We start from the raw sequence: 57,671 nt of genomic DNA, 5'->3' as shown, positions 1-57,671 counted from the left end.
AGATAGTAAAGCCTGCACAAATTGCTTTAAATTATAATAAGCTTGGATTATCAGCTATTGGAGATAAAAATAGTATAGAAGGAAAAGCTTTGGATTCTGCACATGATATTTATAAGGAAGTAGGAATATTGCTTCAATATTTTGAAGCAAGTTATGAAGAAGTAGGAGTCTTAGTAGGTAATGTATTTTCTGATAATGGGGAGACTTTTAGAAGAGATATATGGCCTAAGATAAAAGAGCATTTGTGTGGTATGTGGAGTAGGTTTTTTAAGGATATTGAATTTACACTGACTAGTAAAAATAAAAGTATTTGCCAAGGAACAGAAGAAATGGTCAAAACTAAATTGAGTGATCTTTGTAATGCAGGGGAGACAACAACGGTCTCTACTTGTAGGTTGTAATAATGGCTTATTCTATTACAACTTATTTGGGTAGCTGAAGTTTTTTCAGAGCACAGATTTTTTTTAGCGATAGGTGGTAGTATTAAAATACTTTCCTTTTATACTGATTTTATTAGCTAACTCTTGCTTATTTTTGCAAAACTTATTTTATTAGTAGTGTGTTGTTTAGTAGTAGAAAATTAGCGGTTCTATTTTATTTTTAGCGTTATTTATTGGGATGATTGAGGTGTATAAGTATTTATTTTTTTGTTGTTATAAAAACTATTATTGTTTTTAGCTTTTATTGCATAGGGTGAGTTCTTTTATTCTATTTGTAAGAATATGAGTAATAATTTAGCTTGTAAGGTGTTTTGTTTTAGCGCTTGACTCTTTATGCTCTTGGTAAACATTTAATCGGTTTGTATCTTATTTCTTGAGCTTTTACAAATTTTACGACTTTTTTTAAAAAATTAATTTCATTATTATGATGTAATTATTATTTTTTGGTTGGTTATAGCTTCAATTCTCTTATTTTGAATACAGTAAGAATATTCATACTATTTTTTTTAATGAACTAATTATCTAGTGTATTTTATGTATGTATTTTTGCATAGATTCTTTAGAATCTTAATATTTACAACTTAATTTTATCATATTTTGTGTTAAGCAACTTTATATAGCTCTTTAATGTTTATTGTGTTTTCTATTAATTAGGCATTGAGTGGGTATAATTTATATAGTGAATGGAGGAAACACTATTAATTTTTTTTTGATTTGTGTCTTGATACAAGATTAAAAAAAGTTCTTTCTTATATTTTCTAATACTCTTACTAGCACTTTTACTTATTATCAAAGAGATGTTTTGTCAAATATGATTAATTTTTCCTCTTTTTGTAGAACTACAACTTTGTTTTAGGAGAGATTATGATAGTATTTTATTTCTTTGCTATTAGGTTTATATTAATAAAATCTTATTGTGCAAATCTATCAATTAAATTGAGCCGTATATTGCTTAACATACTTTTTACTAAATCTTTGCCCATTTAGCACGTCCTCTTTCTTTCTGTTTTGCCATTGCATGATCAAAACCTTTTTGATCAAAATTTATTTTTTTCTCTTTTAGAATATCGAGTGTAATATCTAAAGGAAATCCATAAGTGTCATATAGCTTAAATGCTAATTCTCCTGGAAAAGTATCACCTGGTTTAAAATTTAAAGTAGTTTTTTTTAAAAGATTGATGCCTTTTATCAAAGTGTCTTTAAAATTCTCTTCTTCTGATTTTAACGTCATTTCTATTAAGCTTTTAGCTCTGATTAGCTCAGGATAAATGTCTCCCATGTAAGCTGAGCTTGAGTTATCTATTAATACTGGAAAAATGTGATGAAGTAGTGAGTTATTATATCCGAGTTGGTGGATATAACGTGCAGCTCTTCTAATTAGTCTGCGTAACACGTAATTTCTACCTTCATTTCCAGGCAGTATTCCCTCTGCGATCAGAAATGCAGATGCACGAAGATGATCTGCGATAATTTTGTGAGCTACTTTATTTTCTATATTTCCACAGTATTCTTGTGACTTATTTATTATAGCAAAAAATAAATCAGTGTCATAATTATCGTAAACGTTTTGCATCACGGCAGCTATTCTTTCGAGACCCATTCCAGTATCGATGCATTTTTTTTGTAATTTTTGTAAATTACCTTTTTCATTTTTGTTAAATTCTATGAATACCAGATTCCAAATTTCAACAATTTTGTCGTCGTTTTCTAGGTTAGGGTTTGCATGATCATAAAAGATTTCAGAACATGGACCACATGGGCCAGTATTACCCATGCTCCAAAAGTTATCATCCGTTGCGATTCTTATGATTTTATCATCTAAAAGACCGCTTACCTTACGCCAAATCTTGTATGATTCATCATCAGTATGATAGATGGTTACGGATAATCTATTCTTATCAAGAGATAATTCTTTAGTAATAAATTTCCACGCAAGTTCTATTGCCGTTTCTTTAAAATAATCACCAAAGCTAAAATTTCCAAGCATTTCAAAGAATGTGTGATGTCTAGTTGTATAGCCAACATTTTCTAAGTCATTGTGTTTGCCACCAGCCCTTAAGCATTTTTGATTCGAAACAGCACGTTTTGTTTCAATTTTTTGTGAATCGATGAAGCAATTTTTAAACTGTACCATACCAGAATTTGTAAACATGAGTGTTTGGTCATTTTCTGGGATTAATGAGGAAGAAGAAATATGCTTATGATCGTTATTTACAAAAAATTTTATAAATCTTTCTCTAATTTCATTTAGCTTCATTGTTTATACTGAATTATTTGTCAATGATAAGTTGTAATGATTGTAAAATCAATTTGTTAATTAAAATATTACTATCATTTAATACAACAAAAATGATTTTTACATAAAATTTTTAATAAAAAAAAGTTAATTAATTTATTTTTATTGCAATAATGAAGATTTATTATTTTTTTTTATTTTTAGTATTTATGTAATTTTTTTAAATTAAAGTAAGTAAGTTAAGTAGTAATGTTTAAATATACTTAGTAAAACAGGAAATGTTACTAGTGTTTATATATAATAATTTTTTTGGTTTACTTATTTTAACCTTGAGTGAATTTTTATTTTAGTTAAAAAAAGGTAATATAAAAATATTTGAATGTGATAATGATTTTGCAGCTATGAAAGATTTATAATGATGGTCAATCAGTAAAATATCTAATGATAGGATGGAATAGCAATATAGAGATAATTAATTTTCTCCTACTAACCTTTCTGCTTCATTATATGAAATTAATGCTTCAATAAATTCGTCTAACTCACCTTCCTTTACAATCTGTTCTAGTCTATGTGAAGTTAGATTAATTCTATGATCTGTTATTCTTGATTGTGGAAAGTTATAGGTTCTTATGCGCTCAGAACGATCCCCAGAACCGATTTGATTCTTTCTCATTGTTGATCTTTCTATTTCTTTTTTTTGTCTTTCAATTTCATATAGTCTTGCTCTTAATACTTTAAGCGCTTTGGCCTTGTTTTTGTGCTGTGATTTTTCATCTTGCTGTACTACAACTATTCCTGTAGGTAAGTGAGTGATTCTTACTGCGCTATCAGTTGTATTAACTGATTGCCCCCCGGGACCGCTAGATTTATAAACATCTATTCGTAAATCTTTCTCTTCTATTTTAAAATCAACTTCTTCGACTTCAGGTAATACTGCAACAGTAGCTGCTGAAGTGTGTAATCTTCCTGAAGATTCAGTTTCTGGTACTCGCTGTACTCTATGTACTCCTGATTCAAATTTTAATCTTGCAAAAACTTCTGTTCCATTAACAAGTACAGAAGCTTCTTTATAGCCACCTATTTCTGTACTAGAAACATTTATTGGTTCAAATTTCCAGTTTCTTCTTTCTGCATATTTTTGGTACATGCGGAATAACATTGCTGCGAATAATGCTGCTTCTTCTCCTCCTGTGCCTGCTCTAATTTCTAGTATTGCATTTCTTGAATCGTCTTCATCTTTAGGTAATAATGCTAATTTTAACTTATTTTTTATTTTTGGTAACAATACTTTTTGTTTTTCAAAAAATTCTTCTTTTGCTAACTCTTTTATTTCATATTCATTATTTTCATCTTTAAGTATTTCTTCTAAGTCTGAAATTTCTTTTTTTAGTATATTATATTCATCAATTATTTTAATAATTGGTTTAAGTTCAGAATATTCTTTTGAAAGATTAATAAATTCTTTTTGATTTAAGTTGATAGGGTTTGCTAATTTTTTTTCTGTATCGTTAAATTTTTTTTTTAAATATTGTAAATTATTTTCTATGTTCATACGTCTTAAGTTTAATATTTCAACTATTTGGTAAATAGCATATACTTAAAATAAAAAAAATTTTACATCAAGTAATAACATTATAATATATATACTACCTTATAATGTACATACTACCTTAGATATTTTTATAGTAATGAAAGTAAAGATGACATTAAACAGTCACTTTATGTTTGGGGTTTCCAACATAAAGTCATTGCCCAGTGAATCTGTTCCGGAGATTGCTTTTGCCGGTAGATCAAATGTAGGAAAGTCGAGCTTGATTAACTTGTTGATTAACAGTAAAAAGGTTGCCAGAGTTTCTTCTAGCCCTGGGTGCACTAGACAAATAAATTTTTATGCTATGTATAATGATAAGTTTAGACTTGTTGATTTACCAGGATATGGTTATTCTTATGCTAGTAAGAAAGAAAGGATACAGTATTTAAGCTTGAGCAAATATTATTTGGTTAGAAGAAGAAGTTTAAGGAAAGTATTTGTATTAGTAGACAGTAAAGTAGGACTAAAAGAAATAGACAAAGGTTTTATTTATTGGTTAATATATAGCAATATTAACTTTGATATTGTGCTAACAAAAGTAGATAAAGTAAATCAGAAAAATCTCGATGCAATTTTAGAAAGCACTCAAAAATGGATTAATAAAGAGGATATATCAATTCATCAAATAAGTACTCGTATTAAATACAAAATAGCGAAGGTAAGAGATGAATTTTTCAAATTTGCAAAGTAAAAAGATGAAGAATAATGAATTTTTAAATGGTGAGATATCATTCAAACAAAAAGCTGAAATATTGCTTGAGGTATTATCTAATATACCAAACTTTGTAGGGGAAACTTTTGTTATTAAGTGTGGTGGTATAGCTGTTTCAGATGAAGCGCTATTTAACACTTTTGTACATAATATTGTTTTGCTAAAACAGCTTGGCATAAATCCAGTTATAGTTCATGATGGAGAGCGTGAAATTGATTCTGTATTAAAAACTTTGGGTATAGGTAGTAAATTTGTGAATAATATCAGGCTTACAGATAAAGATACTATGAAAATTATAGAAATGGCGTTATGTGGTTCAGTTAATAAAAAAATTGTTCAGCACATAAATTCTGCTGGTGGTTCAGCCATTGGATTGTGTGGAAAAGATGGTAACTTAATAAAAGCTGAAAAATTAAGTGCTACTCTTAAGGAAAATGGATCTGATAATATTGAAAGAATATTAGACATGGGATTTATCGGTATGCCAATCGAGGTTAATCCTGATATATTATTTTTTATTGAGGAATCGGATTTTATACCTGTTATTGCACCTGTTGGTCATGGAAAAAGTGGAGAAACATATTATATTGATGCTGATAGTGCTGCAAGTGCAATAGCAATTGCAGTTTCTGCATCTAAAATGATAACTTTTAGTGATACAGAAGAGATAGATAAAATTGGTAGTAGAAGGATATCTATTAAAAATTTAAGTACATCGATTAGTTGTGGTAAAATTAGGGGAGAAAGACTTATTGAAAAACTTATAGCGTGCACTAAAATGGTAGAAGAATGTGCTGGAACTGCTCATATAGTTGATGGCAGAATACCTAATGTTATGATTGATTTATTTACTGAGAATAATTCAAGTATATCGGTTATGAGTGATTTGTAGTTTAGTATTGATTGTAGTGTATTATTTTGTAGATGCAATTTATATGTTTAAGTTAAATTAATTTTTGTAAGTAGAGTGCAAAAAATAAAAGTAGAGATAAAAAAATTATTACACGGGGGGGATTTACCTTTTCCAGATTATATAACTGCACATAGTGCTGGTATGGATCTTTATGCGGCATTAGATGATTTTGTAATTTTAAATCCATTTGAAAGGTTACTTATTCCAACTGGAATTGTAATTGCGATACCAAATGGTTTTGAGGGGCAAATTCGTCCACGCTCTGGTCTTGCTGTAAAGTATGGAATTACTGTCTTAAATTCTCCTGGTACTATAGATTCTGATTATAGAGGTGAGGTTGGAGTTTGTTTAATTAATTTGGGTAACCGACCATATGAAATAAGAAGGAGGGATAGAATTGCACAAATTCTTGTTGCTCCTGTATCTTGGGTAATTTGGAGTAATACAGAAGAGTTTTATATGGAAAAAACTGATCGAAATAAAGGTGGTTTTGGTTCAAGTGGTAGGTAATTATGTGAACGTCAATATATGAGTAGTTTTAGTTAAAAATTTCTTGACCGAGGTGATTTTTGTGTATAGTTTTAGTATATTAATGATTTATTAAAGAGGTAATGATGTTAATTTTTAAAAACCATCGTGGTCAACTCCGTAAAACGAATACAGCTCTTGTAGTACTTGCTTCTTTGTATATTGTGGGTTCGGCAGTAGTATTGTCAGCACCACATTTAGTGTCTTCAACTTCAGTCTTAGCTCCACTTGCAGCTTTTGCGGCTACATCACTTGGAATAGGTGTATTGATAACCATTGCTGTTGTATTGGTAAGTTTAGCAACATATGCCATTAGTAAAAATAATAAAATATCTGAGTTGGAAGCTATGAAGTTTATTGTTGATAATGGTAATGTGAAATTGCAAATAACAAGAAAGGAGTTTGAGTATATAAGGAAAAATAACAAAAATAAGGATAAAGATGGAAAGATTATAGAAGATGAGTATCGTATAGATTTTATTAACTCAGATGGTAAAGAGTGCTATGTTATTATTACAAGTGAGAAGAGTAAGGAAATAGGTAATACTTTGCTTTTGAATATAAGTGCATTAAACATGAAAAGTGATGATGGTAAGTATATAATTCAAACTGAGATATTAAAAGTATTAGGATTAGATAAAGTTGGTGCTAAAGAGTTTAACACTTATTTAAACTCAGTTATTATTGGACATATAGATCGAGAACAAACAAGGTGAGAAGCAGTAATAATTAGTAAAAAGAGGAAGTGGTAGATTAACTTTACCTTTTTTACTTTTTTGAAGGTTTTTTCAGGCTTTAAATATTATCTATTATATAATGGGTATTGGCTATTCATGTGTGATGTGTGTTATAGTAATTGAAGAATTTAGTCTTGGTATTTAGGTAAAGGTTATTTTAGTTCGTAAGTTTGGGAGAGGAATAAAATTACAAAAACAAAATTAAAGAATAGTAGGTTGTTTATCTATGAATAAAGTTAGAAAAGTTGTTAGCAAAAAATATAAAGTATATTGGTTATAAAAAATTTGATGGTATTGTATTTGTAAAATTTTTTCAAGAGGATTAGTTAATTATAAGCTAGAAAATTTTAAGTAAGGTAGAAAGAAAAAATTGGTTTTGATATTAAAATAATGTGTTAAAAAGGTTAGTTATTGCGGGTAATAGTTAAAATGACAGTAATAAGGTTATGCTGGTATATAGCTTTTGTTGTTATAATTCTTCTCTAGTACCAGAGAAAATTGATACTTGTAAGTAGTTTGTTTTTTAGATTTACTAATAAAAGATTTTTAAGTTGATTATGAGGATATTATTGTATTCTAATAGATAGATTATAATAAGTATTTAAAGAATTTATCTTTATTTTTACTCATGTTTCATGTTGATAGTAATAAGGAGGAGTAAAAAATTTGAAAAATCATTATGGTTATAGTGTAGTGTAATTTTTTTTGAGATTTGTCTTAATTTTTTGAGTTGAATTATTAAAGGTATGGTAGTTACTATCTAGAGGTTAATGTTCTACTATTATTTAGATTTTTAACTGGTTATTATATAAATTTATACAGATGCAGTTATTTAAGAAATATAATATAGGTCACACAAAAAAATCTTTGATGTGCAAGTTCATAAAAACAAAACGTTTGGATAATTGTTTAATAATATAGATATACTATTTGATACTAGAGCTTTTGACATTTTCTTTTATTGTTCAAAAGAAAAAGAAGTAATAATAATAAAAAAAATAATAATAAGAAAAATTTAACTGAATAATATATAGTTAACTATTAATTTTTCTTAAAAATGGTATGATGAAGTTGTTTTGATAAGCTTTTTTATAAGAGAGTTTTATCCATATGTAGTAGAAGGCACTTCTCAAATAGCAAAAGGGACTATGTTTTTAATTAATAGGATGAGTATATTGTAAAAATAGTGGAATACAGCTATGCTAGTCTTGGGAGAAAAGTGAAAAAGGGAGTCTTTTTTGAAGAGTGTTAAGTTATGAAAATAAAATATTACTAAATGAATATTGTTTGATGAATGAAATTTTTTAAATGAATGTTTCTCTTAAGATAAATTTTAGTTTTCTATTTAAAGTGGAGTTGATAGTGTTAGCAAGTTTTAAATATAAGAAAAGTGGTATTTTAAATGTTATTTTGGAAGATATAAATAAGTCAAAGATTACTAAGAAGTTTGGTGGTATTGATAAATTTGTAAGTGTACTAAAAATAATTAATGAAAATACCTTCAAGTTGTTGATATAATTATGATAATTCCTACAGTTACTTTTTAAAAGTATAAGTTTTGTATTTATATTATTTTGATAAGTCGGTGGCGTTAGTTTATATATAAATAATACTTAAAAGTAAAATGATTATAATATATATACTGCAATTATGTAATAGTTTATTTATTGTTTGCAGCTGCTCGGTAATGGATATCTATTACTTATAGTGTGTGTAATATTGAATTGTATTAAGTAATTAAATTGTTAAGAAGTAAAAAAAAACTATACTTGAACTTGATTATAAAAAAGGTTATTGGATAATTTGAAGTAACTAAGTAAAAAGGTGAAGTGGTTTAATAATTATTGGTCTTAATAATATTTTATAAAATTTAGATTAATGAAAGAGTAGATACAATATGATTTATAGAAAGGAGTAAGTTTTGTTTTTTTTAAAGGTATTTTTTTTGTTTTATACATGATAGGAACATGTTAATAAATTAAATCATTAAATATGATTTATGATGCTGTTATGTTGATAAATAAGTAAGTTATTTATTGTTTATGTAATAAAGGCATTTTCATTTTGTTAAAAACAGTAACTTATTCACGTGAATTGATAAAATTTAAGAAATCTAAATGTTTATTAATCTCAATTTAGAAAGCTTTCTGTAGTATATTAAAGATTGCTGTTGTAGATATGTGTTGTACTACTGGTGAGATCTTTAAAAAAAGGATATCATTAAATTTAACTAATTTATAAGAGGTAATTTTATTGCAAACTAATAAAAAAGTACTTAGAGTAAAAGTGGTTATGTGATAAAAAAATTCAGCTGTAGAGTTTAATTAAAGGTTTGGTGGCTACTTTTTTTTTAGGTGTTGGTATAAAAAGGCTGGTAAAAGAATTAATTGAAGGAAATTTGGGTATATATATTAAAGATATTTATATGCTCTTATTATAACATAAATGAGTAGAGGTGGTAATGGTATATAAATTGTAAAAGCAGTATTAAAGAAATAAAGGTTGTTAGTAAAGATAAAGTTTTTTTTAAAAAAGTTTGACTGTTGGAGTTGTAACTCAGCTATTTCAGCTTTAAAGATGACACGTATATTGGTATACAGGACTTTGACTTGAAAGAAGTGCAAAATATGTGGAATATACTGCGTTTATTGTTGTTTAAACTAAAAATTATTTAAAATTGTTGATGAAAATTATATTTGCTTGATATATTTAAATTTGCAGATAGTATTGTCTAATTGGTATTAGAGAAATGTTGGCTTGGATAGTGAATCCATGATGGGGTATTAATTAGTTTTGACTTTAAGAATATTAGGAATAATAGTAAATGAGAGTGAAAAAGAAGATGGGATAATAAAATTTGTTGTTCTTTTTTGGCTCTCTTTTTCTACAGAGAAAAGCTAGGTTCAAGTGTACTGTAGAAGTTGTATATATTACTTTCTAATCTATTATTTGATCATGTGTTTAAGTAAGGTATATTAAGGAATATTATTAACATTGTAAGTTAGTGAAAAAAGATAGGCTATTTTATAAAATAGTTGGTGCTGCAGCGAATAGAGTGTGTCAAAAGTAGATGAAAATGAAATATGGTGTTAATTTTAATACTATCTTTAATCAGATAAATGGAAGAAAAAGTTAAGTTTTTTTCTTTCTGTTGGTAGTGATGATGATGCTATCTTTGATGATAGGTAAACTTTTTTTTGATTAATTAGGGATAATGATTAAAAGAAAAAGTGGATACCTATATAGTTAAACTTTGATACCATGGCCATTTGAGTAAGTAAATGAAGAGATATAATGGAATTATACATAATATTTATGATATTGGCCGATTAGGAAAGAAAAAAATAATGAAATTATGGTTCTTAAATTATGAGTGAATATTTGTAAAAATAGAGTAATGCTAAGTAAAATGGTGTGTATAAATGATTAAGGTTAAGATTATATGAAAATTTTATTGTATAGTAAAGGAAAGCTTATTTTAGATAATTTTAAAAAATTCAGCACCAAGTAGTATAAAGAAATTTTCTTTTAAAAGTACGGCATTATTTAAACAGTTGTGTTTATTAATTTTTTTATTCTTAATGAAGATAAGGATAAGTAATGGTAGAAGTAAATATTTTTGATGAGAGATGGTATAGTATTATAAAAGATCCAGAGATATTTGTACTTAATGTTATGAAAGTTTCTCTACAAAGATTAGGAATATATCATTATGAGCCAAGTATATCAGTTGTTCTTGCTAATGATGATTTTCTGCATCAGCTTAATTTAAGATTTAGAAAAATCGATAAGCCAACTAACGTGTTATCATTTCAATGTGAACAATTGTCTAATAAGTGTGATTTGGGTGATGTAGCTATTTCAATGGATTCAATACAAAAGGAATCAGATGAGTACAACATATCCATGATAGTTCATGTTACACATATGTTGGTGCATGGATTATTACATTTACTTGGTTATGATCATCAAAAAAAAGATGAGGAAATTATAATGAAGAATTTGGAAAATAGGATTTTAGTTTTTTTGGGTTGTGATTATGTTTAGTTTAAAAAAATTAATAAAAATGTAGTAGATAATAGTAAACTGTGTTATTTGTAAAATAAGGACTATTTTTTAACTATTAACAATAAAGGTAGATATATGGTTCAGTTTTTTTTGCCAAAGAATTCTAAAATTAACGAAAAAGGAAGAATTTATCTTGCTCCTGCTCAGGCAAAAAATGTTAAGAAATTTTTAATTTACCGTTGGTCAGCTGATGATAAGGAAAATCCTAGAGTAGATACATTTTTTATTGATGTGGATAATTGTGGCTCTATGGTACTTGATGCATTGATAAAGATAAAGGATGAAATAGATTCAACTTTAACTTTTAGGCGTTCTTGTAGAGAAGGAGTGTGTGGATCTTGTGCTATGAACATTGGTGGAGTTAATACTCTTGCATGCATTAAGCCTATACTTGATATAAAAGGTGATGTAAAAGTATATCCATTACCTCACATGTATGTAATAAAAGATTTAGTTTCAGATCTTAGCGAATTTTATGAGCAATATAAGTCAATTTATCCTTGGTTACAGCCAAATAAAGCTAATTTACCAAATAAAGAATATCTTCAATCTCTTGAAGATAGAAAAAAACTTGATGGTCTTTTTGATTGTATATTGTGTGCTTGCTGTTCAACTAGTTGTCCAAATTATTGGTGGAATAGCAATAAATTTTTGGGGCCAGCAATATTGCTACAAGCTTACAGGTGGATCGTTGATAGTCGTGATAGTAAGACAGATAAAAGGCTTGATGCTTTAACAACTGACCAGTTTAAATTATACTGCTGTCATACAATAATGAATTGTACAAAAGCCTGTCCTAAAGGACTTAATCCAGCAAGAGCAATAGTAAAAATAAAACAGCTTGTGCTAGAAAAGGGAGGAGTAGTTTGAATATTATTTTTTAAATTCTTCGTATGAGAAAAGTAAATCTTCTGAAGCATAAGGCATTATCAATATTCTAAACGCTTTTCCATTTGTGAGATGAATTGTACTATTATATGGTCCAAGTAGTTTTTTAAATAACTCATGCCTTTGACTACTGAGGCTTTGAAAATCTTCTTGTTTTAAAAGCTTTTTAGATTCAAATAGGTAAAGTATAACTTCATAATAAGTAGGATAAGATGTTAAGATTTTTATATCAATTTGAAAAATTTTTATAAAGGCGTTATTAAAAAACTTTAGTTTTTGATTTTTTCCGTATATTGTGATGGCTATTGGTAATTCTTCAAGTAAATTTTTATGTGCAGCTAAGTAGTTATCTAATTTAACGTGTAACTCTTCTGTGTCACTGATATCTTTTCCATACACTATTATACTACTGGAATTTTGTATTGGGATTTTAATAAAATCAAAAACTTTACGTTCATTTTTGTAAGTTATTACATGTTTTCCTAATTTTGTTCCTTGAATACTGCTAGCAACAGCTAATCTTTGAGAATTTATATATTTATCATAAAATAAATTATAGAATTTTGCTTTTTTATTTTCATTATATTTAAGTATGGGAAACGGTAGAGAGTTAAAAATGTTTTTATAACTCTTTATTCTTTGTTTAAGTTTATTGTTTTCTGATTCAAGTTCGGTGGCTTGTATTTTATAGTCTGAGATGTTTCTTATCCACAATAGTACACCTATTACGGTGTTAGAGTCATCTATTATGCTTCTGCCATAACATATACAGTAGACCTCGCCGTCTTTTGATTTTAAATCCAGAGTAAAGGATTTATTTATTTTTTTTGCTTCAGTAAAATTTTTAATTAGGCTTTCCGATTGCTCGAAGAAATTTACAAACTCATTAAATGAATAAAAAATGGTATTGAGTAAAATTAGTAAATTGGGAGAAAATTTTTCTATACGCTTTTTTGCATCCCAAATATAGAACCCATCGTCCACAGTATCAATTAAATTGTTTATTATGATATTTTGATGTTGTAAGCTTTTAATTTTATTATCTATTTTTAACTTGAAATAAGAGAGAAAGAATATTATTAAAGTTAATAATAAAATTGCTTCATACAAAAAAAACATAGTATTTTTAAAACAGACGTAAAAATTTGTAACTATCCTAAGAGTATGTATAAGTTATGTTGAAGATGTATATAAGTAAAGATTGACTAGTATTTGAAAGCCCAACCTTTTATAAAAGTTAATGGAAGGTTTCATACAGTGTACTACTACGTATTTACATTTAAGTTGCTGAATTATTTTAATTCTTTCTATAATCATTTGAGTACCTATTCTATGATTTTTATGAATAGGTAAAACTCCATCATTGTAGAATCCTGCTATGTTATCTTTAATATAAAAGCTGCATGTTCCAACAACTTCATTGTTTAATGTCACGAGAAAAAACCTTAATCCCAGATTTTTATCATTGTGATTTGGTAGTCCACGAAAAAATGTATTGACAGTTCCAATATTGTGATAAAAAATTCTAGAGATACATAAATCTAACTGTTCTAAAAGATTATTACTATTAACAGTATTTAACTTTAAATTTGGAACAACATCAGCGGATAGGAGATAGCTTTTCATGTTAAGTAAAACTTTTTTTGGTGTACTAACATATTGTATTTTATTTTTTTCTAGAAGAACTTTTATTTTTGCATGTGAATTTATTACCCATGTTTCTTCTGTATTTCTTTTCTTAAGGTAATTTAGAGTTTTTTGTACAGAAGGTTCAGTACATCTATCTTCACAGGACACAAAATTGAATAATGATTCTCTGGTTCTATTTATTGAAAATCCAATATTGTCAAATTCATTATGTGCTTCCCACTGAGATAGATTTGCTGCATGCAGTATATAATCTTTAAGATTTTGAATAACTAAACTTGAATAATAGATTTTTTTATTCTGCATATACAGATAATAAACAATAAAAAGTCCATATAGAAACATAAGCTAAAATTGCAGCTATAATATCATCTAGCATAATGCCTAGAGGACATTTGATGTTTTTGTCAATCAAATTTATAGGCCACATTTTTATTATATCAAAGAGCCTAAAGGAAAAAAAGCATAACATTAATAAAAGGATATTATTCATTTTTTGGTTTAGCGGTATTGATACTAAGAATATTGTCAATAGTTGTCCAACTACTTCGTCAATTACTACTTCTTTTGGGTCATGTGGGGTTTTGTAATGTTTTATATAGTTATCTATAGACCATAATCCAATTAAGAATAAAAAAAGAATAGTAGCTGCCCCTAGAATTTTGTTGTTTAATACTATAGGAACGATTGGATAGGCAGCTAGGCTGCCCATAGTACCTGGTATCTTTTTTATTATTGTGCCAGACAACCCCCATGTTGATATTAATTTATAAAAAATTTTCATATATATGCATTAAAGGAAAGATTAGCTTACAAGAGCAGAAATGGTGTCTTCTATAGAAGAATTTTTATATAGTAATCTATAAACTGCTTCACATATAGGCATTTTTATTTTTAGCTTTTTTGCTAGATAAAATACAGATTGAACAGTGCTAAAACCTTCGATTACTAGTTTATTATTTTCTAGTAAAATCTGTTGGATATTCAAATTATTATTACTACTGCCTATTTTAGAGCCAAAGAATAAATTTCTTGAGTTTAGAGATGTACATGTCATTATTAAATCACCCAAACATGCTGGTCCGAATAATGTGTCTATATCTATATTGTTGTTGATTTTTGCTAGATAAAAAGTTTTTATTTCATTCATACTTTTTGTTATTAGTGCTGCATGAGTATTGTATCCAAGTTTTTTACCTAAAATAATTCCACATGCTATGGCAAAAACGTTTTTTAACGCTGCACAAATTTGCACTCCTATAACATCATTACTAAAATATAATTTAATATTTTCTTGCTGTAGTTTTGATATTAGTTTTGAGCCTAGCGTATTATCTTGACATGCAAGAACCATTGAATAGGGTAATTTTTTTGCGACTTCTACAGCAAAACTGGGACCTGAGAAAATAGCAACTGGATTATTAAGTAAAACTTCATTTACTATTTCACTTGGTAATTTTAATGTGTATTCTTCTATTCCTTTACAGGCTAAAATTATTGTCACATCTTTTCTTAAATTGCAATTATGTAATTGTTGACATACCTGTCTTAAGGATTGTACGGGAGTGGCTAGGATAATTATTGAAGAATTAATTGTTTCTTTAATAGATGACTTTACTGACACAGTATTAGGAATCTGGTAACCTGGTAATTTATCGCTTTCTCTTGTTTTATTAATTAATTCAAATGTAGTTTTACTTCGAGTCCATAGAATTATATTTTGTTTATCACTACTAAGTGAAATTGCAATTGCTGTTCCCCATGCTCCAGCACCTAAGATTGATATCGTCACCAATATTTCTAAAAATTATATTTTACTTAGGATAGTATGGTAAGTAAATTAAAAATATTGCATAAATATGCAAAAGATTTCATATTTATAATTATGAGTTCTTTTTAAGAAAGATGTATATTTATTCATATTTGCTGAAAATAATGTTTTTATATAAGATAATATGTTTTTCTATTTTAGATTTATGTTTAATTATTTTGAAATAATAGTTTTTATTATAGTAATTTTGACTATTTTTTAATAAAAGTTGATTTGTACTTTTCTTAGTCATATATATTGCTAAAATTATAAATTACTTACGGGGTATAAAATATGCGTATATTATTAATCGAAGATGATCAAATAAGTGCAAAGACTGTGGTTAATGCCTTAGCTTCTGATGGACATTTTTGTGATGTTGTGACTTCTGCGCAAGACTATAACAATAATATGGTTTCTTCAAATGGAGATCATTATGATTTGGTTATTTTAGATATACATTTGCCAGGTGATATTGATGGATATGATATTTTGTTAAGGTTAAGGAGTGCAAAAATTAAAGTTCCTGTTTTGATACTTTCATGTATATCTGCTGTTAATCAAAAAGCTAAAGGACTAGGGTATGGTGCTGATGATTATTTAACCAAACCATTTCATAAGAGTGAGCTGCTAGCTAGGATAAAGGCAATAGTACGCCGTACTAAAGGACATCCTGAATCAGTAATAAAGATTGGTAACATAAATATTAATTTTGATTATAGGGTTGTTGAAGTAAAAGGTAAAACAGTTCATCTAACTAACAAAGAATATTCTATGATAGAATTGCTGGCGTTACGTAAAGGAACTGTACTAACAAAAGAAATGTTTTTAAACCATCTTTATAATGGTTTAGATGAGCCTTCAGATAATAAAATCGTTGACGTCTTTATGTGCAAATTACGTAAAAAACTTGAAAGTGCGAATGATGGAAAAAGTCATATAGAAACTGTTTGGGGTAGAGGGTATGTTTTAAAAGAATATCTTGATGATGAAGAATATTCTAATATTAATGTAGGAGAAAGTGATGGTGGTTACCAAAGTAAATAAGTGAAGGGTAATTATTATTAAATACTTTTTTATATAGGTTTTTGTTTAGGTGAAATGTAAGCCGGGTTCTGTTTATGTAGCTATTTATCTAGAGTAAATGTTACCATTTATTGCGTGCGATTTACCCGAGTAGATATGAGGAAAACATAAAATCTACTCTATTTAATCTTGCTCCTAGTGCTGGTTACTCAGCACCAATGTTGCCATTGGTTTGGTATGCTTTTACCATACCTTTTCACCCTTACCTAAAATGTTTTTTTAGGCGGTAATTTTCTGTAGCCCTGAACTAAAGTTACCTCCGGCGGGTATTACCCGTCACTATCTTTCCTTGGAGCCCGGACTTTCCTCTGCTGTATTATTATACAACAGCAGCTACTTATTTCACCTTAACTAATTTTTAACATATAAATTATAAGAGTAAAATGATTTTTTTGTTGCAATGATTTTATGTTAAGTAATGGACTATTATTGGAAATTTTAAATTACTATTAAATAAGTGCTATTATTTCCGTGTTTCTTTAATATAAACTACCTGTAATTACCTTATACTATCTTAGTAGTACCTATTTGATATTTTGTAGCTTTTTGTATGATTATAAAGTTTTTCATTTTTTATTTATTTAATCTAAAATTAGGTAGCTCTAACATAAAGATAACAACATAATTATAATCCTTGTAATATTTTTTATACATTAGAGATCTTATTACTTAAAAACATTTATTATTCTGAGCAGAGATTATAATCTTTACTTTAGTTGGGTATTAGTTGTAGTAAGTTAATTTAGTGAAAAAAAAAGTACTTTAAAAGAAGTAAAATCTAGATAATATAAGGGGTGTTTATTTTTTATTATTAGGTAAGTACTTTTTGTATAGTTTTTTTCTGAGTTTTTTTAAATTAATTAAAACTTAAACTTGTGGTTGTTATGATAGCAGTTATTGCAGCTTTTATGTATACCTAGCATTTGTTAGTATTAATTTTGTTGAAGTTTACTTATTATAGTGCTTGTTTATTGTAGAAATTATTATGGTAGTGTGATGCTGTAAGTACTTATTTTATCAGTATTAAATGGTAACTGGGTAAATTTTGAAAAAATTTACTGTTGCTGATTTTGCCATGATGATATTAGCTATGAAGTTATATAGTTTAATTTTTGTAGAAATTAAAATATTAATTTTATCTCTAGTTATTGATTCAAGGTTTGATTAATTTTTATTATATGAGATTAACTTTTTTTTGAGGAGTGCGATTATTTTTTAGTGTTATAAGAACTTTATTATAAATGATAAACTGGATATTAATTAGTTTTGCTAATGGTGATAAAACTATTGAAGCTCATATTATTAATGATATAACCTTACTAGTATTATCTTAAGTGGATTATAATTAAATTATTATTTGAATAATTTTTAAGCTAAAAGATTAAAAAATTATGTAGCTTGATTTCTTATATGTAAAGATAAATCATTATTAACTCAAGTAGTTTTTAAATTTTTATTTTTTTAACTTGCTCTAGAACTTTATCGACATGTTTGTTGACTTTTACATTTTTCCAAATATTAACTATTTTCCCTTTTTTATTTATTAAAAAAGTAGTACGTTCTATTCCCATATACTTTTTACTGAACATGCTCTTTTCTACCCAAACACCATATTTTTCTAGTATTTCAATATTTTCGTCAGAAACTAAATAGAATGGTAATGAATATTTTGCTTTAAAATTTGCGTGGCATTTAATACTATCTTTTGATACACCAATTATTACTGTATCAAAAGAAGAAAAATCATTTATTTTATCCTTGAAATCTTTTGCTTCTATAGTACAACCTGGGGTATCATCTTTAGGGTAAAAATAAAGAACTACGTTTTTTTTGTCAAAGAAATTACTTAGTGATAAGTTTTCACCAGAGTCTGTTGGTAGGCTAAAGTCTGGTGCGTTATTTCCTACTGTTAATTTCATCTTGTTTTTTTATGGACTTATTATGATACATTTTATATGTATAATAGCTTAAGTTAAAAAAAAATTAATTGAAAGTCAATTAATTTTTTATGTATTTACTTTTTTTATATAAAGAAATTTAATTTTATTAGTATCAAGTTTTATTTCATTTTGATATTAAAGGTTCATTATTAACTTAGTGATTTTTTGTCAAGCAGTAGGTAATCTTAATATTTATTCTTGATTTTTATATTCTGATCTTCTTGCTAAGAGACATAGTCCTTCTGTATGTACTGTATCATTTTTGTTTTGTTATCTAAATTAATTGAATAATATATCTTTATAATTTAAATTATTATTTCATTCATTTTTTAATGAGTTTAATGTAAAGCTATCATAATGTATATTACTTTTTTTATAACTTATAAATGACAATAGTTGTTACAGGTATATTTTTTTTCTTTGAACTAGTTTCTATTTTTTTGGTGTAAATAAAATATATTAAGTTATAAATTTGTTATTTTGTTTGGATTCATTTTGTTTTTTGCTTTAGTTTACTAAAATGGTCTAAATTAGCTTTTTGATTTGTAGCTATTTGAATAATGTGTGTGCATTTATCATAATTTACATGGTTAGTTCTTGTATCTAGATGCTTTTTATTGTTGAATAGTAGTATTTTTCTAGTATATTATTTTTAATACTTTTTTAATCTTAAATTGAGTTGTGATAAAGAAATATTCAATGTTATTATTGAACTTAAGTATACATTAATTTATAATTATCTCTTTGCATTTTATTATTTTATTAATGTAAATTTTTTATAGTAAAGATGTTTATTTATGTTATATTGACGATAATACTATATAAATTTTTGCTTTGAAATAATTGTTAATACTTTTGATTATTTAAATTGATGTTAAGTGGTATTCTTAAATTAAAAAAGGAGTAATTATATTATATAATGAATATTTATAGTATATTTAATATACAGTAATTTTGTAGAAAATAGTAGTAGCTTTATTGATATTATACTTTTTATAAATTTTTGCGAATGATAGGTATAGGTTTTAAATTTAGAGTTTATTAAGAAAATAAAAAGATTTAATTTTAGTTAAATTTTAATGTACTATAATGCTTTTAGGAAATTTTTCTTACTTATATACAGCAGTGAAAAGGATCTAAATTATGAAAATCTTAATATTCATAATGGTGATATAAAGTTATGTTGAGAGTTAAGAGGTAATTTTTTGGTATAAGTATAATTAATATAATAAAGTAGGTTTAAGTATTAAGGTAGTGTTAAGATTATTATGATAATTACTACTATTATTAGTTATGATCAAAAAGGAAGTTTATTAAATTATTAAGGTTTGAAATGGTATTTTTCTAAGAAGTTTTTTAACTTATATTAGCTATGGGCAATAATCTAATATGTTTAGGGGTAGTTATTTCTCCTCATGGAGTGAAGGGAAGTATTAAAATAAAAACTTTTACTGAAAAACCTGAGAATCTTTTTTTATATGATAAGGTGATAAGTAATAGTGAGAATTATAAGATAGACTCAATGTTTATTATAGATGATAATTTAGTAGTAGCTTCAATAAATGGAATAAGTTCTCGTAGTAAAGCAGAGCTTTTAAGAAATAAGAAATTGTATATAGAAAGAGATAAGTTGCCAAGATTAGATGATAAGGATGAATTTTATCAAAGTGACCTTATAGATATGCAGGTAAGGCTAAAGGAAGATAATGAACTATATGGATATGTAAAATCTATATGTAATTTTGGCTCAGGAGATATATTAAAGGTATTGGTTATTAGTACAAAAAAGAGTATTATGTTACCTTTTATTAAGGAAATATTTCCATATATAGATATCAAGGGAAATTACATAGTTCTCAATATGCCAGAATTTATTGGTTAATAAAGTTTTTGATATTTATAAAAAGCATTTTATAATTATAAAATTAACTAAAATAGAAAATTATGATAGAAAGAGCTAATGATATTAGGCCAGGTCAAGTATTAGAACATAACGGTGGGTTATTTTTGGTTCTCAGTGTTATGCACACTCAACCTGGTAAAGGGGTTGCATATATACAAGCTAAAATAAGAAATATTCAAACAAAAGCAAAATATTATGAAAGATTTCGCTCTGATGCTCCAATTAGAAGAGCTATTTTAGATGAAGAGGAATATATTTACCTTTTTACTGAAAGAGATATTATTTATCTTATGCATCCAAGTAATTATGAGCAGATTACTCTAGGTTTAGATTTATTAGGAGAAAAAAAAATTTATTTGCAGGATAATATAAGAATAAAAGTCATAACTTATCAAGATAAAATAATTTCGATACATATACCTGACTATGTTACATTGGTTGTAAAAGAAACAGAGTTTGTCATTAAAGGACAAACTGTTACTTCTTCTTATAAGCCTGCAGTTTTAGAAAATGGAATGCGTGTGAATGTACCTCAATTTATAAAAGAGGAAGATAAAGTTGTGATATATACTCCTAACGATAGTTATTATGAGAGGGTAAAAGAATAAGGGAATAGGATGCCTGTTTCACCACGGATTAGTGTGATGCTTGATTCTGTGCGAGGTGCTTCTAAACAGCTTATGCGTGATTTTAGTGAATTACAGATCTCTAATGTCAAGTCTGATGACTTTGTTAATAAAACTTATTTAAAATCTAAGCAAACTATATGTGGTTGCTTGTACAATTATAGGCAAGGCTATGGTTTTCTTTTTGAAGATGATCTTGATCAAGAATTAAAAGAGGACACTTATACCTGGTTTATTATGCCTATAGAAAGTAAGGAGAATTTTTCTAGTTGCATGGTTTATTTTGCAGTATCAATTTGTCTAATTCATAGAAATAAAGTTGTGGCAGCTGTAATTGATGTTCCAGCACTTAGAGAAACTTTTTGGGCAGAAGAAAAAAAAGGTGCTTTTCTTGAAGATTCTAGATTTCGTCATATAAGAATGCGAATGAAAAGTCGTAACGGGGGCTTAATAGATGTTAGTGGTGATTTATTAGATAAATTATTGCCTAATAATGATAATGTGCGTTCTATAGGCTCGACAGTTTTAGGCTTTGCATACCTTGCTGCAGGAAGACATAGAGGAATAGTTTATTCTAGGGTTAATAAATATAAAGTTTTACTTGGTAGACTCTTTCTTCAAGAAAGTGGAGGGGGGCTGGTAGTAGAGGATAATGGATTAATTGTTGCAGGAAATATAAACTAGCATAAGTAATCTATAGAAATAGATAATTTCTTAAAAACTTTTACAAGAGATTCTGTTAGGTGTTCCATCATTTCATCGGTATGATAGGGTGTAGGAGTAATACGAAAGCGCTCAGTTCCTCTTGGAACAGTCGGGTAGTTTATGTGTTGCACATATATTCCATGTTCATCGAATAGCAATTTTGATGCTTTTTTAGATAATTCTGGATCACCAATTATTATTGGGATTATATGAGTTTTTGTTGGAATAAGATTAATTCTCGCATTTTTTAATGAGTTTTTTACTTTTTCAACAACTTGTTTTTGTTTTTCTCTTTCAATATTACTTGATTTTAGGTACTCAATGCTTGCTTTTGCTGCAGCTGCTAAAGCTGGTGAAATAGCAGTGGTAAAAATAAATCCTGGAGCAGAACTTCTGATTACATCTACTAAGCTCTTTGAAGATGCTATATACCCGCCCATCACTCCAAAGGCTTTTGATAATGTACCTTGAATAATAGTTACTCTATCCATCAAACCTTCTTTTTCTGCAATTCCGCCCCCATGTGAACCATACATGCCAACTGCATGTACTTCATCTGAATAGGTAATTGCATTGTATTTCTCTGCTAGGTCGCATATTTCTTTCAGTGGTGCTATGTCTCCATCCATTGAATATATGGATTCGAATGCAATTATCTTGGGCGTTTTTTTATCTACAGACTTTAATAGTTGTTCTAAATGATCAATGTTATTGTGTTTAAATATATACTTTGGCCTTTTTCCTGACTTTATACCTTCTATCATTGAAGAATGATTTTTTTCATCTGAAAAAAATACTACGTCAGGAATAACTGATGATAAAGTGCTAAGTGTTGTCTGGTTAGCAAGGTAACCACAAGCAAAAGTTAAGGCAGCTTTTTTATTATGCAGACAGGCTAAGGATTTCTCGAGTTCAACTACCTCTTTTGTTGTACCAGATATATTTCTTGTTCCTCCTGCTCCAATTGATGAGTTTTGAATAGCAGAAATTACATTTTTATTTTGTGACATTCCTAGATAATTATTACTGCACCAGACAACTACTTCTCTATTTCTTTCATAATCCATAACATAAGGAAATCTACCAGGCAATGATGCAAAATGCATAAATTCACGGTAACGTCCTTCCTCTTTTATATCTTTTATTCTATTTAAAAATATTTCTTCGTAATCTACCAAATGTTTCTCTATTAATGGCTAATGAAATTATAATAAATTATTTAGTAGTAGCACACATTTATTTATGGTATAACAGTAGTCAGCCATTTTTTACTAACCTCTTCAACTTTACTGTTTTCAACTAAACTTTTAGGCATACTATAGTACATAGCTGCAGCAGCAACTAAGCAACAGGCTCCAATTGCTATTCTCACTATTGATATTTCTAACTGAACTGCAGTAGACACTCCTAGAGCTATTCCAGCTGTTGCTAATATGGAGACAACTATAGTATGCAAGTTATTGTTTTTTATATTTTGTGAAATACTGTTATTTGTTGCTTGCTCAAAATTTTTGTTGTTAATTGCTAGATAGTATTTATGTTGATCATGATGTCGCCAATATTGATAGCTCTGTTTTTTTAGTTGTGTGTCTTGCGGGCTACTCCTTTCAGAAATAGAAGCATTTTCACCTTTGTCTATATTCTCAAATGGGGAGCAGCCGTTATCACTTGGTACATCAATTGCACTGAAAGAACTGCTGCTGTGACTTCGATCACTATTCATAGAACTTTCTGGTGAATCTAGTTGACTGTTTTTGTTTTCATGACCTAACTCATTTTTTATTTGTTCGATAGGTTGATTAAAAAAAGCGTGTTTTTTTTGGTTATCGTTTTGTGAAATGGGAATATTACGGTTGTTATGAGTTTTTTGTATGTTTAAAGAAGCTTCTTCATTTTGAGTGACACCTATTTGTTCTGGAACTTGAGTTTCAAGAACTTCTTGTCTTTGAATGTTAGGTGGTTTACTACTATGATTTTTTTTCTTTTTGCTTTTACACATTTCACCCTCTTGTAATTATTGCTAATAGACTTCAGTATTGAAGCCCTCTCTCAATTATTTATAATATTTTTTTTTTGTCTATAGTATTTTTCTAGCTATGTGACTATTGATATTTTGAAATTTTACTTTCTATTATTTACTTTTGTTTGTTTTAAGATATATAAATTTATTTACTGACATTATGGAGTATTTTTGTTTTACACACAGTTGTGTATAGGTTTAATGTTTATTTAAAAAAAGGGAAAACAGTATCTTCAGTTTCATAGTTTCTCTGCGTGTTATTTCTATGATAAATAATATCTTGATAAAGAAAGTAATATCATGAATATTTAATTTTACTTTATACTTTTATTAATGTAATGTACTTCTGTGATAAGTTATTATTTTTTTATTATTATCATTCTTTTTCTAGAAAATTATGTATCTCTAAATAATTTAGATTTATAAATTCTATAATTTAATTATGTTTAGGTATAAACTTTAAATTTTTAGAGTATATTCAAAGTCATTAATTAATGTATTCAGATTTATGTGTATTCTTAGAAAGTATTAATATCTCTTGGCTTATTATAAAATTTTAGATTTTTTATTATTTTTTTCAATGTTAGAATTGGACAAATAATATTCTTTTGTTTTTTTAGATTTGTAATTCTTTTTTTGAGATTTAAGTCTTTAAATAACTTATTCTTGGTATTATTTTTTTTAGGATTTTTTTTTGGTGACAATACCTAAATAATTTTACAAAATGTTTTCCCCTTGAAAAGGAGATACTAAATAAGAATCTTGCTAAGCAAGTTGTTCAGTCTCTTAGCGAATAGGTTCACGTTATCTATCTCTTCATTTTCCATAATACAGGCTTGGTAAAACAGTAAGTGAATCATGTCTTCTAATATCTGATTTTCACCATTTTTAGCATGAGATTTCGCTATATTTTTTATTATAGGGTGCTTGGTGTTAATTTCAAGTACCTTTGGCGTACGATAATTTAGTTGTTTTTGTTCACGCAAAAAACGTTCCATTCTAAGGTCCATAGTGCCTTCATCTACTGCTAGGCATACGGGACTGTCAGTCAATTTTTTGGAAATTTTTATGCTTTTTACTGAATTACCAAGGACTTTGGTAAAATATTGCAATATAGATTCTGTATTTGTTTCATTCTTTATCTCATCTGATTTATTATCTTTGTCTTTTTCTCTTAGAGAAAATTTTTCTAGATCAACATCAGCGCGAGTTACAGACTTAAACTTTTGATTTTTATAATCATGGATTACGCTAGTCCAGAAATCATCTACCGGATCGATAAGTAAGATAACCTCCAATCCTTTACTGACAAATCCTTCAAGTTGTGGACTATATTTTACAGAATCTAAGCTATTTCCTGTAAGATAATAGATATATTCTTGCTCAGGTTTCATTCTGCTTATATAATCATCAATACTGACTAGTTTATCATTGCTAGTACTATGAAATCTGCAAATTGAAAGTAATGCTTCTCTTTCGTCAATTGGCATAGCTTCACAAAGACCTTCTTTTAGTACTGCACCAAAGTTACTCCAAAATTTTGTATATTCTTCTAAATTCTCTTGTGCCTTTTTACCAAGTTCAAATATTACTCGTTTAGTAAGAGATTTTTTAATTTGATCAACAACACGATTATTCTGTAAAGTTTCTCTGTTGATATTGAGAGGTAAATCTGGTGAGTCAACAATGCCTTTTAAAAACCGTAAATACTGCGGTATAATTTGTACATTGTCTTCAGTAATAAATACTTTATTTACATATAATTTTACAGAACAACGCCTGTCTGGATGAAATAAATCAAAGGGTTTGATAGAGGGAATATAAAGTAAATTTGTATATTCTATTGCTCCTTCATTTTTATTATGTAATATCATCCAAGGTTCACCACCAACATGTGCAACACTTCGAAAGAAATCGTTGTGCTTTTCTTGAGTAATATCATTTTTTTGCTTAGTCCAAATTGCAGCTTTACTATTTAATTTTTCACTTTTTCCTTCTTCGTTTATAAATTCGATGGGAGAGTTGATGTGATCCGAATAAGTAGTAACAATATTTTCAATACGAAACTTATCTAAGAACTCATTGTCTTCAGGATGTACAACTAAAGTGATTTTAGTTCCACGAATAATTTGATTATTTGATTTATTGATTGAATATTTTCCATCTCCTTTAGATTTCCAATTCCAAGATTCTTTTTCTCCCGCCTTTCGAGATTCAACTATTACTTCTGAAGCAACCATGAAGCTTGAGTAGAAACCCACACCAAATTTTCCAATAAGTTCTACAGTTTGACTTGAATCTTTGCTACTTTTAATTGCTTCTAGAAATTTTTGTGTACCAGAGCTAGCAATTGTACCAAGGTTATCTATTAAATCCTGTCGGTTCATTCCAATACCGTTGTCAGTTATATATAACTCATTCTTATCTTTATTAACACTAATGGTAATTTTTAATTCATCATTTGAATCGAGTAAGTTAGGATTTAATTGAGATTCGTAACGTAATTTATCACATGCATCAGATGCATTTGATATTAATTCACGTAAAAAAATTTCTTTATTAGTATAGAGTGAGTGAATTACTATATTTAGTACTTTTTCTATTTCAGCATCAAATTTAAAATTTTCAGTTTCTTGTACGTTATGCACTGTAGACTCCATTATTAACTTACTATTTAATGATTTAAGTATTAAGCTTCACTCTTTCAAGGTTACTTACACCAAAATTAATTAACCTATGGATATAGTATATGTTGTAGTTGTATAATTTAGTTTGATAATACTTTTAATTATAAAGTGAATTAATTATGTCTTTTATGATTTTATTGTTTGCTTCTTTATTTTAAGAGTAAATAGATACATTACTTAATTCTGAGATTTTTTTTGTTACTTCTAATCTCGTTTATGTTTTTTTGTTTTAACTGAAACTTTATCAAAGTACTTACTTTTTTGATAACTATTGTGGGCTGTGACTTTTTAAGTAAAGGAATTTTTAGATTGGGTAATATTTCTCACTTAATATTGAATTATTATATTGGTAATGTTTGAAAAAATTCTATCTTAATAAATTCCACTTTTTTACAAGTAGTCATATGTAATTTAAATGTGAAAGTTTTCACTTAAGAGCTTTTTCTGATTTTAAAGAATTAGGTCTTTTCTTGTTGAAGTTTTATGAAAAAAAAAGCTTGATCAATATTTATTACATTTATTATTCGCTATATTTTTTGAGTAACTATTTTGTAGTAGGATTATTCTTTAAATAAAACTATTTTTATTTTAATTAAAAAGTTTTTTTAATTTATTTATAATAAAAAGTCACGTTAGAAAATTAAAGAACCTATTTTTGGTTTTTTGTGTGCATTATTCTTCTTATCTGTTGTTTAAGCTTTGTATTTTTAAAGGAATTTCTTGGACAAAATTAACATTATATTCTAATAAAGTAGTCATTTACATAGAAGCTTTGAAAGTTTTATATATCTTAGTTCAGGTTGTTCACTTTGTATAGTAAATAAGTTTTTTAAGATTGCTGCTGTTTTTTTAAGAATATGGATTATTATGTGATTTTCAAATCTAGATTATTGCTTGTTTATTTATGTAAAGGTTTAAGTCAGGGGTAACTGACACTTTTTTATAGTTGGATACTTAATTAGTATAATTAAATTATTTTGGCTTTTAATTTATATAGAGTATATCAGGTTTTTTATTTTGATTACTGCATTGATTTTAAAGGTTATATATTTTTTATCGTCTTTAATTTTTTACTTTATTTTAAAATATTCTTTATTTTAATACGCTTTAGAATTTTTGTTACAAGGTAAGATTTTTTTTAATAAGTTTTAAAAAATTACATTAAAAGACGTTAGGAAATAGTTTTAATTGATTAATATTTTTTTTGAAGTATTTTTTCGAATTGTATCTACACAACTTTTCTATTAAGTGATAAAACTATTATATTGCTATTATATGGGAAATAATTAGTACAGTTTAAATAAATAATACTTTTATTTTCATTAAAAATTTCCTGTTTATTTTTTTTGTCAAAATGTTGTTTACTTATTAATCCAAAGTACGTAACAATGTAGGGATGAAAAATAGCTCATTAGCAGTAGTATTTGATTGGGATAATACTTTAGTTAATACTCAAGATAATATTTCTAATGCCATTAAGTATACCTTAACATCAATGGGTTATAGTGGTAAAGCTACTAATGATAGGAATTCTCATGAATCAAGAAAAAGTTACATGGTTAATTTGTTTGGTGATCAGTGGGAAAAAGCAAATCAGATATACCAGCAATATTTAGATAATGCATTATTGCAAAATATTACTTTGAATCAGGGAGTAGGAGAAATGTTACAGAAGTTAAAAAGTCACAATGTTTACTTAGCAATAGTTAGTAATAAGAAGAATATTAATTTGCGTAAAGAAGTAGCCTATTTTAAATTGGACTCTTATTTTGAAAGAATAGTGGGTTCATGTGATACAGCAGAAGATAAACCATCTGCAATTCCATTATTGTTTGCATTGGAAAAGAGTATTTTACCTATAAGTAGAGAAAATGTATTTTTTATTGGTGATAGCATCGTAGATATTTTGTGTGCACAAAATGCCAATTGTTTACCGATTATATATGGCCAATCGATAAATGGCTATGAAGATTTGTTGTGTTTTCAACATTTTGATAAACTTACAGACTTCATAATAAAATATTTAAAAGATAGATAAATAATAATGAACACTGTTACAGAGATTGCTAGTATACAAAGGCGCTTTTGCGCGTATTTACTAGATATAGCAATTTTATTAATTCCAATTTTATTAATTGTACTTTTATTAAAGGATTTTCCATTGATTTTATATTTATTATATATATGTATAAATTGTAGTTACTTCACATATTTTATATCTTCGTCGGCTCAAGCAACTCCAGGTCAACAATTGATGAATATACATACTATGAGTTTAGACGGTTCTAAGATAGGTTTGATTTTAGCGTTTGATAAAAGTATCTCTCAGTTTTTTCTTCCTTTATTGAATAACGTGATAATTATCCTTGTCGAGCTTTTTCAAAGCCAGGAAAAATTAGTAACCGTTTTAAATATGTTGGAAGTAATTATAATGTTACTTACTTTTTGTTGGTATTTAGTAGCTTGCTTTTCTAAAAAAAAGCAGACATGTCATGATATACTATTTGACATAATTGTCGTGAAAGGAGCTATTAAATAATTAGTATAATCTTTATTGTTAGAAGATTATATTATATTAGTAAATTAAACTAAGGAAATTATGAGTAGAAAAATAGTGAATTACTATAGTGGGTTAGCTTTTGTATGCAGTATTTTATATTTGTTTGTATTTTATATAGAAATGGGGTTATGAACTTGTAAAAAGTTGATAAAAGCGAACTTGGAAGAATTTTGAATGTAAGGGGAGTGACAAAAAAGTTATTGCATAATATTATTAGAAGAATTATTTCAAAGTTTGAGGAAGGACTTTTATAGATTAAAGAACAGGTGATCTTATTAACTAGATAGTAAAAATTTCTTGAGAAGTAGATATAGTGTTGAAAAGGGTAATATTCATTTTAATTATACCTTGTTTGCTTTTCTTTTCGTTAGGGTTATGGCAATTATATAGATTATATTGGAAAAGTAATATTATTAAAAGTATGAGTCTTCCAGTTGTTCATTTATTATTTAATGATGATTTTGCAAAATTTAACTATAGACGTGTTAAGATTGATGGCATTCTCAGTGATATGGAATTATATGTTTTTGCAGGACGACATGGCTATTACATATTGTCTCCTATGATACTTACTACTGGATATTATATGTTGGTAAATGAAGGAATTGTTAAAGAAAGAAAAAAGAAAAGAACAAGAAGTGAAAGGGTAGTTGTGAATGGAATTTTGTATTGTGATAATGTTAAAGGCAAAGGTTGGTTAATTAAGAATGATGCTGCTTTGAATATGTGGTTTACATTAAGTATAGAAGAAATTTCTGATGAGCTCGGTATTAAGCTAGAAAAGTGTATGTTGTGGCAAGAAGATTTTAGTAATAAGTTAACTATGCAGCCGGTGAAACATTTAGAGTATGCAATAACTTGGTTTGTACTTTTTTTGATTTGGTTAATTATATATATAATCTATTATAGGCAAAATAAATGTTATTCAAGCAATTAATATCTATCTTTAGAAGATGTTATAAATTGTCAGTAATAAGAATTAAAAAATAGATGGTATTATCTAGGTGTGCTAAATCTAGAATCTAGAAAAGATATAAAATTTCAGTGTCAAGTACTGTGAAATAGTATTATTTATCATAGAGATGAATATAATATATAAGTTACTTTAGTATTTAAGAAGTTTTATAAATGAAAAAAAAGTAAAAATAAGTTATTTATTTACTTTTCGAGTTTTAGGTAATGTTTTTTGCTTTTTTAAAAAGATAGAATATATTTTTATTTGTATGAATAAAAGTAAAACTTTTTGAGAATATGAAGTGTACATTATGCTTTTAAGCAAAACATAAGCTATATAATATTTTTATTTTTTATAAATTATAAATAGCAATTACTTTTCTTGTATGTAAAGGGAGTTAGCAAGCTTTTTAAATAAGTAATTTAAAATTTATTTTTGTATTATTTTATTATTGAGGTAGGTGTTTTGTTCATATGATTGAAAGAGTATTTTTTTGCTGTTTTGCTTTTTGTATAGAGTCAACAATTGAAATGAGAAACTTAGTTTCTATATTTTAAATTGTAGTTTTAGGTTTTGAAAGGGCTTTTGAAGAGTTTATCTAATTTTCTTGGTGATGATAGGTTAGGTGTTAAGATATTTTAAGAAACAATTATTATGAAAATATTGTTAAGTATTTATTTATGTATCTATAGGATATTGCTATTTGGCTTTTAGTTATAAAATTAGGTCTTATAGTATTTTAACTAATTGTCAGTAATGAAATATTATTTAAAGTTAAATATAGTATATACTCAAGTAAGATTAGTTTTTCAAAAAAGGTTAATGAATCTTTTTTTGAAGAGAATATATTTTACAAAATTTTAAAATTTTATTTTAGTAATTATGTTTTTTTAATCTTTATAAGCAAAGAAGTATAAGTACAAAGAATACTGTACATTAATTTTTAGTTAGTGTATTATGGAGTATAGTATGTATTAATTTAATTTTTTTAGAGGAAGAAGTGTTTTTATTATTATATATACTATTTTTTTAGTTATGTGTATTTAGATTTTGTAAACTTAAATTATGATAGATTTAAAGATTGATAAATTTTTAGCTTTTTTAAAAGTTGTGTTGTAGGTTAGTAGGGTAAGTTTTAAATTCTTTTTAGAAGTTTCTTGGTTTTAAAAAAGTTATTATCTATGGTAAACATTTTAAATTGTCATTGTTTTACTATTCTTTTTTTAATATTTAACTAAAGTTTTGATAGCTACTTAATCGAGATATGGAAGCTATATTTTTTATAATACTGATTCTTATTGTATGTTTTTTATATTGAAAATAGGAAGTATCAGAAACACATTGTTTTAATAAATTTTTTTTGTTTAAGAATTGGAAGGTATTCTCTAGGAATTTAGAAATTATCTCTTAATAAGTACAAGTTTTACTATTTATCTATACTTTTGGTTTGATAAAATTATTATAGAATTGATTGGTAAAGTGATGTAAATTGACTATTCAAATTAATTTGTTTCTTCTTTTAAAGAAAATATTAACATTTATAGTATTTATGTAAGCTTTTAATACCTAAAAGGTATTTATATAAATTATATGGAATAACTTATAGCAGAATTGAACTTATGAAAATTGAAGGATATATTATTAGATATTTTTTAGAGGTTTTAATATTATATTTAAAAGATTCTCTTAATCTTAAGAGAGTTTTTCTATACTGCTAATTATGGTAACTAAATAATAAAAAAGTTAATCACTGTATATTATTTATTATAAAATAATCATTAATGAATAATAAATTAATTGAAAAACTTTGTATGTCTTTAGCTAAGAAAGTTAAAAAAATTAAATCTTTTAGCTATATTAGATAAAATTAAACCTGTTAGTACAATTGTTTTGCTATAGAGAAGATTTTCTTACTTTTTCTTTACTCTCATTTTCATTTTTTATGATCTTTTTTCCATTTAAGATATCTTTGATTTCATCTCCGGTTAAAGTTTCAAACTCTAACAAATTTTCAGCAATGAGTTCTAGATCTTTGCGGCATTTAATTAAGATATCTTTTGCCTTTTCATAACATAAAGATATAATTCTTTTTACTTCTTCATCTATGAGCTTTAGGGTATCTTCAGAAATTACGTCAGAACTATATACATTTTGTTCACGGTTGTGATATATAGGTCCTATTTTATCACTCATTCCCCATTTTGTTACCATGGCACGTGATAGATCAGATGCTTGTTTTATATCTGAAGATGCACCGCTTGTAACTTTACCGTAACCAAAAATTAACTCTTCTGCAACTCTTCCACCCATAGCTACGGTAATATCTGCTATCATCTTTTCTCTTGTGTGAGATACTCTATCTGTTTCTGGTAATCTCATAACTAAACCTAAAGCTCTACCTCTTGGGATTATGGTTGCTTTATGTATTGGATCAGAAGCAGGCATGTTAACTGCAATTATTGCATGCCCAGCTTCATGATATGCAGTTAGTTTTCTTTCTTCTTCTGTCATAACTAAGGAGCGCCTTTCTACACCCATCATTACCTTGTCACGTGCATATTCAAAATCATCCATAGTAACAATTTTTTTGTTTCTTCTTGCAGCAATGAGTGCAGATTCATTCACTAAGTTTGCTAAATCAGCTCCTGAAAACCCAGGTGTTCCTCTTGCAACTATTTTTACGTTTACATCTGGTGCTATTGATATCTTTTTTATATGAGTGTTTAATATTTTTTCACGTCCATTTATATCGGGTAAAGAAATAGTGATCTGTCGATCAAAACGACCAGGTCTAAGCAATGCAGGATCTAAAACATCTGGGCGGTTAGTTGCTGCTACTATTATTACACCTTCGTTAGATTCAAAGCCATCCATTTCAACTAGTAACTGATTTAATGTTTGTTCTCTCTCGTCATTGCCTCCACCAAGGCCAATACCGCGGTGTCTACCTACTGCATCTATTTCATCTATAAAGATTATACAAGGAGCATTTTTTTTGCCTTGATCGAACATATCACGAACACGGCTTGCACCGACACCAACAAACATTTCAACAAAATCAGATCCAGAAATACTAAAGAATGGTACATTGGCTTCGCCTGCAATTGCACGAGCGAGTAAGGTTTTACCGGTTCCAGGAGAGCCAATTAAAAGGCATCCTTTTGGTATTTTCCCACCTAATACTTGAAATTTTTGTCTTTGTTTGAGAAAATCAACAATTTCTACTAGCTCTTCTTTTGCTTCATCAATTCCGGCTACATCATCAAATGTTACTTTTTTTCCAGTAGTCATCAATCTAGCTTTTGATTTGCCAAAGCTTATGGTTCTATTGCCTCCTGCTTGTGTTTGTTTTAAGAGGAAGAGTAATAAGCCAATAAAGATAAATGTTGGGATCCATTGAATGAGTAGTCCACCAATAATACTCATTGCAGAATCTCCAGTTGAGAAAGAAAATTTTACCTTTCTGTCGTGTAAGTTTTTTATTAAGTCACTGTATATAATGCTGCTTGAATGAAAGCTTGATCCATCTTTAAATTTGCCTTCAATGCTCTGGTTTCTTATGGTAACGTTTTCTATATCGTCGTCTTCTAGTTTGGTTAGAAATTCTGAAAAAGGTATAGTTGTTTTACTTTTACCTATATTTCCACTAAATTGAATATAAGCAACTGAAATAAGTACAACTATTACTAACCAAATTAATAAGCCTTCTAGAAATTTTTTCATTGTTATTTTAACTAGACATTAATTAAGCTTACCAGATTTTGTTTTATTATACTATTAGCAATGAATTGCATCTTATTATTATTAATACTTTTTTCATCATAATTTATATGTGGATAAGCCAGTACCTTTCCGTTTTTTTCTATCACAGGTAGGGAATAAAAAACTTCAAAAGAGCAATTATAATCTTTTAAGAATTGAGGGATTTTTTGTGTTTTCTTTAGTGGCACAATAGTTACTGAACACCCCTGATTTCCTCCTCCAAGTATTGTGCAGCTAAATCTATTATCCCATTTAATAGGACCATCTAATGGTAAGTTTATAAGTACTTCTTTTTTTATTTTTGATGATTCTCTAATTATCAATATGTTTTCTTTATATTTCTTTATTTTACATTCAAAAAGCGTACATTGAACATTGGTATCCTTTTGTAATATTTTGTTAAATATTGCTATAAGACTGTTATATCTTGGTTTATAGTGTTTGCTGCTGATTACCATTATAGAGTAAAGAAGTAATCTTAAAGCTATTTCTTCTGGCAATTTGTAGAATTTACTTAGTATGATTTCAATATATCCAAGATTGTTAAAGTTAACACAGTCATTAAATGCAAGACGGGTGTAATGCATTAGTGCTTTTACAGCTCTTTTTATATGAAAAGCTGTGAGACATATTCGTTCTGTTAGGAGCTTATGGTCATCACTTGCTTTGAGCAAATTACGGTGTAACGTACGCCTATATTTTAGATTTTGATTACTTTTATCTTCAATCCATTTTAGCTGATGAAAATTTGCATATTTTTCTATTTCGTTACGACTAAGGTTTAATAATGGCCTCAATATATTAATACCATTAAAAAAAAAACTACAATCCATAGATGATAATCCATCCATGCCGCTACCACGTTCAAGCTTCAATAAAAATGTTTCTGCTTGATCGTCTTTATGATGTGCAATGAGTAAATACTTGATATTATTATTTTTACACCATTCTGTTAACAATTTATATCGTGCTTTTCGTGCTTGCGATTGAATATTACCTTTGACGTTTTTTTGTTTTTCCCAGTTTAATATAAATGATTCTCTTATTCCAAGTTTTTTTGCATAATTTAGAACAAAATCAGCTTCTTTTTTAGATTCTGGACGTAATCCATGGTTTACTGTTAATACTACAGGGGGTGAACATTGTCTTTTTTGTGTCCAGCTAATCATTAAATGCAGTAGTGTTATACTGTCTACCCCCCCTGATACTGCAACTGCAACTTTATTATTGTGAGTAATGACACTTCTAATTATATTTTGAAAAAATAATTCTAATTTCATTTTATTTTCTCAAATCTTTTTGGTTGAGTCATCCAGTACAATGAAGTGAGGGGATTTTTTAAGTTTAATCATATTAATATGCTTTTTAAAGTAATCCCAGTGTATTTTAACACTGGGATCTAGTTTTTCAAAGTAAGATTATTTATTTGTTTCAGAAAATAAAAACTCCACTCTACGGTTTTTAGCATGTTGTTTTTCATACTTAGAATTTTTAGAATCATCTTGCACATAAACCAAAGGCTCGGTTTCACCTTTGGAAGCAGTTTTTATTCTATTTTCTAGGTAAGGTGCACAACTAACCATGAATTTTTTGGCTGCGTCTGCCCTTCTTTCACCTAATGCAACATTGTATTCATAAGAACCACGATTATCGGTATGACCAGTTACAGTAACCTTTATATCAGGGTTGTGTTGTAATACTTTTATTACATCAAGCAATACATCAGCACCTGCTTCATCGATATTAAATTTATCATAACCAAAAAAAACTCTTTTTTCGTTCATCTGTTTGACAAAAAAATTTGTTTTGTTTATTGTAGTTACTTCTTTTTTTTGGCAAGAGCTTATACCAGTAAGCAGTAAACAAAAACAACACATCACAACTAATCTACTCCACATTATTAAACCTCCATAAATTTAAATATAGTGTATGGCTTTGAATTTTAGTAATTGATAATCTCTTTATACTAGAATATAGTCAAGAAAAATAAAATGCTAAGTACTTTTTATAATCTTGCGATTGTTCATTCTTAAATTAAGATATGTATTTAGTAGAAAATTTTAGTAAAAGCATAATATTTATAATTTTTTATTGTACTTTGAGTAAATATACTTTTAACTTTATTGTTGATCTATTTACAATCTTTTAAAGATATTTTCTGAAAATGAATAATTATGAAGTCTTATAAACTCTTAGAGGAAATATTGTATAGGGTAGGAAATATTGAAAATACACTAAAAGTACTAAGTCAAAGTCAATTGAATGTAGAAGATAAAGTTGAGCAAATGGGTCTTTTAGAAGAAATTAGACATGAGATTATTTCTCATGAAGTAATAGGAGAATTATTGATAGAAGCAGGTGCTTTCGATAGTAAAAAAAGTGTTAATAATTGGCAGTTGAAGTTAATAGAAAGGATGCATAAGAGTAGTAGTGCTATTTCTATTGATTTGGTAAGGTCTTTATCTAAAGCTAAAGTTGAGTGCCAGAATTTATGGAAATTATCTAAGTCTGAAGCTAGTAATTTAAAAAAATTTAAAAAGCATTTTGCTGATTTAATTAAACTGATTCGCGAAGTAGCTTCTATAAAATCACAGCAGTTAAAATGTTTAAAATATGATGCATTACTTGCTGATTATGATTTTTCTGTTACAGAGAAGAGTATAAAGGAAATATTTCCTAAGGTAGGAAAATTTTTTAGTGAAAATGTGGATAAGGTAATTGAGAAGCAGAAAAAAGATAAAGTTCTTAGTATACAGAAAGTTGCTATCCAGAAGCAAATGGAACTTAGCTTATTATGTTTACAGCAAATAGGTAGTACATTGTGCCATAATTCTTGTTATTATGATCCTATAGATTATAATGAGTCTGATTTTTGTTATGGTTTATTTTTACTTTTACGGCATAGTGGCTATGAAATTTATCAAAAGTGTTTAGCAGCACAAAATTCTGTAAATAATTTAATTATAAAGCATGTTATATATGAAACTCAAGGATTATTCATGGAGAGAATGATTGGAACATCTAGAGAATTTATTGAGTTTATTCAACCATATATAAAGGAGAAATTTGCTATAAGAGGTAAAATTAATACAAAGGCTAGCAGTGTTGAGAATTTATATTTAATTTTTAATAAATTAAATCTTTCTTCTTCTTTGAAAAGTGCAGATGAATTTAATCTGTTAGCTCATATTATGTTAAGAACTAGATTAGAACAAAATATGATAAATGGTATATTAGAGGTGGAAGATCTGCATGATGCGTGGTTAGAAGGTATGAAGCATTATAAAATTCCGGTAGAAGCTGAAAATGAGCTAGATACTTGTTTTCAGGATGAATATTGGGCAAGTGGAATTGTTGGATATTTCCCTATTAAAGTTATAGCTTTGATTACTGCTATGCAGATTTTTTCTTTTATTAAAAAAAATCATTACGAAGTTTTAGGGGCTATAATAAAGGGAGATTTTAGTTTACTTGTTAAGTGGTTATCTCAAAATATGTATAGTATCAAATGTAGTTTTTCTGATGTTCTAAAAAGAGTAACAGGTAAGAGGTTGGATGTTGAATGTTGTACTAGCTACTTGTCTGAGAAATATGATTTATCTTAAGTAGAAGAATCTTTGTGAATTGGGTATGAGGTTTTTTCAGAAATTAATCAGGGGGGGGTATAATTCCTTTACTTTTAAAGGGTTATTTGCTAGTGATATTGCTATAGATCTTGGTACCGCAAATACTGTAGTTTATCAGAAAGATCAAGGAATAATACTTGATGAGCCTTCAGTTGTAGCAAGAATAAAAGAAAAGGGAAATTATGTTCCTTATGCCTTTGGTAAGAAGGCTAAGATGATGTTAGGAAAGACTCCTGGAGAAATAGAGGCAATTAGGCCATTAAAAGATGGAGTTATTGCTGATTTTAAAAGTGCAGAGGAAATGCTAAAATATTTTATACGTAGTGCAAATACAAAACTTACTGTTAATAAACCTGATATTATAATATGTGTTCCATCTGGGTCTACTCCAGTTGAAAGGCGTGCTATACAAGATGCGGCAGAAAGTGCAGGTGCAAATGAAGTATTTTTAATTGAAGAGCCAATGGCTGCAGCAATTGGAGCTGGTCTTCCAGTTACTGAGCCTGAAGGTTCTATGGTTGTTGACATAGGTGGTGGTACAACTGAAGTTGCAATTATTTCTTTGGGTGGAATTGTTTATTCACGTTCTGCTAGAGTAGGTGGTGATATTATGGATGAGGCAATAAAGTCATATATTCGTGAAAATCATAAATTATTAATTGGTGAAACAACAGCTGAAAAAATTAAGAAGAGTGTAGGTTCTGCTAGCTTACCTGGTGAAAATAATAAAGATAGAGTGATAGTAAAAGGTAGAGATTTAGTAAGTGGTATGCCAAAAGAGATGCTTTTGTCAGAATATCAGGTTGCAGAAAGTTTAATAGAGTCTGTTCACCAAATAATTTCTGCTATTAGGACAGCATTAGAGAGTACTCCCCCTGAGCTTTCTTCGGATATAGTTGATAAGGGGATAGTTTTGTCTGGTGGGGGAGGGTTATTGCGTAATTTAGGTAAGGTGATTAGTGAAACAACAAAACTGCCAGTACGTGTTGCAGATGATCCGCTTTGTTGTGTTGCTTTAGGTAGTGGTAAAGTGCTTGAAAACATGGATTATTTTAATCATGTTTTGTTTAAGCAAGATTAATTATGATTTTGTTATGATAATTTTTTTATTTCTAGATCTTTAAAAAAATATTTTTTGTTGTAGAGTTATTATAAATAAGCTAATTTATGTATTGTTTTATACTTTATCATAGCTAGGATAATCTAAGTTTACTAATAAGTTAATAAGCGTAAAGCTTATTATTAGTGAAATTGATGTAAGAATAAGTTAATGGTATTTGTATTAATTATATTTAATGGGTTAGGTCTAGTGCTAAAGAAGTTTAAAATTGAACCTTTATTACGAGATAAAGCTCCATACCAAACTAAGGTTATGATTGCAATGTCTGGTGGTGTTGATAGCTCCGTTGTTGCAGTTTTATTACATCACCTTGAATATCAAGTGATAGGTGTGACACTGAAATTATATAATGATGGTGATAGTAATATCAAGAAAGATATGTGTTGCGCTGGACAAGATATTTATGATGCAAAACGTGTAGCTGAAAATGCTGGCTTTCCTCACTATGTATTAAGCTATGAAGATATATTTAAAGAAGAAGTAATAGAGAATTTTGTGAATACCTATATGCATGGAGAAACCCCTATACCATGTATAAAATGTAATCAAACAGTTAAATTTCGTGATTTATTACAAGTTGCAATAAATCTTGGTATGGATGTATTAGTTACAGGACATTATGTGAGAAGATTAGAAGAAGACGGGAAAATAATATTATGCAAAAGCATTGATAAAAGTAAAGATCAAAGCTACTTTTTATTTACTATAACAAAAGCGCAACTGAACCTTTTAAGGTTTCCGCTTGGTGAGTTTTATAAATGTGATGTAAGAAAATTAGCAAAATATTTTGGTTTGCTAATTTCTGAAAAACCTGATAGTCAGGATATATGTTTTGTTTCTGAAAGCTATAGAAAAACAATAGCTGAATTGGCTCCACAGTCTATTAAGAGAGGTAAAATTATGGATGTAAATGGAAAAGTGTTAGGTGAGCATAATGGTATAATAAATTTTACAGTCGGTCAAAGAAAAGGCTTGGGTGTTTCATTATACAATAAACCTCTTTATGTGATAAAAATTAATGCAGAAAATAATGAAATTGTAGTTGGTACGGTTGATGCATTAATACAAAAGAAAGTATTGCTTAAGGGGTTAAATTGGTTGGAACAGCCTAGAAAAGGTATGGAGGTAACTGTGAAGTTCAGGTCGTCACATGTGGGAAGTTTGGCAAAAATATATCCGGTTGAAGAACAGGAGAAAATTTGTGTAGTTTTAAACGATGATTATTTTGGTGTCAGTCCAGGTCAAGCTTGTGTAATATATAGAGATGAGCAAGTTATTGGTGGTGGATGGATATGCTCTTAGTTAAAATATTTTATGTTAACTGAGGTTATATGAACTAAGTAAAATTGGAGAAAATTTTTTTTACCAACTTTGGTTATAGTAATATGTAAAATTTTTACTTGGTATACTATAAACAGGTTGCATTATTTTTTAAAAATTTTTTATTTTTGCTTTTTTGTCTTATTTAAGAAGGTAGTGAGTATTTCTCTATGACTAAAATATTTGCTGTAATTTTCTAATTTTGTTTTTCTATTCATGATAGTCTTTAGTTTTTTTATATTTACTATTTTGCAGTTTGTTATTTACTTATATGAAAGCTAAGTGTTTACTATTTTTATTTTTTTACTATTTTTTAAAATCCATAATTTAAATTTTTAAAAATTCTTTATTTTTCTCTTCCTGAAGTGAGTTACTGCTTTCTATGATAAAGATTGTGTGGTAAGAGTATTTTTTACTAAAATTCTGTTTATCATAGTAAAAAATTGTATTTTATATTGTTTTTATTTTATTAATTTAAATGTTTTCTTACTTTAATTTATGGTGCTGTAAGGTGTTTCTATTAGGATTGATTTTTTTACTTAAATTCTTTGAAATATTTTTTCTCAGTTTTACTCTTGTTTTATTGTTGTATATGGCTACCTATTTTCTTAGTAATGGAGGACTTTTATAACTAGAATTAAGTATGTCAGTAAAATTATAGAATTTAAGATTTATTATTGGTTGTATTTCGTATTAAAAAACATCCTATTAATAAAATAGTGAGTGGAATAAACCATAAGGCGTAAGTGCTGGGTTTTATAGGTGGTATGGTTATAATGTAGTTTCCATAGGAGTTTTTAAGTTCTGAAATTATTTGCTCGTCAGTGTATCCATTGCTAATTTTTTTACGGATTGCTTTGCGTATATTGTATGCAATTTGAGATTCGGATTCAGATAGTGATTCACCAGAGCATACTGGGCACTTTATTACTTCAAATAAATTAGTTGCTCGTTTTTCCATGTTTTTATCTTTAAGCTTATCATCTAAGGTGAAAGCATTAATATTTAAGTAGAATATTAATATAAAAAGTGAATTAACTACTGTTTTCATAATTGACTCACTTAGTGATTTTGTCTAGTTGACTCATAAAATCAGTGATTAATAACTTTCCAATAAAGCTTGATCCTATATTATTATCATATTTTATTGAAAATTGTGCGCTGTTATCATTTATTTTTTCCGATAAAGAAGATATTAACTTCTTAAGTTTATCTAAAGTTTTTGGGTCACTAGTTATAAAGGAGATTAATTCTTGATAGTTTAATATGGTTATATTGATTTTATCTTTGAATGAAGATGTAATTAAGTTGTAATTGCTTATTTTACCATCTGCAGTAAAGGAAAAATTATTGCTCTTAATTAAAAATTTTTTTATATTAAAGTTGATTTTAGCAGCTGAAATGTAGTTTATAAATTCGTAATTAAATTTGGTGTCAATACTAAGATAATTTTCAGGGTTTGTAGCATTCTTATACTGATAAATATAAAAGTCAAATTCTAATTTATTATTTCCACTTGGTTCATTATTTAGATGAAGTTGAATATAATTGCTTTTGCCGTTTATCTTGGTCATAATACTTTGTTGATTTTTAAAATTTGGTAAGGTATTACATTTTAATCCATAGTCTTCATAACGAAGTGTATCTATATAATCTATTATGTTGCTATTTTTATTGAATCTTAATGAAAATGGTAAATTGTTTAGCTTGAGAATAAAGTAATTATTGTTTGTGTAGCATTTTATATTTTTTTTTTTGCTGTTATGAATAGTAATACTAACTTTGTTGTTTGGTATATAGATATATATTAATTTATCAAATAATCTATTTTTTATTGATAAGGCATCTGATGATATAGTGAATTGTTTATTGGAGAGTTTTGGATTTGTTATATAAAAAATTAGGCTGGAAGGAAATCCACTAAAGTTACATGAAAGATCAGATTTTTCATCATTAATGTATAATATTGTTTCAGCTAAAAGATTTTTTATTTTGCATCCAGAAAAATACCAAAAACCACTATATCCTATAAGAATAAATAGAAATAATGTAATGATGGCATAGATAAAAATTCTCTGCATAGTTAATCATTTGTTTATCTAGTATGATATATTTCTTGTATTTTTTGGTATAGTTACACATAAACTGTCGATTGCTTTTGTAATTTTTATTTGACATCCCAGTCTTGACGTTTCTGTTAAGCCGAAAACTAGATCTAACATGTCATTTTCCTCGTCAGATATAGGATTATGTGTTTCTACAGTATCATAAAATTTGGGGTCAACAATTACATGGCATGTAGAGCAAGCAAGAGAACCTTCACATGCCCCTTCAAGTAAGTCTGGATCATTTCTATGGGCTAAATTAAGTAAAGTTTCTCCTTCTATAGCTTCATAGCTTTTTTTTCTTCCATCAGGTAAAATAAAAATTACGGATGGCATATTATTTTCTGTTAAAGTTCTTACTAATTTTTCTATATTTTACAGATGTAATTAATATTTGCAAATTCTTTGCGTCATCTTATTAATAGCTATATAGTAATCTTTTAGATTAAAAAGTAATGCAGCTAGGTAAATATAGGAATCAAAGTGTTGCGGTTTTTGGTCTTGGTAAGACTGGTTTATCTGTTATTAATACTTTAGTAAACTGTGGTGCAAAAATATATGCTTGGGATGATAATAATAATCAAGTTACAAATGCAAAGGTAATATATAAGGAATGTAGTTTTATTCATCCTAAAGAGTTCAATTGGTATGAAATAAAGATGCTAGTTTTAAGCCCTGGAATACCTATTTCATATCCAACGTCTCATTGGATAATAAAATTTGCACGAGACTTTAACTGTGAAATAAAATCAGATATTGAACTCTTTCTTGAAGATAGAACTACGGATCAGAAAATAATAGGTGTTACAGGAACAAATGGTAAGTCAACTACTACATCTTTAATAGGGCATATATTAAAGTCTGCAGGGAAAAAAGTTGCTATTGGAGGAAATTTAGGTATTCCTGTTTTGAAACTGAACAGAGATGCAGAAATTTATGTAATTGAATTCTCTTCTTTTCAATTAGAGTTAATTAATAAAATCAATTTAGATATTGCAGTATTACTCAATATTACACCAGATCACATAGATAGACATGGAACTATGGAGAATTATATAACGATTAAGTCAAAATTAATAATCGGTAGTAAGGTTGCTGCTATAGGATGTGATAGTGAAATTACTGTTGATATATTTAATAAATTTGCAGGAAATAAAATTCCTATTTTATCTTCAATGTTATTTCAGCTACCTTTTTTGTCATTTCAGTATTTAGATACTAAAATGCAACTAGAATTAAGGGGTCATATGAGTGATATCAAGATAAATTTAATGTCCAATGCAGAAAATATAGTGGCTGCGTGTGTTGTATGTAAGCTACTTGGAGTGGATAGTAAAGTTGTTATTGATGGAATCAAATCTTTTTCTGGACTAAAACATAGAAATGAATTACTAGGTAAAATAGCAAATGTTTTTTTTGTAAATGATAGTAAAGCAACTAATGCTAAATCAAGTGAAAAAGCAATTTTGTCTTATAAAAACATATATTGGGTAGTTGGTGGAAAGAGTAAAGAAAGTGGTAGTATTGAATCACTAAAGAGACATTTTGTAAACATTAAAAAAGCTTTTCTTATTGGAGAGTCAGCTGAAATTTTTGCAAATATTATGGAAGGTAGAATAGATTTTGTGAAGTGTTGTAATTTAGCAAGTGCGTTTAAACTAGCTTTTAAAGAAGCTATAAACAGTAAAGAAGAAATAACTATATTATTGTCTCCTGCATGTGCTTCTTTTGACCAATGGAAAAATTTCGAAGAACGCGGTGAAGCATTTTGTAGAATGTTTAAAAATTTAAAGCATGATTATATATGTGTTTAGTATAGTATGATATAAAAAGATTGATAAAGTTAATAGTGGAAAATTAGTTAAGCTCATTTCTTTAATGAGGACGATATGGATTTGTTGTTATATTTTAGGTAGGTGTGGAGGAGATTGCATAGGTCTTAATTATCTGTTGTTTTTGTATTTGAAAGTGAATTACTATTTTATGTATATAGTAAGGAAATTGAATAGCTTATGGAAGTCTGGCTAAGAGATATATACTATATCAGTAGATTTAATAGATTTCTTTATTAAAACTAAGTGATGTTAGTTATGATATATGAGGTATAATATTTTTTATTAATGATTTTGGAGACTTTTATAAAATTCTGTTTTTTTTCAATTGATATAATAACGAATAATGTTTCAAAAGTTTAAGATTTTTTTAAAAAAATCATAAAAGATTTTTATAATCTTTTTATTATATGCTGTTGCCCTTGTATTATAAGGTTATTTTAGTTTTAAGTTTTTATATTAAAAAAAGTATTTGCTAATAAAAAAATGAAAATAATTTATTATAGTAGATTACTTATATTAAGAGAGTGTATATACGAAGCAAATAAGGATACTGTATAAGGTAGGTATTGTTTTGCTATTTCTATTTCCTAGGGTTTATTAACGTATAATTTTTTCAATAAAGATTAGACACTGAAGAAAAGGAAAATTTATGAAAGGATAATATATTAATGAATGTTTATTGTATTGATTATTATTGTTTTTATTGTCATTGAGATATTTTAAGAATACGTATTCAAAAATCAAAAAGTACTTATTATTGGAGATTAGTTTTTGCATAAATAGTATTGTTATTAATTTTAGTATCATATGTTTTATTGTACTTTACTTTGCTTTTAGATACTTTATTTCTTTTATAGAAAAGATTTATTGCACGTGAAATATAAAAGTTTGAAAGAAGATAGATTAAGTGTGGATCATAAGTTGGCAAAGGAGTTTAAAAAGGACTTATAAATATAGAAAAAGTTAGAAATATTAAAGATATAGAGGATATTCAGAGTTTCTTTTGAAGAAAAAAAGATTCTAGCACTTAAATTTTTAACACATAGTGAAAAATTGCTCTATGCTGAAATGGTAATGGTAAACGTGTTCTTAATATATAAATGCTGTGTTTTTCAAGTGATGAGTTTTGATATTAACTCTTAAGGAAAAAATTGTAGCAAAGTTTTAAAGAGATATGAAGATCAGAATTGTTGCACTAATTTATAATAATGTTTAAGTTTTACTTAAGGATATAATGAATAATTTCCCTGCGAGAGGGGGATGTAAGTAACTTTTCTTTATATAAAATCTTGAATTTTAGGTTTAGGTATTTAATTGAAATTAAATTCAAGGAGACTATGAAAAAAAGTATAAAGTATCTTATTATTGTGAGCTAGGGAAGATGATACTACTTTTTAAAAGTATACTTTATTGATAAGCTTAATGATCAGTTTTTTTTAAATAAAAGTTAGAGAAAACATACTATTAAATATGATTCTTAGAATTTTGTGAGAATGAAGAAGGTATTTGTTGTGCCGGTTGTAAAAATAGCGTTTAGTTTTTGTTGGTGAAATAAAATTTGAAGAGCAAAGAAAATAAGTCCATTATGTGGATGTTTGATAAATGATAAGTTGAGAGAAATTTTAGTAAAATGATTGGAAGATCAGCAAATTTTTTTAAAGTTTAAAAAAAAGAAAGCTGAAGCCTATCAGTGGAATAGTGTGTGTACAAGTTTAGGTTAACAAAGAGAAAAAAAATATTTTTGCTATACCGTAAGTGCGTTCTAAGATTATGTTGTAATTTTTATTGCACTTGAAGTTTTCATTTTTGCTAATTTCTAAAATTATTAATGCATCATTATTTAACCATCCTGAACTAGCTAATCTATTTAAAGTCGGGTAAACTAGATTACTATTGTAAGGTGGATCTATAAAAACTATGTCACATTGTGAAATAGTTTTCGGTAATTGGTTAGCACTACAACAAATTAATGTAATATTTTTTGTAGTACCAAAATTTTTGGCTGTTTTTTTTGGTAATTGCAGATTATGATAATTTAAGTCTACCATAAATGCGTGTTTAGCACCTCGAGAAAGAGCTTCAAATGAAAAAGAGCCACTTCCACAAAATAAATCAAGTACATTTAGATTATAGATGTTTTTTTTTGAGGAAAGTATATTAAATATTGCCTCTCGGACAATATTCATAGTTGGTCGTATAGTTGAATGCTTATTTGTTGTAACTATTTTTCTTCCGCGATATTTTCCTGCAATAATACGTAGCATACTAAGAGAGTTTAAAGTAACTAATTATTGAACAATGTATAACTAATGTGAATATAGCTTTGATGATTCGTTGGAATAAAAGTTTCAAACATAGATTGATTTAATTATTTATTTTTTAATTTATTTATTATATTTAGTATATCACTAATATAGTCTTATAATTTATGATAGCTATTTATTTTACATGGGTTAGTCTTTCAATTCTGCTTTTCAGTTCTAGCTTGATTAAAGTATTAATTTTATCTGCATTTTCGAGAAAAATTTTACATTCTTCATCGCTATATTCTTTACCAGATGCTTTTTTTTCAATAAAGAATTTTTTTAATTTTACTAAATTAGAGTTTTGGTTAATATTTAGCACAATATTTTTTTCTATGAAGGTAAGATCTGATAGTAGTAAACTGACTTCGACTAAATCTTTGCTTTTAATTTTTGTAAGGTTATTAAGGTTTTCTAAAACATAAAATACTTTAAGCTCTTTTTGTGCAATCTTTTGGTCCTCATTATCAAGTTCAGACAGTAATTTTTTATTGTTCATAAAATTTTTTATTAACAGCCTTATTAATTTTTAAAAGATTAATATTATTTTGTTTAATATTATCTAGTAATAAATCTACTCTTGCCCTACGGGCATTTAAAATATCATTATAGTTACTTAATTTTATGCTACCGTCTTTACTTTGATATAGTTTATAATATTCAAAGCCTTTAAAGTTTTTTTTTATTAGTTTTCATTATTGTTCTTATTTTTATATTGTTCTGGCTTTTTTTTATGTCCTATAGTATAATCATAAAGTTTTTCTAAGAATTCTCGTCTATGTGATTTTGTTCTATAGAGAAGATTATGATTATAACTATATTTTCCTATAGAATCAACATTATGCTTCCAGGTAAATTTCATAGCATCTTCTATTGTATAACCTAAATGTGATCCTATATATCCTTTATAGTACTTTAAATACCTACTAATTTTTCTGTGTGTTATATCTTCTTTATCGACACCGAATGCTTTGTAAATTTTTTCTTCAAGTTTATTTACATCGTTATTAGATGATGTTGCAAATTTTGTTGTTTCAATAGTAGCGCTTACAAGTTTGCGTGATATATCAATAGTATGTTTGAGCGTGCTTCCTACTTTTGGTGTTCTATTTAGAAAATTAGCTGTGCCTCCAGCTAATCTATCCGGTAAATTAATAATCCAACTTCCTAAAGACTCTAATTTTCTACCAGTAAAATTTTGCCATAATTGTTTGAGTTCTTCTATTGGAGCGATTAAAGGTGATGTTGAATATATACTAGATATATTATATATACTAAACCCACCGCTAGCAATACTTGAGCCCATCTGTTGTACAAATTTACGTAAGGAAAACATTAAAAATGTAAGAAAAAATAGTACAAAGATTTCTCCTATGTTAATTAAATAGCCTCTTTGTATGTCTTGTATTCTTTGGTAATCGCTGTTTTCTTGATAATTTTTACAATTATCACAAATTTTGCATTTTTGACAGAATTTACTGTTAGGATCTTTATACAGTTCATGAAATTTTAGTATTTTGCAACCTTGATTTTCTATGATATTTTGTAATAAGGACTTTATTTCGCTTTTAAAAGCTGGTGAAATAATTCCTTTTTTATAATTTTCTATTATTATTTTATAGTTTTTGCATTTTTTTTCATGTTGTTGAGATTGACAGTAGTTCTTTAAGATTTTATTACTTATGTTACCTATTTTTTTTTCTATATTCTTGATTAAGAATAGGATATCACTCTTTTCTAGTGCGTAGGATAAACTATTTGTTAAACGTACTAAATCTTTTACACTACAGTTCTTATCAACTATTATATCATTTTCTCCAATATAATGATCTGCTGGACTATCTTTAATACCTGGAACTGGGTTAAAGAAAGGATAATCTATATAACGAAAACCTTTTTTGATATAGTTAGGTGGAAGGGGGATATAGCCAGCACCGCCAGTAAATTGTATTGTTCCTCCTATTCTACTTAAATTTTCTATACCTTCTATGTCTTTATCTATTTTAAGCTGAGTAGCCTCTCCAAGAGAATAGGGTATAAAGATTTGTCCTGGGGTCCAACCAAAGTATTGTTTATCAATAATGCAAAAATTGCTAAGTGCCCACCACCATTTTGGAGTACATAGTTTTACTTCAAGCCATTTATTATAACATACAGTGAAACCTAATTGTCTGTAGAAGGTATTCATTATGATTGAAGCTAGCAATGATAGTAAGGTAAATATCATGATAGATTGTAAACAGAAACTAATGCAGAATTTTATCCATCCTTCAAATATACCTTTGAGTGATGAAAATAGTATAGAAATTAGAAACAGTGGCATTATAGCTATAAGAAAAGCTATTCCTATAAAACCGAAGAGAAATATTATATAAGCATATACACATAGTAAGAAATATAAAGTTATTCCTATAAAAATGGCTGGTATCATAAGAATACTTGTCCATATTTGGTAATGGAAAAATGCTGCAAACTTTTTCCAAACGGAGTAAGAGAAAAACTTGTTGAACATTTCTTCCATGAATTTAAATAATTTAGTATAAGTTTTATTTTCTTGAGCAAGGCTTTCAGTATTGATATTAGGGGCAAAATTAGTAATTATACTTATTAAGTCTTCAAGACCTTTGATAAATAAAATGAGGAAATGATCATAGAAAAATTTAAAACTTCCAGGAGATATGAGTGTTGTTACTAAAGTGATTTTTATCATTCTAATGAATATATCATGCTTGGTTTCTTGTATCATGCCAAAAAGATAAAGAAGTGACGAGATTATTATGAATAATACAAGTAAAGAAAGAACGAAATTGTGAAAGCTTTTGCTTTTTTCAGCTATATTCTGAAATATAGTTTGTGCAACTGCAGGATCATTATTATTAAACTGCTTTTCGCAATTTTTGTTAATTAATAATATGCATTTTAAATAGTTATAAATGTAATCGAAAGATCCAGCAACATTTGGTTTTTGCACTCCGCTTAAAAATTCAAAAGAGTAGCCACCTATATTATTTTGGTAATATCTATCTAATATTTTTACGTATATTTTCCATCCTTTTTCTAACTCTAACATATTACAATTTCTATCTTTTAATTTAGTTTTATCACCTTTTTTTAGGATAAAAAGCCCACTTCCATTTTCTGCTGTAGAGTTATAACCTAGATGTATAGTGGGAGAGTGAGGATTGCGTATTAATTCTAAATTATTATTAGGGTTTGGATCTATAAATTCTTTCTTTCCAATAGCATTTATATTAGATCTTCTAAATAAAAAATAAGCACCGTGGCCATTAGTAAACCAGCATGGAGCACTAGTATTGTATGATACTATTATATTATTATCATTATTCTCGTTGATATGCTGCTTACGATTCATAGTGCAATTTGTATTAAGGTTACTTGAAAAGTTCTTTATACTGGATTTGTAGTCACTACAAATTGAATAAAAATCTGGTAAGCCATTATTGGCTTGTTCATTTTGGAATTTGGTTGCATATTTTATATGCTCTAATTTTTGTAAATCTTGACTGTCTTTATTTTTTTTCTTATTATTAATATTCCAAGATATCCATGCACCATTAATTCTTACTATTAAATCATCTCCATTAGTTTCTAGTCCTGTATCTTTCCATTTTACTACTTGATTAGGATGAAAACCATTATTAAGTTCTCCTGTATCATAGTCAATGATTTCTCCATTTTCTGGGATAAAAGCATCGTGATTATCTGGAAAATGAGCATTGACTGTAATAGGTTCAGGACCAAAGTAATCAGCAGATATACACCTTGGAAAGGGCATATCATTTTTATTACAACCTGTTATCACTGCATAAGCTGCAAGAAATATTAATCTAAAACAAAATTTATCTAAACGTGACTGCATATCTCAATTCTTTTAAGAATAGGAATAAATTTTACTTTAAGTAATTTTAAATTAAGTTTATATAAATAAAAATTATGCCTTCTCCTTGCTTAGTTTTTTCTTAATTTGAGATTATTGAGTATTTTCTTCTCTTTTGTTTTTGTTTTTTTAATACATTTTTGCTTTATTCATTTTGTGTATTTAGTTATTTATTTTTATTTGTATGTTGTAATCTATACTGCTTTGACTTAAACTCGATTTTTGATCGATTTTTATCTATTTTTTGCTTAATTTCCTGTATTAAGTTTTGGGTTTTATCATCAAGCCCAACAATTGATAATATAGATTGTGATGTACTGTGACTAACTGTGCTAACACTACCTACGATTCCCCAACCAGCACTAAATATTGTTTGTACTATAGTTTCTGATGTAGAGACAAAGACTTTCATTGTGCTAGCAATAATAAGATATATAAATACTTGAATTAAGTCTATAGGTAATGCTGCAAAATATCCACTACTTCTTTCTCCAATATTAAGTGCAACATCAACGCTAGTACTTGGATTATATCCGAGGGGTAATATCGATTTCATAATACAAAGATCATACGATAAAAAGTTTATGCTAATTAAACATTGATAGCATGCAGAAAAATTTGTAAGATTGTATAAAACTGAATATAAAAGTTGATTTAAAATAGATAAAGATGAAAATAAGATGACTGGCTGTATTGTAACATGAGCCAATGTTTTTATCCAGTTCTCAAACAGGGATTTAGTTTGTTGAAATAAAATAAATACAATAAATAAGGGGGTAAGTGATAGCAAGAACGTCACTAGAAAAGTAGATATTATATATCTGAATATAGAGCTAATAATGCATTTTAAGAATATAAAACTAGCATAAAGTATCATTAAAAAAGCGATAAAACCAAAAGGACCAGCAAGAATTAATGATAAAAACTTTAACCAAGTTTCTTTTGTAAATAAAACTCCTGTTGTTAAGTCTAAAAATGCAAATTTTCTACCACTATCACCTTCTCTTATGTGGCCAGAAACACTATCAACTAAGTAAGTACTGCCATCAATAAAGAGCTTGGATAAAGTTGTACCAAAAAATTGCCAACTTCTGTCACTAAAGGCAAAGGTTATAAATGCTATCTTTAATGTTTTAATAACGAAGTCAAATTTATTTAGCTGTGTTGTTCCAAGCATGTAACCAATAGTAGTAAATATAACATATAGTATAAGTAAGGCTTGCACTCCTTGAAAAAGACCTTTTGCATATCCTTTGTATAAATTTTTAATACTATTTCCAATTACTTCCTCTTTTATGAAATTGAGTAATTTGTTTAAACTTAATGAAACAAAATCATTAATCTTTTTTGTAACAAATAAGGTTATACTATATTTATTATTTTTATAGTATTTATTATTTTCGTCTATAATGTCATTTTTCTCTACATTGCTTACATCAATACCAAAATAAATTTTTTTAGATTTGTTATTTTTTAGATAGCTTCCATCTATTTCATAATATTTTACATTATTTTCTATTGTACTTAATTCTACGACTTTCTTGAAAGAATTATTATTTGTAGTAGGTATATTTTTTGGTAAATTATCTCCTAAATAAAGATACAATTTTTTACCGTCAGTATATTCACATGATTTGGTCGTTTTTACATAGTACCCGCCCCTATTAAGGTAATAATGACCATAATCTGCAATAGCTAGCATTACGCTACTACCAGGTTTTACATTATCATTTATTAGGTATTCATTATTTAATTTTAGGGAAAAGTTTTCAAAATTATCGCTAATTTTTGAACATATGTTATCTTGTTTTGCTCCTTTTCTTTCTGGAATACACTGAGTGCCTTGGGCGGTATCTTTCATATCATTACGCTTATTTTCAGGGAGATTTGTATCTTCTGTATCACTTATTTTTGCAATAAGAGCTTCAGCCCAGGAAGTATTTTTAGTGTTTAGTGTAAAGTTAATAATGTTAATTTGCTCTAGATTATCTCTATTTTTGCTATCCTTAAGCTTATCTTCAATTCTTTTAAGGTAAGAATATATATCACATTGATTATTTTTATGGTATTTTTGATATCTTATGGATGAGACACAGTTCCTATGTCCTTTTTTATATAAACCTACATTAAATATACCTTCTTTTGTATAGCATATGTTTTGATAGTAACAATTAAGGTTATAAGAGCTATATTTTTTTATTTTGTTAAGATAACAGTCTTTTTCTGTACACATTTGATCCATCCATCTTTTAATAGAGCTATGATTTTTTGCTTTATCAAAATCACAGTTTTTCTTATTGCATAGTGTGTCTAGACCTACTTTGGTCCATCGTAAATCTAATAATGCACCATTTATCCATGGATTTTCGTCTTGGATATAGCTTTTATTAAAATGTACTTTATTATCGTATGGTGTATAGCCGTTACCAACTAGTACTGTTCCTTTTTTAAAATTTTCTTTGTTAAGATACGGAAATTTTATTTCAGTTCTATTATCATGATTGTCTACACAAAAGAATGTTCCTCCATTAAGGATATCTTGTACCATGGCTTTTTTATTTCCTTCTCGAGTCTTATAGCAGTTATCGTCAAAGCTAATATCTTCTGGGTTATTGAAGTCAATTATTATTTCTCTGGGAACTAAGCTAAAGCTTAACTTGTCTCCAGGATTTACTTTAATTTTAGTATCAACATAACGTCTTTTGCTATGAAATTGGTTATTTCCAAGGCCTACATTCTTACATATTTCTTGTTCATTAAGGCCAGAATTGTTGATTAGTTCACTGCTATAGTTTGGTATTGAATCATCAGCACAAAATACAGCAGGTACAAGTGTTTTTTTTTGATTTTTTCCTTTTTTGAGGGGGCAAAAATTTATTGATCCATCAAGAGTAAATTTAATTTTTTCATTTTGGTTAATTTCTTGACCGGAATCAACCCAATAAATTTTAATTTCTTCATTATCTTTATGAACTGGGATATCTATATTGATGCTGGTATTTCTATTTTGTAATCCAGGTTCAACACAGTCTATAGTACAAGCAGTAATTACAAAATGTAGTATTAATAATAGTGATTTTTTATTCATGGTAATGGTTTTCCTGCTGATGTTTGAGAAGGTGTTAAACTTCGAGTGCCTTGTGGAATTTCGGGCCTTTTATTCAGTATATCTGGCCGTTGAATAGTGCTTCTTTTACTTAAGCCAACTATTTCCATTAAGCTTTGTTGATATTGTTTTTCAGGTTCACTCATTACATAAGTGTTAAACAATGAGTCAGATATTTTCGAGGAAGCTTCAATCAAAGCTTCCATAGTATAACTTAAAATAACAAAAGCTATCATAGCAGCAATATTAGGTGCATACTTAGAAACATATCCATAAAGGATACAAGGGTTAAGGATTTTTAGGTCAATATTAAGTATACACATGGAACAGGCTTCAAAGTCAAATATTGAATATATAATGTAGTCCATAGCTTGGCTTATTAATGATATAAAAATTAAAAGTATTGCTGGGTGGATTGCAAATTTTGCTAAATTTTTAATCCAGTTATAGAACATTTGTCTAGTGTAGGTAAACAGAAGGCAAATAATAAAGATAGGTGCTAAAGAAAGTAATAATGCAACTATTGTGATAGATGTAATAAAAGAGAATAAGGCGTTAAAAGTAGACAACACTATTTTTATCAAGCCCCAAATTACTAAGCAAAAGGCTATAACACCTAAGGGTCCAGAAAATATAAGAGATATTATTAATAGTATAGAGTTAGATGAAAAAAATCTATTCAATGGCGAATCTAGGAACTCAAAAATATTTGATGTTGTATTTCTAAAGTTTGCTATTTCTATTAACTGTTTTGGAGTGTTAATGAAAATAGAAAATGCGTTATTGTAGAAATAATTCCAGCTATCATTTCGCAATAATTGAGTAATAATTCCTATTTTTACACATACAATTAAAAACTCGTATATAGAAACATGAGTCAAACCAAGGAGATAATAAAAAGTATATAAGATTATATATAATACTAGTAGTGATACTATTGTAGATCTAATAGTATTTGTTTTGCTTGAGTTTAGAAAACTTTCATAGAGAGATTTGATAGCACTGATATCAGAAGTTACATCTTGATTGTTATAATAGCTAGAGCCAAAAAATGCAGCTTTTATCTTTTCGTCAAAAAAATTGTATATTGCACTAAAGGTTTTTATATGTAACTCTTTAGTTGTTAACTTGATATTAAGTTGACCTTTATTATTCTCATAATTGCAACCGTGGTCTTTTATTCCATAAAATATGGTGCCTCTCTTATTTTTTAACTTTTTTTTTAATTTTTCTATTTCTTGATTGTCATGAATTTTGCTAATATCAATAGATATATCTTCCTGGTTTTCACCAGGATTATTCTTGGGATGCTCATTAGAAACACGTATATATAAACTGTTTTCTAGATTAGGAACTTTTGTTACTCTTATATTAAATCCACCTTTGTCATTTTTATTGAAGCAGCTTTCATCATTTCTACTACATAAGCTGAAAATTAAACTTGGTGTTTTATGGTTACTATTTATCTTGTGATTACAATTGGTACATAGGCCACTACTAGGAATGTGTTCAAAATTTTCACCATCCATGTGAACTCTTAAAAATGTAATGTAAGTCTTTACTTGTTTTTCTTTCAGAGTATTATTAATAACTTCAATATTAGGTTGAAATATCTCGCCTATATTGTTATATTCAGTATATGCGCAATTTATGTTTCTATTGCTAGAGGGAAATTTACATATGTATCCACAAAGCAAATTTAAGATGTGTGTATCTACTTTATTTATTTGGCTTTTTAGAAGGTTATCACAATTTACATTTTTTTCTTTTATGGAGTTAATAATATTTTGAATTCTTTCTTTTCTTTCATCTTGATCTAACTTTGAAAAAGTTGGGTTCCAGTATTCCTTTCCATTTAACCATTTTGTTTTGTTACCTATTATATATTTGTTGGGACATATTGTGTATTGATCTTCCTTGTTCTCCCAAGTTTGACATTCATTTTGATTTAAGATGTGTGCAAAATATTCCTTTTCTTTATTATTGCATTTTTTATCAATATTTATATATCTAATTGTTTTATTTTCTTTGTCTTTGCATATTTTACTTCCAACAATACTAAAATTTAGTATATCGCCAGCTTTAAGTGTAAATTTTGATAATGTAATTTTTTTTGTTCCTGGTCTGATTGCAATATCTTCATATTGTGAACAAAAGCTGATCTTATTAGGAACTATATGGATTTCTGTTACTTTTACTTCATTTGAGATATGAATATTAGAATTAGTCCATTTTTGTTGAGTGGAAACTATGTCCAATTTTTCATGTAAGTTCAATAGGTTTTTTGGTTTAATACAGTAATCTTCGCAACTAGACAACAAAAAAAATGTTGTTATTAACAAAAATTTACGCATAGTTTTCTAGTCTTTAGTGATTAGAATGTAATTTCAATTTTATTACCACTTTAATCGTTACTAAGAAATAGTGTTTATTGGTATCATTAATAATTTTAATTAATGTAGTACTGAGATTTACAAAAGTAAATTTGAGTTAACACAATTATATTTTTATATCCTTTTTTTAGCTTTTTTAATAGCTTCAGTGGCATTTCCTAATTGAACTTTACCAATTGTTCCAGCAATAGCTTTAGTTGCAGAAAAAGCTTTTGACATCATTTTTCCAGGTATAGCACCAGAGCTCAATGCTGATCTTGGATTACCAGCAAGTTCTGCAGCCATGTTAGGAAGAATATTTAAAAAATGATAAAATAGAAATAATATTAGAGTTAGTTTTAATAATTCTTCGATAAGAGAACTGTTTAATTCCATGTATGTAAAGTCGAATAAACCAAGTATACTACTCTTTTTAAAGTTGTAGTTTTGCATCATACATGCAAGAGTAGTTTCATTTTTATTACATTCTCCATTTTTTAACTTGAACCATTGTTTTTTGTTGTTTAATATTGTAATTTCTTCTTTTTCAAAATGTAAATTTTTAAAATAAATTTTATCGCATGCTATGAACATAAATGATAAAAATGCAAAAAGCATGACTGGGTATAGGCTGTAGGTAATTAATTCTTTTAACCAACCATCAAAATATCCTTTAGTATATTGGAATAGAACCATAGGAATAAATAAAGGTGATAAAGTGATAATTACACTTAAGGCAATTAGGGATAAAATAAATACATAGCACATCCATAAAGTAACCATCATTATCATAATAGCCATAAATGTACAGACAATAGCTGTTAAAATTTGTCCGCCAGCGAGAATTATACCGATTATTGAACCTGTTACTAATAAAACAGGAGCACTGCCAAGTAAAATAGCTAATATTCCTACACTTTTGGTGTTAATTTTACCAGCAATTCCATCTAAAGGTGCTCCTAAGTAAAATAGAATTCTACAATCAAGCCTATCCCAAGGGGCAAGATAGATGTCCTTTCCATATTTTTCTGCTTTATAATTACATATGTTTTTACTCTCAAGTGATGACTTTAATACCATTTCTGATAAACTATTTGAAAGTATTGTTAACTCTTTATAATAATGAGACATGGTATTACCTGTTGTAAAATAAATTACTAAAGCAAATTTGATAATTAATATATATATTTCTTGTAAGCTATGTATCCCACCGGATATAGCTTTTATAGAGAATAATATTAAGGCTAGAACTAAAACAGCAGTGACAGTATTTTTTAGTTTTTTTTGTGCTATAGCTATGAAGCTTTCTCCATTTGGTATACCTTTACCTGTAACTAAATTATCTAACGATTCTTTAATACATTGTATTATCATGGAGGTTATGGGGATAGGAGCTAAAGATTTACTTCCAGCTTGATTGTAACAAGCTTGTGAAACGTAATCTTGGAAACACCCTTTATTGTCATAACCTATAAAGACTTTTCCTTCTTTCTCATTGTTTTTTATAATAGTTCTATAATCTTCATTAGAACTAATAGGGATTGGATTACCAATACTAAATTTTATTTTAGACTTTTCACACATGGGGGCAATTGGGTCAGGTGGTAATTCCGTGCATCCAATATTAACCCCTTGAGGCCAGGGGGTCATTTGAATACCAAGTGTGTTAATTTCGGCTAGTTCTACACATAATCTACCTATTTTTCTTACTGCTTTAAACATTGATCCATGTATGGTTTTACTTTGTCCAGCTTTGAGGACTTTACATTCTAAGCTACCATCAACTTTTGGTGACCATGGTCCATTTACGTATCCAGTATCTTTTTCTCTAATATCAAAGTCTATGTATCCAGGTTTATCTTTAAAATTAAAGTCGTTTATCTTAAAAAGATTACCGAATGTAAGAGGATTACGATGACATACTTCTATATATTCGCTATATTGAACACTATTTTTTGGCCAAAAATAATGTTTTTTATCGATGTTGACAACATTCCAATTAGTAAAATCTAAAATTTCTTTTTCTATTTGTTTTCCGTCTTTTCCAAATTTTTCTTTTAGTGTAGAAAAATATTCATCTTCTGTTTGGAAGTTTTTATTTGTTAATACACTATAATTTGTGTCTTTTAATATGAAATCTTTATACTTTCCTTCATGATTACGTGCAACTGG

At 27.5% G+C, this 57,671-nt stretch carries 39 protein-coding genes, 1 other RNA gene and 1 pseudogene (2 of these 41 running past the window's edge); 18 read left to right on the top strand and 23 right to left on the bottom strand.

The features are described 5' to 3' along the window. Window positions 1–401: the 3' portion of a hypothetical protein gene (locus GOY14_RS03120; RefSeq protein ID WP_175809812.1), read on the top strand. It extends 2,347 nt beyond the left edge of the window; only the last 401 of its 2,748 coding nucleotides appear in the window; its start codon lies off the left edge, out of view; the stop codon is at window positions 399–401. A gap of 1,018 nt (window positions 402–1,419) precedes the next feature. Here the strand turns inward: GOY14_RS03120 and alaS are convergent. Beyond that, a pseudogene (alaS, locus tag GOY14_RS03115) lies at window positions 1,420–2,697 on the bottom strand (alanine--tRNA ligase); the annotation flags it as partial. Between the two features lie 451 nt (window positions 2,698–3,148). Beyond that, window positions 3,149–4,228: a peptide chain release factor 1 gene (gene prfA / locus GOY14_RS03110; protein WP_175809811.1), complete on the bottom strand. Its 1,080-nt coding sequence runs from the start codon at window positions 4,226–4,228 to the stop codon at window positions 3,149–3,151. A gap of 136 nt (window positions 4,229–4,364) precedes the next feature. Here prfA and yihA point away from each other — a divergent pair, with 136 nt between their 5' ends. The 6 genes from yihA (at window position 4,365) to GOY14_RS03080 (ending at window position 12,095) form a co-directional block, all read left to right on the top strand. Beyond that, the gene (gene yihA, locus GOY14_RS03105; RefSeq protein ID WP_175809810.1) at window positions 4,365–4,958 is read left to right on the top strand and encodes a ribosome biogenesis GTP-binding protein YihA/YsxC; all 594 of its coding nucleotides are present in this window, start codon (window positions 4,365–4,367) and stop codon (window positions 4,956–4,958) included. 4 nt (window positions 4,959–4,962) lie between these two features. Continuing rightward, window positions 4,963–5,871 carry an acetylglutamate kinase gene (gene argB, locus GOY14_RS03100; RefSeq protein ID WP_175809895.1) on the top strand — a complete coding sequence of 303 codons (909 nt, stop codon included), beginning with the start codon at window positions 4,963–4,965 and terminating at the stop codon, window positions 5,869–5,871. Between the two features lie 75 nt (window positions 5,872–5,946). Beyond that, on the top strand, window positions 5,947–6,402 hold the full coding sequence (dut, locus tag GOY14_RS03095; protein WP_175809809.1) for a dUTP diphosphatase: 456 nt from the start codon (window positions 5,947–5,949) through the stop codon (window positions 6,400–6,402). Between the two features lie 104 nt (window positions 6,403–6,506). After that, window positions 6,507–7,136, top strand: a complete 630-nt coding sequence (locus GOY14_RS03090; protein WP_175809808.1) for a hypothetical protein — start codon at window positions 6,507–6,509, stop codon at window positions 7,134–7,136. Between the two features lie 3,621 nt (window positions 7,137–10,757). Then, window positions 10,758–11,204 carry an rRNA maturation RNase YbeY gene (gene ybeY, locus GOY14_RS03085; protein ID WP_175809807.1) on the top strand — a complete coding sequence of 149 codons (447 nt, stop codon included), beginning with the start codon at window positions 10,758–10,760 and terminating at the stop codon, window positions 11,202–11,204. A gap of 96 nt (window positions 11,205–11,300) precedes the next feature. After that, window positions 11,301–12,095 (top strand): succinate dehydrogenase iron-sulfur subunit, encoded by a 795-nt coding sequence (locus GOY14_RS03080; protein ID WP_175809806.1) that lies wholly within the window; start codon window positions 11,301–11,303, stop codon window positions 12,093–12,095. A 3-nt stretch (window positions 12,096–12,098) separates the two neighbouring features. On the opposite strand, the gene GOY14_RS03075 is transcribed toward GOY14_RS03080, so the two are convergent. Genes GOY14_RS03075 through GOY14_RS03060 form a run of 4 tightly spaced genes read right to left on the bottom strand, consistent with a single transcriptional unit; the run spans window position 12,099 to window position 15,552 of the window. Further along, on the bottom strand, window positions 12,099–13,232 hold the full coding sequence (locus GOY14_RS03075; protein WP_175809805.1) for a hypothetical protein: 1,134 nt from the start codon (window positions 13,230–13,232) through the stop codon (window positions 12,099–12,101). A 54-nt stretch (window positions 13,233–13,286) separates the two neighbouring features. Next, complete coding sequence (locus tag GOY14_RS03070; RefSeq protein ID WP_175809804.1) at window positions 13,287–14,066, bottom strand: GNAT family N-acetyltransferase; 780 nt, start codon at window positions 14,064–14,066, stop codon at window positions 13,287–13,289. Next, window positions 14,056–14,544 (bottom strand): phosphatidylglycerophosphatase A family protein, encoded by a 489-nt coding sequence (locus tag GOY14_RS03065; protein ID WP_175809803.1) that lies wholly within the window; start codon window positions 14,542–14,544, stop codon window positions 14,056–14,058. Before GOY14_RS03065 ends, GOY14_RS03070 begins: the two co-directional genes overlap by 11 nt. Window positions 14,545–14,565: 21 nt before the next feature. Beyond that, the gene (locus tag GOY14_RS03060) at window positions 14,566–15,552 is read right to left on the bottom strand and encodes an NAD(P)H-dependent glycerol-3-phosphate dehydrogenase (protein ID WP_175809802.1); all 987 of its coding nucleotides are present in this window, start codon (window positions 15,550–15,552) and stop codon (window positions 14,566–14,568) included. Window positions 15,553–15,864: 312 nt separating this feature from the next. Here GOY14_RS03060 and GOY14_RS03055 point away from each other — a divergent pair, with 312 nt between their 5' ends. Next, window positions 15,865–16,617 (top strand): response regulator transcription factor, encoded by a 753-nt coding sequence (locus GOY14_RS03055; protein WP_175809801.1) that lies wholly within the window; start codon window positions 15,865–15,867, stop codon window positions 16,615–16,617. Window positions 16,618–16,659: 42 nt separating this feature from the next. Here the strand turns inward: GOY14_RS03055 and rnpB are convergent. Continuing rightward, window positions 16,660–17,005, bottom strand: an RNA gene (gene rnpB, locus GOY14_RS03050) — RNase P RNA component class A. Window positions 17,006–18,101: 1,096 nt separating this feature from the next. Further along, window positions 18,102–18,575: a thioredoxin-dependent thiol peroxidase gene (gene bcp / locus GOY14_RS03045; RefSeq protein WP_175809800.1), complete on the bottom strand. Its 474-nt coding sequence runs from the start codon at window positions 18,573–18,575 to the stop codon at window positions 18,102–18,104. Between the two features lie 1,393 nt (window positions 18,576–19,968). Here bcp and rimM point away from each other — a divergent pair. The 3 genes from rimM (at window position 19,969) to GOY14_RS03030 (ending at window position 21,809) form a co-directional block, all read left to right on the top strand. Then, window positions 19,969–20,478: a ribosome maturation factor RimM gene (gene rimM / locus GOY14_RS03040; RefSeq protein WP_175809799.1), complete on the top strand. Its 510-nt coding sequence runs from the start codon at window positions 19,969–19,971 to the stop codon at window positions 20,476–20,478. Window positions 20,479–20,540: 62 nt separating this feature from the next. Beyond that, window positions 20,541–21,107 (top strand): elongation factor P, encoded by a 567-nt coding sequence (gene efp, locus GOY14_RS03035; RefSeq protein WP_175809798.1) that lies wholly within the window; start codon window positions 20,541–20,543, stop codon window positions 21,105–21,107. Between the two features lie 9 nt (window positions 21,108–21,116). Beyond that, window positions 21,117–21,809: an inositol monophosphatase family protein gene (locus tag GOY14_RS03030; RefSeq protein WP_175809797.1), complete on the top strand. Its 693-nt coding sequence runs from the start codon at window positions 21,117–21,119 to the stop codon at window positions 21,807–21,809. Here the strand turns inward: GOY14_RS03030 and hemA are convergent. The 3 genes from hemA to htpG all read right to left on the bottom strand — a co-directional run bounded on the left by hemA (window position 21,806) and on the right by htpG (window position 26,498). Continuing rightward, window positions 21,806–23,008 carry a 5-aminolevulinate synthase gene (gene hemA / locus GOY14_RS03025; protein WP_175809796.1) on the bottom strand — a complete coding sequence of 401 codons (1,203 nt, stop codon included), beginning with the start codon at window positions 23,006–23,008 and terminating at the stop codon, window positions 21,806–21,808. The two genes, GOY14_RS03030 and hemA, sit on opposite strands and share 4 nt — an antisense overlap. Before the next feature lie 62 nt (window positions 23,009–23,070). Further along, complete coding sequence (locus GOY14_RS03020; RefSeq protein WP_175809795.1) at window positions 23,071–23,829, bottom strand: TomO hydrophobic C-terminal domain-containing protein; 759 nt, start codon at window positions 23,827–23,829, stop codon at window positions 23,071–23,073. Window positions 23,830–24,599: 770 nt separating this feature from the next. Then, complete coding sequence (gene htpG, locus GOY14_RS03015; RefSeq protein ID WP_410543575.1) at window positions 24,600–26,498, bottom strand: molecular chaperone HtpG; 1,899 nt, start codon at window positions 26,496–26,498, stop codon at window positions 24,600–24,602. A 1,435-nt stretch (window positions 26,499–27,933) separates the two neighbouring features. Here htpG and GOY14_RS03010 point away from each other — a divergent pair. The 3 genes from GOY14_RS03010 to GOY14_RS03000 all read left to right on the top strand — a co-directional run bounded on the left by GOY14_RS03010 (window position 27,934) and on the right by GOY14_RS03000 (window position 30,034). Further along, complete coding sequence (locus GOY14_RS03010; protein ID WP_175809793.1) at window positions 27,934–28,575, top strand: HAD family hydrolase; 642 nt, start codon at window positions 27,934–27,936, stop codon at window positions 28,573–28,575. Window positions 28,576–28,581: 6 nt separating this feature from the next. After that, window positions 28,582–29,076 carry an RDD family protein gene (locus GOY14_RS03005; RefSeq protein WP_175809792.1) on the top strand — a complete coding sequence of 165 codons (495 nt, stop codon included), beginning with the start codon at window positions 28,582–28,584 and terminating at the stop codon, window positions 29,074–29,076. Between the two features lie 334 nt (window positions 29,077–29,410). Further along, on the top strand, window positions 29,411–30,034 hold the full coding sequence (locus tag GOY14_RS03000) for an SURF1 family protein (RefSeq protein WP_175809791.1): 624 nt from the start codon (window positions 29,411–29,413) through the stop codon (window positions 30,032–30,034). Window positions 30,035–31,945: 1,911 nt separating this feature from the next. On the opposite strand, the gene ftsH is transcribed toward GOY14_RS03000, so the two are convergent. The 3 genes from ftsH to GOY14_RS02985 all read right to left on the bottom strand — a co-directional run bounded on the left by ftsH (window position 31,946) and on the right by GOY14_RS02985 (window position 35,712). Continuing rightward, window positions 31,946–33,775 (bottom strand): ATP-dependent zinc metalloprotease FtsH, encoded by a 1,830-nt coding sequence (gene ftsH, locus GOY14_RS02995; protein ID WP_175809790.1) that lies wholly within the window; start codon window positions 33,773–33,775, stop codon window positions 31,946–31,948. Between the two features lie 11 nt (window positions 33,776–33,786). Next, window positions 33,787–35,094 (bottom strand): tRNA lysidine(34) synthetase TilS, encoded by a 1,308-nt coding sequence (tilS, locus tag GOY14_RS02990; RefSeq protein WP_175809789.1) that lies wholly within the window; start codon window positions 35,092–35,094, stop codon window positions 33,787–33,789. Between the two features lie 138 nt (window positions 35,095–35,232). After that, a complete protein-coding gene (locus GOY14_RS02985) occupies window positions 35,233–35,712 on the bottom strand; it encodes an OmpA family protein (RefSeq protein WP_175809788.1) in 480 nt (159 codons plus the stop codon). A 276-nt stretch (window positions 35,713–35,988) separates the two neighbouring features. Between GOY14_RS02985 and GOY14_RS02980 the strand changes: the two genes are divergently transcribed. The 3 genes from GOY14_RS02980 to mnmA all read left to right on the top strand — a co-directional run bounded on the left by GOY14_RS02980 (window position 35,989) and on the right by mnmA (window position 39,862). Continuing rightward, window positions 35,989–37,419 (top strand): gluzincin family metallopeptidase, encoded by a 1,431-nt coding sequence (locus GOY14_RS02980; protein ID WP_175809787.1) that lies wholly within the window; start codon window positions 35,989–35,991, stop codon window positions 37,417–37,419. 25 nt (window positions 37,420–37,444) lie between these two features. Next, window positions 37,445–38,521, top strand: coding sequence for a rod shape-determining protein (locus GOY14_RS02975; protein WP_175809786.1), 1,077 nt, complete (start codon window positions 37,445–37,447; stop codon window positions 38,519–38,521). 228 nt (window positions 38,522–38,749) lie between these two features. Continuing rightward, window positions 38,750–39,862: a tRNA 2-thiouridine(34) synthase MnmA gene (gene mnmA / locus GOY14_RS02970; RefSeq protein WP_175809785.1), complete on the top strand. Its 1,113-nt coding sequence runs from the start codon at window positions 38,750–38,752 to the stop codon at window positions 39,860–39,862. Between the two features lie 682 nt (window positions 39,863–40,544). On the opposite strand, the gene GOY14_RS02965 is transcribed toward mnmA, so the two are convergent. From GOY14_RS02965 to GOY14_RS02955, 3 genes are read right to left on the bottom strand one after another with little or no spacing between them, the layout of a single operon-like run. Further along, window positions 40,545–40,931, bottom strand: a complete 387-nt coding sequence (locus GOY14_RS02965) for a cytochrome c-type biogenesis protein (protein ID WP_175809784.1) — start codon at window positions 40,929–40,931, stop codon at window positions 40,545–40,547. 7 nt (window positions 40,932–40,938) lie between these two features. Next, entirely contained in the window at window positions 40,939–41,961 is a 1,023-nt protein-coding gene (locus tag GOY14_RS02960) for a hypothetical protein (protein ID WP_175809783.1), read from the bottom strand. An 18-nt stretch (window positions 41,962–41,979) separates the two neighbouring features. Beyond that, a complete protein-coding gene (locus GOY14_RS02955) occupies window positions 41,980–42,321 on the bottom strand; it encodes a ferredoxin family 2Fe-2S iron-sulfur cluster binding protein (RefSeq protein ID WP_175809782.1) in 342 nt (113 codons plus the stop codon). Window positions 42,322–42,440: 119 nt separating this feature from the next. On the opposite strand from GOY14_RS02955, the gene murD reads away from it, so the two are divergent. After that, window positions 42,441–43,799: a UDP-N-acetylmuramoyl-L-alanine--D-glutamate ligase gene (gene murD / locus GOY14_RS02950; RefSeq protein ID WP_175809781.1), complete on the top strand. Its 1,359-nt coding sequence runs from the start codon at window positions 42,441–42,443 to the stop codon at window positions 43,797–43,799. Window positions 43,800–45,532: 1,733 nt separating this feature from the next. Here murD and rsmD read toward each other — a convergent pair. The 6 genes from rsmD to GOY14_RS02920 all read right to left on the bottom strand — a co-directional run. Next, a complete protein-coding gene (gene rsmD / locus GOY14_RS02945) occupies window positions 45,533–46,084 on the bottom strand; it encodes a 16S rRNA (guanine(966)-N(2))-methyltransferase RsmD (protein WP_175809780.1) in 552 nt (183 codons plus the stop codon). Window positions 46,085–46,259: 175 nt separating this feature from the next. Next, entirely contained in the window at window positions 46,260–46,622 is a 363-nt protein-coding gene (locus tag GOY14_RS03335) for a WD_0853 family protein (protein ID WP_255419684.1), read from the bottom strand. Between the two features lie 186 nt (window positions 46,623–46,808). Further along, window positions 46,809–50,003: a TrbL/VirB6 family protein gene (locus GOY14_RS02935; protein ID WP_175809779.1), complete on the bottom strand. Its 3,195-nt coding sequence runs from the start codon at window positions 50,001–50,003 to the stop codon at window positions 46,809–46,811. A gap of 184 nt (window positions 50,004–50,187) precedes the next feature. Then, on the bottom strand, window positions 50,188–53,109 hold the full coding sequence (locus GOY14_RS02930) for a TrbL/VirB6 family protein (protein WP_175809778.1): 2,922 nt from the start codon (window positions 53,107–53,109) through the stop codon (window positions 50,188–50,190). After that, window positions 53,106–55,481, bottom strand: coding sequence for a TrbL/VirB6 family protein (locus GOY14_RS02925; protein ID WP_175809777.1), 2,376 nt, complete (start codon window positions 55,479–55,481; stop codon window positions 53,106–53,108). The genes GOY14_RS02930 and GOY14_RS02925 overlap by 4 nt, the downstream gene beginning before the upstream one ends. A gap of 153 nt (window positions 55,482–55,634) precedes the next feature. Further along, window positions 55,635–57,671 carry the 3' portion of a TrbL/VirB6 family protein gene (locus tag GOY14_RS02920; RefSeq protein ID WP_175809776.1) on the bottom strand. It continues 366 nt past the right edge of the window, so 2,037 of the gene's 2,403 nt are visible here — the last part of the coding sequence; its start codon lies off the right edge, out of view; its stop codon occupies window positions 55,635–55,637.

It is taken from the genome of Wolbachia endosymbiont of Dipetalonema caudispina, from assembly GCF_013365495.1.
In the GTDB taxonomy this organism is placed as follows: Bacteria; Pseudomonadota; Alphaproteobacteria; order Rickettsiales; family Anaplasmataceae; genus Wolbachia.
This window is presented reverse-complemented; position numbering and strand designations above follow the sequence as displayed.

Bases quoted from the DNA above. Each gene is read 5' to 3' on its own strand.
- prfA (WP_175809811.1), bottom strand. From the start codon at position 4,228: ATGAACATAGAAAATAATTTACAATATTTAAAAAAAAAATTTAACGAT.
- yihA (WP_175809810.1), top strand. From the start codon at position 4,365: ATGAAAGTAAAGATGACATTAAACAGTCACTTTATGTTTGGGGTTTCC.
- argB (WP_175809895.1), top strand. From the start codon at position 4,963: ATGAAGAATAATGAATTTTTAAATGGTGAGATATCATTCAAACAAAAA.
- GOY14_RS03090 (WP_175809808.1), top strand. From the start codon at position 6,507: ATGTTAATTTTTAAAAACCATCGTGGTCAACTCCGTAAAACGAATACA.
- ybeY (WP_175809807.1), top strand. From the start codon at position 10,758: ATGGTAGAAGTAAATATTTTTGATGAGAGATGGTATAGTATTATAAAA.
- GOY14_RS03080 (WP_175809806.1), top strand. From the start codon at position 11,301: ATGGTTCAGTTTTTTTTGCCAAAGAATTCTAAAATTAACGAAAAAGGA.
- GOY14_RS03075 (WP_175809805.1), bottom strand. From the start codon at position 13,232: ATGTTTTTTTTGTATGAAGCAATTTTATTATTAACTTTAATAATATTC.
- GOY14_RS03070 (WP_175809804.1), bottom strand. From the start codon at position 14,066: ATGCAGAATAAAAAAATCTATTATTCAAGTTTAGTTATTCAAAATCTT.
- GOY14_RS03065 (WP_175809803.1), bottom strand. From the start codon at position 14,544: ATGAAAATTTTTTATAAATTAATATCAACATGGGGGTTGTCTGGCACA.
- GOY14_RS03055 (WP_175809801.1), top strand. From the start codon at position 15,865: ATGCGTATATTATTAATCGAAGATGATCAAATAAGTGCAAAGACTGTG.
- bcp (WP_175809800.1), bottom strand. From the start codon at position 18,575: ATGAAATTAACAGTAGGAAATAACGCACCAGACTTTAGCCTACCAACA.
- rimM (WP_175809799.1), top strand. From the start codon at position 19,969: ATGGGCAATAATCTAATATGTTTAGGGGTAGTTATTTCTCCTCATGGA.
- efp (WP_175809798.1), top strand. From the start codon at position 20,541: ATGATAGAAAGAGCTAATGATATTAGGCCAGGTCAAGTATTAGAACAT.
- GOY14_RS03030 (WP_175809797.1), top strand. From the start codon at position 21,117: ATGCCTGTTTCACCACGGATTAGTGTGATGCTTGATTCTGTGCGAGGT.
- GOY14_RS03020 (WP_175809795.1), bottom strand. From the start codon at position 23,829: ATGTGTAAAAGCAAAAAGAAAAAAAATCATAGTAGTAAACCACCTAAC.
- GOY14_RS03010 (WP_175809793.1), top strand. From the start codon at position 27,934: ATGAAAAATAGCTCATTAGCAGTAGTATTTGATTGGGATAATACTTTA.
- GOY14_RS03005 (WP_175809792.1), top strand. From the start codon at position 28,582: ATGAACACTGTTACAGAGATTGCTAGTATACAAAGGCGCTTTTGCGCG.
- ftsH (WP_175809790.1), bottom strand. From the start codon at position 33,775: ATGAAAAAATTTCTAGAAGGCTTATTAATTTGGTTAGTAATAGTTGTA.
- tilS (WP_175809789.1), bottom strand. From the start codon at position 35,094: ATGAAATTAGAATTATTTTTTCAAAATATAATTAGAAGTGTCATTACT.
- GOY14_RS02985 (WP_175809788.1), bottom strand. From the start codon at position 35,712: ATGTGGAGTAGATTAGTTGTGATGTGTTGTTTTTGTTTACTGCTTACT.
- GOY14_RS02980 (WP_175809787.1), top strand. From the start codon at position 35,989: ATGAAGTCTTATAAACTCTTAGAGGAAATATTGTATAGGGTAGGAAAT.
- GOY14_RS02975 (WP_175809786.1), top strand. From the start codon at position 37,445: ATGAGGTTTTTTCAGAAATTAATCAGGGGGGGGTATAATTCCTTTACT.
- GOY14_RS02965 (WP_175809784.1), bottom strand. From the start codon at position 40,931: ATGAAAACAGTAGTTAATTCACTTTTTATATTAATATTCTACTTAAAT.
- GOY14_RS02960 (WP_175809783.1), bottom strand. From the start codon at position 41,961: ATGCAGAGAATTTTTATCTATGCCATCATTACATTATTTCTATTTATT.
- GOY14_RS02955 (WP_175809782.1), bottom strand. From the start codon at position 42,321: ATGCCATCCGTAATTTTTATTTTACCTGATGGAAGAAAAAAAAGCTAT.
- murD (WP_175809781.1), top strand. From the start codon at position 42,441: ATGCAGCTAGGTAAATATAGGAATCAAAGTGTTGCGGTTTTTGGTCTT.
- rsmD (WP_175809780.1), bottom strand. From the start codon at position 46,084: ATGCTACGTATTATTGCAGGAAAATATCGCGGAAGAAAAATAGTTACA.
- GOY14_RS03335 (WP_255419684.1), bottom strand. From the start codon at position 46,622: ATGAACAATAAAAAATTACTGTCTGAACTTGATAATGAGGACCAAAAG.
- GOY14_RS02935 (WP_175809779.1), bottom strand. From the start codon at position 50,003: ATGCAGTCACGTTTAGATAAATTTTGTTTTAGATTAATATTTCTTGCA.
- GOY14_RS02930 (WP_175809778.1), bottom strand. From the start codon at position 53,109: ATGAATAAAAAATCACTATTATTAATACTACATTTTGTAATTACTGCT.
- GOY14_RS02925 (WP_175809777.1), bottom strand. From the start codon at position 55,481: ATGCGTAAATTTTTGTTAATAACAACATTTTTTTTGTTGTCTAGTTGC.